At 40.4% G+C, this 57,671-nt stretch carries 56 protein-coding genes, 3 pseudogenes and 1 riboswitch (1 of these 60 running past the window's edge); of the genes and pseudogenes, 2 read left to right on the top strand and 57 right to left on the bottom strand.

The genetic code is table 11. The features are described 5' to 3' along the window. The 23 genes and pseudogenes from BMZ99_RS15690 to ulaG form a co-directional block, all read right to left on the bottom strand. Nucleotides 1-21, bottom strand: partial view of a diphosphate--fructose-6-phosphate 1-phosphotransferase gene (locus BMZ99_RS15690; RefSeq protein ID WP_245755001.1) — the start only. Its footprint begins 771 nt before the window's first position; the window shows 21 of its 792 coding nt (coding positions 1-21); its start codon is at nt 19-21; its stop codon lies off the left edge, out of view. 85 nt (nt 22-106) lie between these two features. Next, nucleotides 107-921, bottom strand: a pseudogene (locus BMZ99_RS15685) (HoxN/HupN/NixA family nickel/cobalt transporter). A 392-nt stretch (nt 922-1,313) separates the two neighbouring features. Beyond that, a complete protein-coding gene (locus BMZ99_RS27590) occupies nt 1,314-1,424 on the bottom strand; it encodes a flavodoxin (protein ID WP_139214782.1) in 111 nt (36 codons plus the stop codon). A gap of 87 nt (nt 1,425-1,511) precedes the next feature. After that, nucleotides 1,512-2,528 (bottom strand): TRAP transporter substrate-binding protein, encoded by a 1,017-nt coding sequence (locus tag BMZ99_RS15680; RefSeq protein WP_090939212.1) that lies wholly within the window; start codon nt 2,526-2,528, stop codon nt 1,512-1,514. A 14-nt stretch (nt 2,529-2,542) separates the two neighbouring features. Further along, the gene (locus BMZ99_RS15675; protein ID WP_090939209.1) at nt 2,543-4,240 is read right to left on the bottom strand and encodes a methyl-accepting chemotaxis protein; all 1,698 of its coding nucleotides are present in this window, start codon (nt 4,238-4,240) and stop codon (nt 2,543-2,545) included. Nucleotides 4,241-4,720: 480 nt separating this feature from the next. Next, nucleotides 4,721-4,918 (bottom strand): annotated as a pseudogene (locus tag BMZ99_RS27695) (metal-sensing transcriptional repressor). Further along, nucleotides 4,882-5,043, bottom strand: a complete 162-nt coding sequence (locus tag BMZ99_RS27690; protein WP_245755005.1) for a metal-sensitive transcriptional regulator — start codon at nt 5,041-5,043, stop codon at nt 4,882-4,884. The pseudogene BMZ99_RS27695 and the gene BMZ99_RS27690 overlap by 37 nt, the downstream one beginning before the upstream one ends. A 145-nt stretch (nt 5,044-5,188) precedes the next feature. Beyond that, on the bottom strand, nt 5,189-5,938 hold the full coding sequence (gene larB, locus BMZ99_RS15665) for a nickel pincer cofactor biosynthesis protein LarB (protein WP_090939206.1): 750 nt from the start codon (nt 5,936-5,938) through the stop codon (nt 5,189-5,191). Next, nucleotides 5,928-6,746: an ATP-dependent sacrificial sulfur transferase LarE gene (gene larE / locus BMZ99_RS15660; RefSeq protein WP_090939202.1), complete on the bottom strand. Its 819-nt coding sequence runs from the start codon at nt 6,744-6,746 to the stop codon at nt 5,928-5,930. Before larE ends, larB begins: the two co-directional genes overlap by 11 nt. Continuing rightward, nucleotides 6,739-7,503: a nickel pincer cofactor biosynthesis protein LarC gene (gene larC, locus BMZ99_RS15655; protein ID WP_090939198.1), complete on the bottom strand. Its 765-nt coding sequence runs from the start codon at nt 7,501-7,503 to the stop codon at nt 6,739-6,741. The genes larE and larC overlap by 8 nt, the downstream gene beginning before the upstream one ends. 38 nt (nt 7,504-7,541) lie before the next feature. Next, nucleotides 7,542-8,114 carry a chromate transporter gene (locus BMZ99_RS15650; RefSeq protein WP_090939196.1) on the bottom strand — a complete coding sequence of 191 codons (573 nt, stop codon included), beginning with the start codon at nt 8,112-8,114 and terminating at the stop codon, nt 7,542-7,544. Beyond that, a complete protein-coding gene (locus BMZ99_RS15645) occupies nt 8,111-8,707 on the bottom strand; it encodes a chromate transporter (RefSeq protein ID WP_090939193.1) in 597 nt (198 codons plus the stop codon). The genes BMZ99_RS15650 and BMZ99_RS15645 overlap by 4 nt, the downstream gene beginning before the upstream one ends. 348 nt (nt 8,708-9,055) lie before the next feature. Beyond that, the gene (locus tag BMZ99_RS15640; RefSeq protein WP_090939190.1) at nt 9,056-10,486 is read right to left on the bottom strand and encodes a lactate racemase domain-containing protein; all 1,431 of its coding nucleotides are present in this window, start codon (nt 10,484-10,486) and stop codon (nt 9,056-9,058) included. A 38-nt stretch (nt 10,487-10,524) separates the two neighbouring features. Beyond that, nucleotides 10,525-11,454, bottom strand: coding sequence for a triose-phosphate isomerase (locus BMZ99_RS15635; RefSeq protein ID WP_090939186.1), 930 nt, complete (start codon nt 11,452-11,454; stop codon nt 10,525-10,527). Nucleotides 11,455-11,509: 55 nt separating this feature from the next. Further along, nucleotides 11,510-12,442 (bottom strand): transketolase family protein, encoded by a 933-nt coding sequence (locus tag BMZ99_RS15630; protein ID WP_090939183.1) that lies wholly within the window; start codon nt 12,440-12,442, stop codon nt 11,510-11,512. After that, nucleotides 12,442-13,290, bottom strand: a complete 849-nt coding sequence (locus BMZ99_RS15625) for a transketolase (RefSeq protein ID WP_090939245.1) — start codon at nt 13,288-13,290, stop codon at nt 12,442-12,444. Before BMZ99_RS15625 ends, BMZ99_RS15630 begins: the two co-directional genes overlap by 1 nt. Nucleotides 13,291-13,408: 118 nt before the next feature. After that, nucleotides 13,409-14,380: a 2-hydroxyacid dehydrogenase gene (locus BMZ99_RS15620; protein WP_090939180.1), complete on the bottom strand. Its 972-nt coding sequence runs from the start codon at nt 14,378-14,380 to the stop codon at nt 13,409-13,411. Between the two features lie 98 nt (nt 14,381-14,478). Next, on the bottom strand, nt 14,479-15,789 hold the full coding sequence (locus BMZ99_RS15615; protein ID WP_217645101.1) for an MFS transporter: 1,311 nt from the start codon (nt 15,787-15,789) through the stop codon (nt 14,479-14,481). A 147-nt stretch (nt 15,790-15,936) separates the two neighbouring features. Next, nucleotides 15,937-16,956, bottom strand: a complete 1,020-nt coding sequence (locus BMZ99_RS15610) for a hypothetical protein (protein WP_090939177.1) — start codon at nt 16,954-16,956, stop codon at nt 15,937-15,939. 30 nt (nt 16,957-16,986) lie between these two features. Then, nucleotides 16,987-17,799, bottom strand: a complete 813-nt coding sequence (locus BMZ99_RS15605; RefSeq protein ID WP_090939175.1) for a sugar phosphate isomerase/epimerase family protein — start codon at nt 17,797-17,799, stop codon at nt 16,987-16,989. Between the two features lie 11 nt (nt 17,800-17,810). Further along, the gene (araD, locus tag BMZ99_RS15600) at nt 17,811-18,503 is read right to left on the bottom strand and encodes an L-ribulose-5-phosphate 4-epimerase AraD (protein WP_175490575.1); all 693 of its coding nucleotides are present in this window, start codon (nt 18,501-18,503) and stop codon (nt 17,811-17,813) included. A gap of 113 nt (nt 18,504-18,616) precedes the next feature. Then, nucleotides 18,617-19,981: an MFS transporter gene (locus tag BMZ99_RS15595; protein WP_090939169.1), complete on the bottom strand. Its 1,365-nt coding sequence runs from the start codon at nt 19,979-19,981 to the stop codon at nt 18,617-18,619. A 278-nt stretch (nt 19,982-20,259) separates the two neighbouring features. Continuing rightward, on the bottom strand, nt 20,260-21,342 hold the full coding sequence (gene ulaG / locus BMZ99_RS15590) for an L-ascorbate 6-phosphate lactonase (protein WP_090939166.1): 1,083 nt from the start codon (nt 21,340-21,342) through the stop codon (nt 20,260-20,262). A gap of 355 nt (nt 21,343-21,697) precedes the next feature. Here ulaG and BMZ99_RS15585 point away from each other — a divergent pair, with 355 nt between their 5' ends. Then, complete coding sequence (locus tag BMZ99_RS15585) at nt 21,698-22,453, top strand: FadR/GntR family transcriptional regulator (protein ID WP_175490574.1); 756 nt, start codon at nt 21,698-21,700, stop codon at nt 22,451-22,453. Nucleotides 22,454-22,567: 114 nt separating this feature from the next. After that, nucleotides 22,568-23,146, top strand: a pseudogene (locus tag BMZ99_RS27685) (transposase); the annotation flags it as partial. A gap of 222 nt (nt 23,147-23,368) precedes the next feature. On the opposite strand, the gene BMZ99_RS15575 reads toward BMZ99_RS27685, so the two are convergent. The 34 genes from BMZ99_RS15575 to acpS all read right to left on the bottom strand — a co-directional run bounded on the left by BMZ99_RS15575 (nt 23,369) and on the right by acpS (nt 57,489). After that, nucleotides 23,369-24,832 (bottom strand): TniQ family protein, encoded by a 1,464-nt coding sequence (locus BMZ99_RS15575; protein WP_090939159.1) that lies wholly within the window; start codon nt 24,830-24,832, stop codon nt 23,369-23,371. Further along, a complete protein-coding gene (locus BMZ99_RS15570; RefSeq protein ID WP_090939156.1) occupies nt 24,829-26,070 on the bottom strand; it encodes a TniB family NTP-binding protein in 1,242 nt (413 codons plus the stop codon). Before BMZ99_RS15570 ends, BMZ99_RS15575 begins: the two co-directional genes overlap by 4 nt. Continuing rightward, the gene (locus BMZ99_RS15565) at nt 26,067-27,893 is read right to left on the bottom strand and encodes a Mu transposase C-terminal domain-containing protein (protein ID WP_090939153.1); all 1,827 of its coding nucleotides are present in this window, start codon (nt 27,891-27,893) and stop codon (nt 26,067-26,069) included. Before BMZ99_RS15565 ends, BMZ99_RS15570 begins: the two co-directional genes overlap by 4 nt. Beyond that, entirely contained in the window at nt 27,880-28,227 is a 348-nt protein-coding gene (locus BMZ99_RS15560) for a hypothetical protein (protein ID WP_090939150.1), read from the bottom strand. The genes BMZ99_RS15565 and BMZ99_RS15560 overlap by 14 nt, the downstream gene beginning before the upstream one ends. 487 nt (nt 28,228-28,714) lie before the next feature. Continuing rightward, nucleotides 28,715-30,256, bottom strand: coding sequence for a glutamine-hydrolyzing GMP synthase (gene guaA, locus BMZ99_RS15555; RefSeq protein ID WP_090939147.1), 1,542 nt, complete (start codon nt 30,254-30,256; stop codon nt 28,715-28,717). A 55-nt stretch (nt 30,257-30,311) separates the two neighbouring features. Continuing rightward, complete coding sequence (locus tag BMZ99_RS15550; protein ID WP_090939144.1) at nt 30,312-31,133, bottom strand: MTAP family purine nucleoside phosphorylase; 822 nt, start codon at nt 31,131-31,133, stop codon at nt 30,312-30,314. A 76-nt stretch (nt 31,134-31,209) separates the two neighbouring features. Continuing rightward, nucleotides 31,210-32,244 carry a cyclic dehypoxanthinyl futalosine synthase gene (gene mqnC / locus BMZ99_RS15545; protein ID WP_090939141.1) on the bottom strand — a complete coding sequence of 345 codons (1,035 nt, stop codon included), beginning with the start codon at nt 32,242-32,244 and terminating at the stop codon, nt 31,210-31,212. Next, complete coding sequence (locus tag BMZ99_RS15540) at nt 32,241-33,080, bottom strand: menaquinone biosynthetic enzyme MqnA/MqnD family protein (RefSeq protein WP_090939139.1); 840 nt, start codon at nt 33,078-33,080, stop codon at nt 32,241-32,243. Before BMZ99_RS15540 ends, mqnC begins: the two co-directional genes overlap by 4 nt. After that, the gene (gene mqnE / locus BMZ99_RS15535; protein ID WP_090939136.1) at nt 33,073-34,176 is read right to left on the bottom strand and encodes an aminofutalosine synthase MqnE; all 1,104 of its coding nucleotides are present in this window, start codon (nt 34,174-34,176) and stop codon (nt 33,073-33,075) included. Before mqnE ends, BMZ99_RS15540 begins: the two co-directional genes overlap by 8 nt. A 148-nt stretch (nt 34,177-34,324) precedes the next feature. Continuing rightward, nucleotides 34,325-35,065: a polysaccharide deacetylase family sporulation protein PdaB gene (gene pdaB / locus BMZ99_RS15530; protein WP_090939133.1), complete on the bottom strand. Its 741-nt coding sequence runs from the start codon at nt 35,063-35,065 to the stop codon at nt 34,325-34,327. 129 nt (nt 35,066-35,194) lie between these two features. Continuing rightward, on the bottom strand, nt 35,195-36,094 hold the full coding sequence (locus BMZ99_RS15525; RefSeq protein ID WP_090939131.1) for a diguanylate cyclase domain-containing protein: 900 nt from the start codon (nt 36,092-36,094) through the stop codon (nt 35,195-35,197). Between the two features lie 143 nt (nt 36,095-36,237). Further along, nucleotides 36,238-36,322, bottom strand: a riboswitch (cyclic di-GMP riboswitch). A gap of 368 nt (nt 36,323-36,690) precedes the next feature. Further along, nucleotides 36,691-38,340 carry a chaperonin GroEL gene (gene groL, locus BMZ99_RS15515; protein WP_090939127.1) on the bottom strand — a complete coding sequence of 550 codons (1,650 nt, stop codon included), beginning with the start codon at nt 38,338-38,340 and terminating at the stop codon, nt 36,691-36,693. 27 nt (nt 38,341-38,367) lie between these two features. Next, on the bottom strand, nt 38,368-38,652 hold the full coding sequence (groES, locus tag BMZ99_RS15510) for a co-chaperone GroES (protein WP_007932109.1): 285 nt from the start codon (nt 38,650-38,652) through the stop codon (nt 38,368-38,370). A 247-nt stretch (nt 38,653-38,899) separates the two neighbouring features. Next, a complete protein-coding gene (locus tag BMZ99_RS15505) occupies nt 38,900-39,481 on the bottom strand; it encodes an ANTAR domain-containing response regulator (RefSeq protein ID WP_007932110.1) in 582 nt (193 codons plus the stop codon). Nucleotide 39,482: 1 nt separating this feature from the next. Beyond that, complete coding sequence (locus tag BMZ99_RS15500) at nt 39,483-40,904, bottom strand: histidine kinase N-terminal domain-containing protein (RefSeq protein ID WP_090939124.1); 1,422 nt, start codon at nt 40,902-40,904, stop codon at nt 39,483-39,485. Nucleotides 40,905-41,044: 140 nt separating this feature from the next. After that, a complete protein-coding gene (tsaD, locus tag BMZ99_RS15495; RefSeq protein WP_090939121.1) occupies nt 41,045-42,100 on the bottom strand; it encodes a tRNA (adenosine(37)-N6)-threonylcarbamoyltransferase complex transferase subunit TsaD in 1,056 nt (351 codons plus the stop codon). A 133-nt stretch (nt 42,101-42,233) separates the two neighbouring features. After that, nucleotides 42,234-42,680 (bottom strand): ribosomal protein S18-alanine N-acetyltransferase, encoded by a 447-nt coding sequence (rimI, locus tag BMZ99_RS15490; protein ID WP_090939118.1) that lies wholly within the window; start codon nt 42,678-42,680, stop codon nt 42,234-42,236. After that, complete coding sequence (gene tsaB, locus BMZ99_RS15485) at nt 42,677-43,384, bottom strand: tRNA (adenosine(37)-N6)-threonylcarbamoyltransferase complex dimerization subunit type 1 TsaB (RefSeq protein ID WP_090939114.1); 708 nt, start codon at nt 43,382-43,384, stop codon at nt 42,677-42,679. Before tsaB ends, rimI begins: the two co-directional genes overlap by 4 nt. Beyond that, complete coding sequence (tsaE, locus tag BMZ99_RS15480) at nt 43,366-43,857, bottom strand: tRNA (adenosine(37)-N6)-threonylcarbamoyltransferase complex ATPase subunit type 1 TsaE (RefSeq protein ID WP_090939111.1); 492 nt, start codon at nt 43,855-43,857, stop codon at nt 43,366-43,368. The genes tsaB and tsaE overlap by 19 nt, the downstream gene beginning before the upstream one ends. 32 nt (nt 43,858-43,889) lie before the next feature. Continuing rightward, on the bottom strand, nt 43,890-44,888 hold the full coding sequence (gene thiL / locus BMZ99_RS15475) for a thiamine-phosphate kinase (protein ID WP_090939109.1): 999 nt from the start codon (nt 44,886-44,888) through the stop codon (nt 43,890-43,892). A gap of 186 nt (nt 44,889-45,074) precedes the next feature. After that, a complete protein-coding gene (locus BMZ99_RS15470) occupies nt 45,075-45,656 on the bottom strand; it encodes a GerMN domain-containing protein (protein ID WP_090939106.1) in 582 nt (193 codons plus the stop codon). After that, on the bottom strand, nt 45,656-46,810 hold the full coding sequence (locus BMZ99_RS15465) for an N-acetylmuramoyl-L-alanine amidase family protein (RefSeq protein ID WP_090939103.1): 1,155 nt from the start codon (nt 46,808-46,810) through the stop codon (nt 45,656-45,658). The genes BMZ99_RS15470 and BMZ99_RS15465 overlap by 1 nt, the downstream gene beginning before the upstream one ends. Before the next feature lie 276 nt (nt 46,811-47,086). Further along, nucleotides 47,087-48,043, bottom strand: coding sequence for a sugar ABC transporter substrate-binding protein (locus BMZ99_RS15460; RefSeq protein WP_090939100.1), 957 nt, complete (start codon nt 48,041-48,043; stop codon nt 47,087-47,089). Between the two features lie 293 nt (nt 48,044-48,336). Beyond that, a complete protein-coding gene (locus BMZ99_RS15455; RefSeq protein ID WP_090939097.1) occupies nt 48,337-49,329 on the bottom strand; it encodes an ABC transporter permease in 993 nt (330 codons plus the stop codon). Then, complete coding sequence (locus BMZ99_RS15450) at nt 49,319-50,830, bottom strand: sugar ABC transporter ATP-binding protein (protein WP_090939094.1); 1,512 nt, start codon at nt 50,828-50,830, stop codon at nt 49,319-49,321. The genes BMZ99_RS15455 and BMZ99_RS15450 overlap by 11 nt, the downstream gene beginning before the upstream one ends. A gap of 16 nt (nt 50,831-50,846) precedes the next feature. Continuing rightward, entirely contained in the window at nt 50,847-51,242 is a 396-nt protein-coding gene (gene rbsD / locus BMZ99_RS15445) for a D-ribose pyranase (protein ID WP_090939092.1), read from the bottom strand. Beyond that, nucleotides 51,239-52,168 (bottom strand): ribokinase, encoded by a 930-nt coding sequence (rbsK, locus tag BMZ99_RS15440; protein WP_090939088.1) that lies wholly within the window; start codon nt 52,166-52,168, stop codon nt 51,239-51,241. The genes rbsD and rbsK overlap by 4 nt, the downstream gene beginning before the upstream one ends. Continuing rightward, nucleotides 52,165-53,205: a LacI family DNA-binding transcriptional regulator gene (locus BMZ99_RS15435; protein ID WP_245754999.1), complete on the bottom strand. Its 1,041-nt coding sequence runs from the start codon at nt 53,203-53,205 to the stop codon at nt 52,165-52,167. The genes rbsK and BMZ99_RS15435 overlap by 4 nt, the downstream gene beginning before the upstream one ends. A gap of 171 nt (nt 53,206-53,376) precedes the next feature. Next, nucleotides 53,377-53,604, bottom strand: coding sequence for a DUF3006 domain-containing protein (locus BMZ99_RS15430; RefSeq protein ID WP_090939081.1), 228 nt, complete (start codon nt 53,602-53,604; stop codon nt 53,377-53,379). 4 nt (nt 53,605-53,608) lie between these two features. After that, nucleotides 53,609-54,481: a ComEC/Rec2 family competence protein gene (locus BMZ99_RS15425; RefSeq protein ID WP_090939078.1), complete on the bottom strand. Its 873-nt coding sequence runs from the start codon at nt 54,479-54,481 to the stop codon at nt 53,609-53,611. Nucleotides 54,482-54,627: 146 nt separating this feature from the next. Next, nucleotides 54,628-54,978, bottom strand: coding sequence for a type II toxin-antitoxin system PemK/MazF family toxin (locus tag BMZ99_RS15420; protein ID WP_007932142.1), 351 nt, complete (start codon nt 54,976-54,978; stop codon nt 54,628-54,630). Nucleotides 54,979-54,981: 3 nt separating this feature from the next. Beyond that, nucleotides 54,982-55,287 carry a CopG family ribbon-helix-helix protein gene (locus BMZ99_RS15415; RefSeq protein WP_007932144.1) on the bottom strand — a complete coding sequence of 102 codons (306 nt, stop codon included), beginning with the start codon at nt 55,285-55,287 and terminating at the stop codon, nt 54,982-54,984. Nucleotides 55,288-55,556: 269 nt separating this feature from the next. Beyond that, entirely contained in the window at nt 55,557-57,110 is a 1,554-nt protein-coding gene (locus tag BMZ99_RS15410; RefSeq protein WP_090939075.1) for an NAD(P)H-hydrate dehydratase, read from the bottom strand. 1 nt (nt 57,111) lies between these two features. Continuing rightward, nucleotides 57,112-57,489: a holo-ACP synthase gene (gene acpS / locus BMZ99_RS15405; RefSeq protein ID WP_090939071.1), complete on the bottom strand. Its 378-nt coding sequence runs from the start codon at nt 57,487-57,489 to the stop codon at nt 57,112-57,114. Between the last annotated feature and the right edge of the window lie 182 nt (nt 57,490-57,671).

Genomic DNA, 57,671 nt, shown 5'->3' with positions numbered 1-57,671 from the left:
TACTTTACCGCCTTGTTTCATTTATATTCCTCCATTATTGCAACCAATTACCATTGGCTTTTTCTAATTCAGTTTATCTACATCATTTAACATACTTGGCTTTCTTCTATTCTATTCTATTAAACTTCCATATTCCATAAGAAGCTATCCAAATCATCACAAATAATCCGACTAAAATATATCCTACTGCTCCCACATCCAGACTATTCACCAGCTTCCAGCCCCAACCCGTTAACTCCATTTTAGAAGATATGACTTGCGCAAGCTCAAGCGTGCCGATAACCAGGGCTGCAATCACTGACATACTAGTCATCGTAAGATTGTAATATACCTTACGGAGCGGTGTGTTAAAAGCCCACTTATAGGCATTTGTCATAATCACGCCATCAGCAGTGTCAAATAGACTCATACCTGCTGCAAATAATATGGGAAGAGCCATAATACCGGTGATACCGATATCACTTTTCGCAGCTCCTGCTGATATCGCCATCAACGCCACTTCACTCGCCGTATCAAATCCCAAGCCAAATAAAAAACCGATAGGATACACATGCCAGCTTTTATTGGCCAGATTTAATAGAGGATTTAATACCCGCGACATAAAACCTCTGCTCTGCAGCAATTCTTCCATTTCCTTTTCGTCATAAGATTTATGCCGCATATTGATAAATACCTTATAAATATTAATAGCGACAATGAAGTTCAATATTCCAATAAAAATCAAGAACAACCTGGAAATGCTTGTTCCTACTATACTACACATCTCTTTTAGTTCCGGCACTGAATCTTCTGTCCACTTAGTAACAAAAGCCATAGCAAGCGTCAAAAGCCGACACCGACAGCATCTTCTTTTTGCTGTACCAACTTTCGTATGGTATTGTCAATCGCTACAATGTGATCCGCATCGAAAGCATGGCGCATTCCTAGGGTATAAGCCAGAAAACCTAAGCCAAGCAGAGTGGAGTCGGCAGTTGAAGCAAAGAGACAGTTGAAACCAATTAGATGCAATATTCCTACATATACGCCAAACCTTATTCCCCTAAATCCTTTATATTGGTTAGTATTCATACATTACTCTCCTACTGTCATAATTTATTAATGATACTGGCATTATAAGCTACGCCAAGCTCATTGGATTTAATACAAATTCAAGTTGTTTAGTTTATCCTTATACCCACTGCTACCTCATCAATTCGACCTCATATTAATTTTGACCGTTTCTTTTTCTTAAATTTTAATTTTTCAACCAGCCAGCTATATTTGCTCTTTCGCTCTTAGCACTGTCATATCAGACAGCGAACCCATTCAATACATTAGCATTGGGATAAATTATGGTTCTTAGAGAAGATCCTTACTGGCAGGGCCATGGTGTACCACCAAATTGGTGTGCCGATAAAAATCACATCATAGAATGCTGCATCCATCTACTAAATTCACCTTATAGTTAGCTGGAATCTGCGAGGCCTATTTTTAGATAGCTAATTCTAAGTAAAAGGCTCGCCCTTACATTTTTATTTAACTGTAGTAAGTACTTTATCCATTAACTCCTTGCCAACAACAGGTACCAACTCATCATAGACCGGCTTGGTAGCTTCACGAAAGGGTGTAACGTCTGGACGGCTAACTTTTACTCCTCTAGCCTCCAAATCAGCCAGCAGTTTTCCTTCTGCTTCCTGGTTAAGACGACGAGTTTCCTTGGCAAACTTCACAGCACCTTCTTTCAAGATTTTCTGGATATCAGGCGGCAATTTCTGCCAAGTTTGTTCATTAATTACTAAAGGACTACTCTCATACTTATAATTGATAACTGATATATATTTTTGAACGTCGTAGAGCTTTGCTGCATGGATGTTAGCAATAGGGTTTTCCTGTCCATCGAAAGTTCCCTGAGCTAAAGCAAGATATACTTCGCCCCATGCCAGTGGCGCAGGATTAGAACCTAGTTTCTTAAGTATACTGATGGACATTTTGCTCTCCGTCGTCCGTATTTTAAGTCCTTTCATATCCTCTGGCTTTTCAATTGGCTGTCTGTTATTGGATATCTGCCGCAGGCCATTGTCCCAGTAAGCCAAGGAACGTAAACCACTTTTCGGCAAATCTTGCAATAGTTCTTCACCGATAGAGCCATCCAGCACAGTCGTGACTTTATCCATATTGCTAAATAGGAAAGGTAATTCTATAACATTAATCTTGGGAGCATCGTTGGCCAAGAGACCTAGGAAGACAAGCGTCATATCCAAACTTCCTTCCTTTACTAACTCTAGCATTTGTTTGTCCGTACCAAGAAGCGAAACAGGGAATATTTCCACCTTAACCCTGCCATTAGACTGTTCTGCTACCCACTGCGCAAATTGCAGTGCTACTAAGTGACGTGGAGTTTCAGTATTTGTTGAATGTCCAAGCCGCAGGATTATTTCTTCCTTGCTATCATAAGATTTCACTGTTTTCTTATCCCCGCCTAGCCACCAGGCAGCAACCAATGAAATAACCACAACTGCGATGAAAGACATTAGCCAAGATTTCTTCATTGTTCATTCCTCCGCTATAATTGAAATTTGTTTACCTCAGTTTTTAGTTTCTCAGCCATAGAGGACATGGCTTGACTAGCAGCAGCGATTTGCTGCATGGATGCTGATTGTTCTTCAGTAGCTGCGGAAATCCCCTCTGCCCCTGCGCTTGTTTCTACCGCAATGGTTTTAATATCGCTTACAGAACCCACTACAGAGTCACTCGATACAGATAACTGCTGTGTTGCTGCACTAATATTTATAATCTGCCTATTAAGGTTTTGAACTAGTTCAATAATATCTTGGAACTGTTTACCACTACTAGTTATGGTTTCCGTACCCCGGTTTACTTCCACAGAACCAGCATTCATGGCCTGAACGGCAGTAGAAGTTTCTTGTTGAATACAGCCTATAATCTGAGCAATTTTTTGTGCCGCCATCTGCGACTGTTCAGCTAATTTTCTGACTTCATCTGCCACTACAGCAAAGCCTCGGCCCGCCTCGCCAGCACGAGCCGCTTCAATAGCTGCATTGAGTGCCAGTAAATTGGTCTGTCCGGCAATATTTCGAATAACATCAACAATCTCGCCAATTTGCCGCGAACTTTCTCCCAATCTGTCTATAACAGCTGCAGACTGGCTGACAGCATTATTGATCGTTGCCATTTGCCCAACAGCTGCCGCTACTGATTTACCTCCCTCTTCAGCAATAACTGCAGTCTCGCTAGATCTAGCTGATACTTCACTAGCACTCTGGGCGATATGTGCAATAGCATCTGCCATTTGCTGGCTTATAGAAACAGCTTTATCAATCGCAGTTAGCTGGCTTGACGCTCCACTTGCAACTTCTGTAACCGTCTGAGCCACACTGCCAGCTGCTTGTGCTGACTGTTCAGAGCTCATTCTAAGTTCCTCACTAGAAGAGGCAACTTGCTCCGCTGCGGTACTCACTTGACTAACCATTGACTTTAGGCTGGCAATCATTATTGAAAAAGCCTGCACTAAGTCGAAAATTTCATCATTTCCAGTATAATGGGGCATTCGCCGATGCAAATCGCCTGCAGACACAAGTCTGGCTTCCTCCGCCACCGCCTCTAGGGGCCTAGATATACGACGGGCTAACCATATGCCAGCGCTTAAAGCAACAATAAATATCACAATACTAATAACCATAACGATTTGTTGAGAGCGATTCGCTTTGATCTTGTTATCCTCTATTTTTTTATCCATACTTTTAGCAATAGAATCTCCAAAGGATTGCAGCACGATATCAATGCTAACCGTCCTTTCGTCAGTGGCATCAATAAATTTTACCACTTGTTCGCTACCAAGTTTATTTCGTGCACTGATGGCATTATCTTGCTGCTTGTTGAATTCATTGATTACCACTCGTAGTAAGCGACTGCCTTTTTTCATATTTTCCGTAAATAACATCTGATCCAGTTTTCCATAAATAACTTCAACTCGTTTGCGCGAAGCCTCGAACGGTTGTAGATACTTGGGATCACCGGTAAGGGCATAACCCCTGACCTGAGCATTCTGCAGCCATAATTCCGTGCTAATATCTTTTATATGATTGATTACTGGTGCCGTAGAGGTTACTTCATCATAGCCCTGCTGCATTCTTAGAGACTGGATATAATTGAAAATATTAACACTAGAAAAACCCACTACAATAATTATTACTGCCAATAAAATCTGTTTGCCAATACTAAAGCGCTTACCACTCAACATGCCAACCGCCTCCCCTGATAAATTTTTCTTATTTTTCGGAAATTTTCACTTAATACTGCAAAAAATCCAGTATCACACGAGTTATCACTTTTCACCCAGTAAGTGAAGATAAAAAAGGTACAAAAAGAGCCTCAACTTTGTTAAAATATATTCGACCAAAAACACAACAATTAGCAAAGAAGCGCCTCAAGATCATGCAGTTCAACTTGTTTTAGAAAAAAGCCAAGACTTAGCATTAAAAATAAACCAAGCTTTGAACTGCGGTAAATCTTATCTGCTAGCACTCGTTCCTGATAGCGAATGGAAATGCACATGATAAAGTGGGTCAATTAAAATTCGCAGCCAACAATATCTCCTGACTATCTAGTATAATTGGGGGAGTAACGCTATACAAGTTACAGGGCTTAAATATCGTCTGGAATATGCATAATCGATCAACCTCTCTCTTCAAATCAAACTGCCTTAAGCCGAAAGGGCTTATTAAATATATCCTTTTATAAATCGATCAATGGCTTTATTAAGGCTTTCTATCGCTTCTTTGTCATCTTCTTTAACTGCATCTACAATACAGTGCTCAATATGATCTTTTAAAATCACCCGGCTAACACCTTACAGTGCCGAGTTTACTGCTGACAATTGTATCAAGACCTCACTGCAATCGCGCCCGCCTTCAACCATTTTTTTATAGATTCCATATGGCCGATAAGTCTCGACATTCTATTTAAAACATTCTTGGTTTGCGTATGCGAATGTGCATGGGTAAAAATCGTTCCGTCTTCTGCTATATGCTTATGCTCTTTCATTTCTACACCCTCTTGCAAATCGTTTTCCGCGTAATACTACTTAATAAAACTAACTAAGGCATACCCAAAGCCGGTTAATACTTGTAACAGCCCCGCCATAAATACCACTACAAAAATACGCTAGTACCATGCTAAACTTCCCTTGCTACTTGATTTTATTAATCATACTGGCCGTATACGCCGCGCCGAATCCATTATCAATATTGACCACACTAACGCCGCTGGCGCAGCTGTTAAGCATACATAATAAGGCTGACACCCCGCCAAAATTAGCCCCATAGCCAACACTTGTCGGCACTGCGATAACAGGCTTATCTACCAGACCGGCAATCACACTGGCCAGCGCTCCCTCCATACCCGCAACAACGATAACTGCCTTGGCCCCGCGGATAACATCCATTTTGGCAAACAGCCGGTGAATGCCAGCCACGCCTACATCGGTAACTTTTTCTACCCGATTGCCGAGAATGCTTGCCACTTCAGCCGCTTCTTCTACGACAGGCAAATCCGAAGTTCCTGCACAAACAATCACAATGTAGGTATCTGTCAATGCCTGCTCTTTTTTTCTTATCGTGATTACACGACCAAGCTGATTATATTTAGCCTCACTGCAAAGCTCCCTGACAGCATCATACATTGCACCATTCGCTCTAGTCGCCAAAATATTATTTCCCTTGGTCAGCATAAATTTTACAATATCTCTTACCTGCTCCACTGTCTTGCCCTCACAATAAATGGCCTCAGGATATCCCACCCGTATTTCACGATGATTATCAATCATCGCAAAGCCCAAATCTGTAAACGGCAACTCTTTAATTTTTTCTATTGCCGTGTCGATTTGTATTTCATCATTTTTCATTGCCGCCAAAAGCTTTCTTACGTCCTCACTGTCCATTTTTTGTCCCCCTGATTGTTTCATTAAAACTTCCCATCCGGTACCCCTCTAAGTCTAAAGTTACATAGTCAAACCCAATCTCCTTAAGCGCACCGGCAATCTCGTCAAGCCTTTTTTCGTCAAACAACTTATTTCTGTCTTGTCTATTTATTTCAATTCTCGCCAAATTATTATGACAACGCACGCGAGCGCCCCGAAAAGCCAGTTTCATTAGATATATTTCAGCTTGTTCAATTTTCTCAAAATCCTCTGGCTTTAACTCACTGCCATACGGAATTCTCGTCAAAAGACAAGCATAGGGCGGTTTATTCCAAGTACTAAGTCCTAACTCATGGGATAGATTTCTTATTTCGTCCTTCGTCAGTTTACAATCAAGCAGCGGACTTTTCACCGCTAATTCAGATAAAGCCTGCAGTCCTGGCCGATAATCCCCGAGATCATCAAAATTGGTGCCTTCGATAATATAAGGATAACCCTCATCTGCGGCAATCTTTGTAATCATCCTGAATATTGCCTTTTTACAAAAATAGCATCTGTTTTGCGGATTATTCTTTATTTCCGCAATAATTGGCGCAGCAATAACTTCATGGCAAACTCCTAACTTACGTGCTAATTCTTTGGCCTCATTAATTTCCCACTTTGGTATATACGGCGTTTGCATTGTTACAGCCTTAAGTTTATTCCCTAAGGCCTCTTTGGCGGCCATGAGCAAAAAGGTACTGTCAACACCTCCAGAAAAGGCTAAAACCGCTTTCTCCATTTTTGTGAGATAAGTAAGTAGTTCTAGATACTTATCATTGTTAATCATGTTTATGACCTCTTGCTTCTGCCATATTTCCTAAATAAACCCTTAAAACATTGGGAACAGATAAATCGCGCTGACCTATGCCATAGCCGATTTTCTCTATGGAAAAATTAATACTATCGGTAAATGCTTTGACATTGGTTTTTAAAATTGCCGCACCGGTAGGTGTAGTTGTTTCAAAAGGAACAAGCCCGAACTTTATGGGCACGCCTTTTAAAATTTCAGCTATTGCTGGCGCCGGTACAGGGATAACTCCATGGGCGCACTTTACAAATCCGCCGCCCACTTCCACCGAAGATGCTAAAATCTGATCGACGGCTAAATAATCTAAGGCCACCGCCGCCCCCACAAAATCGATGATCGAATCGGTTGCTCCCACTTCATGAAAATGAACTTCCTCTACAGTTTTACCATGAACCTTAGCTTCTGCCTCAGCCACCTTCATAAACATATCTATACTTAGTTCTTTTACCTTTTCTGCTAAAGAACTATCGCCTATTATTGTTTTTATATCTTGCAAATTCCTATGCTGATGAGGAGCGTGCTCATGATGATGATGCTCATGCAGCATCACATCTACCCTTGTGCCGCTTATCCCATTTTTACTGCCTTTGGCAATTTGTAGTTGATATTCATCCTCCAGTTGCAGTTTTAAGAGTTCTTGGGTTAGATATTCAGCATCTACGCCCAAGTCTACTAGCGCGCCTAAATTCATGTCGCCGCTAATGCCGCAAAAACAATCATAATATAATACTTTCATACTTACCTCTCCTAGTCAGCTTTTTTCTATTCGTTACGCTAGAACATCAATATGCCTGCGACTGCTGACGCAATGATCAGCAGGATGGGATGTACTTTTGTTTTAGTTAGCATTACCATTATAATACCAATAATGATTACACTCTTACCATCAAAATGACTAGAACCTATTATTACATCCCAGCCGGTAGTAATAGGCTTGGACGCTAAGAACATATTATTTTGCATACCCATTTTCAAAGCAGCAAAAAATATTATACCGGGAATTACCGACTTTAGTCCATATAAAATATCCTGCACTACCGGATGGCTGCTGGCCTTTTTAAAAAATGCCGCCACGGCCCAGACAACAACAACGCAAGGTATTGTCGTCCCGGCAAACGCTGCGATAATGCCTGGCAATCCATTTAAGAGCAGGCCAAGACCAATCGCTACATTTGCCGCAACCGGTCCTGGCGACATAGCGGCAATAGCTACCGTATCGGCCATTTTATCTGCCGAGGCCCAGTTATGCGCTTCAACCTCGTCCATAACGAGCGGAATAATCGCATATCCCCCGCCAAAGCCCAGCAGTGAAAGCTTTAAAAAAACCATTAGCAGTTCAAAACTCATGCCTCTGATCTCCCTTTTAGCTTCATTCTTTTAACCTTCTGACCTGCCAGCCCGGCCAGTCCCCCTAATAATACAATTGGCACAACGCCCACAGCAGGGACAAAAATAGCCACAGCCAAAGCGACTAAACAGAGCGTAAAGGCAAAACCATCCTTAAGCGAGCCCTTAGCCATATTAAAAGCGGCATACGCAATAAGAGCTACCACTGCCGGCCTAATCCCTAAGAAAGCAGCTTCCACTACCGGATTATCCCTGACAAGTGCAACTGCCGTACAAAGAGCGATTACAACCACAACAGACGGCAGCAAATTACCGCAAACAGCTATAATCATACCGCCAACGCCTCGCGTTATATAACCGGTAAACGCCGCTGCGTTTAAAGCAATGGCCCCAGGCAAGCAGCCGGTAATTGCAAAGACATCCTGTAATTCCTCTTTCTTGACCCAACTGCGCTGTTCTGAAATCTCACGGGCAATCACTGGCAACATGGCATATCCGCCGCCAAAAGAAAATGCTCCGATTTTAAAGAAAGTTGTAAATAGTTCTAGCAAGCTAACTGTATTGACTGCCTTATCTTTATTTTTAGGCATCATAACTCCTCATTTCCCAAAATAATAGCGCTAACAGCTTCCTAGCACGCACTAGCTAATAATAAATATAGCGAGAGGCTACTAAAGTAGCCCCTCTATGTACTATTCTATTATGAAAAATCCGTAAAACACGGCAGTGCCTCGCCAATAAGCGGTCGGCAATATTCTAAAAACTCCTGTGTAACATCATTTCCACGATCATTGATAAAACTATCAGGACAGTCTTCACTTGATACGGTTCGTCCGAAAGCCTATGAAAGCCTACCATATGAACCCACTGCGCCTCGTTCATTCCCGCCCTTTAATAAATCCTATTACGACACTAATGACATGTTAATCCACTTAAAACAATTATTCCTTCATAGTTAAATGTACTGCAGCAACCTTAAATGTTTTCGGCAACGCTAAGATATTAGGGCTATCACCAACATATTTAGCGGAATCTTTTAAAGCTTCCTCAAATGTCGCCCGTGTCTTCATACCCATTGACCTCGCATAACCAGGCATTTCAGCGCCAACAATATAAATAGCCGCGCAATTCATTTCGGCAATATGCCCGCAGGAAATCATCGAGAAAGTATGGTAAGGATGATAACCATAATTATAACGATATTTATCAATATATTCTGGTCTTGTAGCAATATACTGAGAGTCTTTTTCAAGATCTGGCAGGGTATTATGATAATCCTTTTGGAAGATTTCGTACGCTTCGCGATAAGCCGGAAATTCTTCATCATGAAAGAAACCGTTACAAGTTGAGGAGCAAATTACCACGCAGTTGTCTTTTAAAATTCTTTTATGCCGAATAATATTAGCAGAAATAGCCTGCATCATAAGGATGGGATTGGTCCCCATACCATTTCCATAATGAAAAGACTGCGGCATGCCAAAAACCACTACATCATACTTTTTCTCAGCAAAGGGCACATAAGTTCTCTTATCAGCGACTTCCCAGGAAAGCGTCTGGATTTCTTTGGCGTAACCAGTAAATATAGCAATCTGCCGCTGATAAGTATCTAGTACAGCATCGCAGACAAAAAACCTTTTCCCCATGCGCTCTTCCATATACTGCCCAATTTGATCAAACTTCTGCCGCATCAAACTATGATTGCTAACCGGAGTAAAGTCCTTACCATGCATTACATGCGGCACATGATGGGCGGAAATACACTTCCAGTGTGTAATACCTGTAGCACAGTGCTTGTAGCCGCCGGAATAACCGCCATACGGATTACCAAGAGTATGTCCAATCAGCACGGCTAAATCCGCTTCATATACTGTTTTATTCATAATTACATGGTCGTGATGATCGTTATATCCTAGATCAACAAGATTATCCCAATCTTCACTGTCATGATTAATAATTTGATTGGAATACCAAAATTCTTCAAAAACCTTACAACCCAGTAATGATCTAATTTCCGCTTTCGTATTTTTACGATGCAGACCGTTACTGCAAATTAAGGTAATGTCCTTTTTTTCAACGCCAGCCTTCAAACATTCCTCTATGATAATAGGAATGGCAACTTTTCGGTGAGAATCTTCTTGTGTGCCGCCTTTTACCCGATCAGGGAAGACAATGGCTACTTTTGACCCTTTTTTTACTTGCTGTGAAATTGGTAAAACACCTATAGGATTAAGTATAGATTGACGCGTAGCTTCTACTATACTAGTAAGATAAGGGGGATCAGCTACCGTTTCCCCTGGAACGAATACATCTGTATTATCGGGTAGTAAAGCATCCATTGTTCCATGTCCATATTCAAAGGCAATTTTTTTCATTTTTTGTACTCCTCTCCTACTTATATAATGTGCTCTCATTATTCCTTATATTGTTCTATAATCTTTGCCAACTCTTCCGGGTAAAAACCAATGTCGCCGCTGAAACGTGTCAAGGCCACTAGGCCGCCACCGAGTGAACCTATTTTCGAAATCATCTTGGCATTTTCTTCTTTTAATCCTCCACCATAAACTACTACAGGATCAAATCCAAGAATTTCATAGACAATTTCCTTAATAAAAGATGATACAAAATCGATATATTCTGCCCCTGGAGGAATTTTCCCCGGTCCAATGGCCCATATAGGCTCATATCCAATAGCAATGCTCTCCGTAAGATTTTCCGCTTCAACTCCTCGAAGACTTTGCTCCAGCTGTTTTTTCAAGACGGATTTTATACGGGGCTTTTGTACCTCAAATTCACCTTCCCCCTTTTCTTCTGCTGTTTCGCCAAGGCATACCAATACCTTCAACCCAGCATTAAGCGCACAGTGGACTTCTTGGTTTATGATAGCATTTACGGTTTGTTTAGCAGCTGCAGATTTATTCATATCAATGAGCACCTCGGAATCATACTTTGCAATTATTCCGAGCTTGTCTTTTCTCTCTTCAGAATGTCCTATTATGGACCAGGTACAGCCCATATTTTTTGCTGCCGCTGCAGGAAGATTGGTAGTAAAAGCGCCAAAATTAACGCCCTTCTCCACATCCTCTCTAAATACCCCCTGTATTCCAATATTAATGGAACCAATCGCACTAGCAGAGTATGTCGCTAGCTTTTCTATTGCTGAAATTGCAAGACCTTCCGGAAGTAGGAAGATAACCTCAATATCATTAAGTTTACCTAAACCATTTTTTACGCTTTCCTCAACAATCCATTCAATCCACTGTTTAGGATTGTCCTTAGTACATATACCTCCCATATCTTTAGGAACATCAAACCTTTTAAGATTGACAAATATCTTTTTCATATTCTCTCCTCTTTTTATTTGTAGCATTCTTCACTTAATTATGTTCTCACTTGGATTATTTCACTAAAAGTTCTTTTACCCCGTCAATGATAGCCTTAGCATTTATACCGAAATATTCAGCAAGTTCCTTCACTTGTCCGGACCTACCAAATACATCCATAATACCAATTCTTTTTAGCGATACCGGACAATTCTCAGCTAATACTTCGGATACTGCACTTCCAAGTCCACCAATAATATTATGATCTTCTACCGTGACTATTCTACCAGTTTCGTTTGCCGCCTTGATGATCAAGTCAATATCAATCGGTTTCACTGAGCACATATCGATTACCCTTGCTTCAATTCCTTCTTCTTTTAAGTGTTTAGCAGCCTCCATTGCTTCATATACCATATCGCCAATGGCAATAATAGTAAGGTCATTGCCCTCCAGTACTGTTTTACCTTTACCTATCTTAAATTCAAAATTTTCTGTATCATAAATAATCGGCACATCACTTCGCCCAAATCTCATATAAACAGGTCCATCATACTCGATTGCAGCCTCAACTACAGCCCTTGCCTCAACAGCATCTGCTGGTGCCAGTACCACCATTCCTGGTATTGTCCGCATTAAAGAAATATCTTCGATACACTGATGGGAACCGCCATCCGGACCTATAAGTACACCACCATGGGTAGCTGCAATCTTAACATTTAATTTGGGATATGCTATTGAGTTACGAATTTGTTCATACGCGCGACCTGTCGCAAACATTGCAAAAGTGCTGGCAAAAACTTTTTTTCCACACGTGGCCATTCCGGCTGCTGTAGACATCATATCGCATTCTGCAATACCCATATTAAAAAAACGACTAGGAAACTGTTTTGCAAATATATCTGTACGGGTTGCTTTAGATAAATCTGCATCTAGTACAAAGAATTGATTTGTTGCGCCGAATTCTGTGATGGCACGCCCATATGCCTCTCTCGTAGACATTTTTTTCATTACTGTTTCACCCCCAACGACAAAAGAACTTGATTCAATTCATTTTGAGCGACTTGCCATTGTTCCTGGTTCGGAGCAGCCCCATGCCAACCTGCCTGATTCTCCATAAAGGATACGCCTTTCCCCTTTATTGTCCGGCAAATAATTAGCTTTGGTTGTTCTGGTATCGTCTGTGCCCAATCAGCAGCATTTTTAATAGCCTCAATCGAGTGACCATCAATTTCAGTTACTGCCCAGCCGAACGCTTGAAATTTTTCTTTCAGCGGCAACGGCGACATGACGTCGGTCACTTTGCCATCAATTTGTAAACCATTGCAATCAAGAAATGCTGTCAAATTTCCTAATTTATAATGCGAAGCCGTCATAGCTGCTTCCCAAATCTGTCCCTCTTCAATTTCTCCATCGCCTAACATAGCAAAAACCCGAAATCCACTGCCATCAAATTTACTTACAAGAGCCATCCCATTTGCAACTGACAACCCTTGTCCTAATGAACCTGTTGACATATCTACACCCGGAATTTTTTTCATATCAGGATGCCCTTGAAGGTAACTATCAAAATTTCTCAAAGTAACCATGTCATCTACTGGAAAGTATCCCCTTAGTGCAAGTGCTGCGTAATAGGAAGGTGCCGCATGTCCCTTTGATAGAACCAATCGATCTCGTTCCGACCATTTGGGCTGCAGCGGATTTATTTTCATAATATCGAAATATAATGTGGCAAGAATATCAGCTATCGATAACGCTCCGCCGGGATGTCCTGATCCGGCGCTAAATATGGAATGTACCGTGTGCCATCGTATCTTAGCTGCTATTTTTTCTAATTCCTGTATTTCTTGTTTATCCATTTCACGTTTACTCCTTTTATAGCTTAAATTCAGTTTATTTGATCCTCCTGTATTAGCAATAGCCATGCAAGCTATTTTTCCTATTTCCATTTGCGACTGCAAATACTCACCGGAGCAATTAGCCTTTAGCCTCGGGATTCAGACAATTGGCCGGTATCTTGCCGTCCAACGCAGCAAAGATATTTCGTGCACTAGCCTCACCCTGTTTTATCCTGGTATACTTTGTTGCTGTCGCCACGTGTGGGGCCAGCACGACATTAGGAAGTTCCGCTAATCCTGGTGTAATTTCCGGTTCCCTTTCAAAGACATCGAGGCCAGCCCCTGCTATAGTACCATCACGTAGAGCCTCAAGCAATGCTGCTTCATCAACAACATCGCCTCTTGCAACGTTTATCAAGATAGCTGTTGGTTTCATCATATTTAGCTCTTCGCGCCCAATAAGATGATGGGTAGAAGGAAGCGAGGGGACATGCAGTGTGACGAAATCAGCATTCTTTAGCAGAGTTTCCATATCTACATACCGCCCATTTGTGGCCGCTTCAAAAGTAGCACTAGGCGCTACATCAGTATATAAAATCTCCACATCAAACCCCACAGCCCTTTTCCCGACCGCCGTCCCTACACGCCCGGCACCAATGATTCCAATCGTTTTCTCGCTAACTTGCGCTCCGAGCAGATTTAGCGGCCCCCAGTCTTTTCGTCCCGCGCGTACGAATTGGTCACACTCAACAATACGCCTGGCCGTAGAAAGGATAAGCGCCCAAGTGAAATCAGCCGTTGAACCCTTCACGGCCTCCGGATTGTTGGTGACCCAAATCCCACATTTTGTGGCAGCCTCTACATCAACATTATTGTAGCCGACACCATTAGTAGCCAATATTTTGCAGTGTGATTTGATGGCCTCACAGATTTCAGCATCAATAGGAGTATGCGACACTAGAATAGCATCTTTGTCGCGGACTTTTTCTAGGAATTCCTTTTTTGGCAAAATTTTAAAGCCAGGATTCATTTCAACTTCGCAGCGTTCCTTCAGCAAAGCTAGAGAGTCTTCAAGTAATAGCCTTGTAACATAAACTTTCGGTTTAACCATTTTGATATACCTCCAAATTTTTTTAAAGTTGAATACATCAGACAAGTTTTTCACCAATGAAATTCCCACATAGTGGTAGGATTTATTGGCCAATAAAGTCAATTTTTCTTCACTGACAAAACCAGTGCGAGCAATCCACCTACTATACTGGTGGCTACTAAGAAAAACAGGCCACCGTCATAGCTACCCGTATTACTGATAAACCATCCCACCATCAATGGAGCCAAGGCAGCCACTCCATTGGAGATACCGTTCACTATCCCGCTTGCAGTAGAAACTCCTTTACTAGGAACGATATCCTGCAGTATCGTCCATGAAGCAGGCCCGCTCATGCCTATCGCCCCCATCCCTATCCCTAGGAGAATTGCTGCCACAAGTGGTTCAGTGGCCTTAGCGCCAAAATACGTTCCAAGTGACATGAAGGTCATCGCAATGACAAGAACGCGCGCTCTGCGGCCAGGCCCTAACTTATCGCAAAGAACCCCTGAAAAAATCTTTGAGAGAATCGATACAATCCACGGCAAAGACGACAATATCCCCATGGCCTCCCATGAAAAACCTCGCGCGTCTTTAAGATAGCTCGGCAACCAGGTCATTGATCCCCAAAATACCGAACTGTGCACTGAAAAATAGACTACCATAATCCAAAACCGGTAATCGGACGAAAACGATTGAAACCTAATCCAAAACGTTTCCTTTTCTGTACTTTGCGTGCTTTCCGGTGATTGCACCTTCGCCTCTTCCGCAATCCCATCTTCAATATGTTTCAGTTCCAGTTCGTTTACTCTCTTATTTTGGCTTGGCCTGTCAGTAGTCCAAAACCATAATAAAAGTAGGGGAATCAACCCTAGTACAGTTAATACGAAGAAACTATCGCGCCAACCTGCAAAATGGACAAGCCAGGCAAGAAATGGCATAGCAACAGCCGGAGCGACAGATATACCTAACACAACAATAGCATTGGCCCTTCCTCTTTCCTTCGGAGGAAACCAATTTTTTACAAACGTACTCTGCATGGGAAAGTGCAGTCCTTCAAATATCCCAAGTGTTACCCGCGCGACAATCATCATTGCAAAAGTCTGCGCTATCCCCCCAAGGCTCATCGCAGCCGCCCAAAATACTACAGCAATTAACATTGACTTACGTGGACCGATTATATCCCCTAACGGACTTAGAATAATATTTCCGATGCCATATGCCAACAAAAAGGAGCTCATCAGCATCCCCATTTGTATTGCCTGCCCCTGAATCCCCATGGCCTTAATAAATTCTTTGTCAGCTATCAAAATAGAAATATTTACACGGTCAATAAAAGAAAAAAACATTATAATCATCAAAATTCCGGCGATTATCCATCTTTGCTTGGTCGATCGTTTTGTCAACATAGCGTCAGTAGTACTTGTCGTCAATTAAATCCTCTCCCATCTTTCATTTGCCACCCTATCTTAAAATTAGCAGTAACTTCAGCATCGTTTTTTTGATTACTCGATTTTTCCTTCAACTCAAAATAAGTGTTGTGTATTCAGCACAACTATGAAAGCTTCCCAATCAATTATTTATTTGCTGACAGTATATAAGGCCAGTTCGTCTATTTGTCTGTTGGCTGACAAAATATATGTTTTCTGATCCTTATTCAATACAGATATTTGACTCGGTCCGACATTCTGATCTATTAATGTAGTCTTAAAATCATTACCGTCCTTTCCGATTGCCAAAAGCTCCATCTTCTCTTTCCTGTATCCCAGCAGAAAAACTGGCATCCCTGCAACATCGCCGCCCCAAATCACATGTCCGAACTCGATATCATAGTCTTTTATGGGCTTATATCCATGTTCTTCCTTTTTGTAGATTACACACTTGTTCCCATGAAAGGGTTCAATTGTTGCCAGTTCCAGAACTCCATCATTGTCTATATCCACAGCGGCAATGTCACTTACTTCATTATCCATTAGCCTATTAATCTCCCACTTGTCTGTAAAGGGATTTTCAGGAATACGCAAAGAAAATACACCTTCAACACCAGTCACCAGATAAGCATCTCCCTCATGCCAGTTTTTCACACGGCATAATCCGTGATTCTTTGTTATACCCTTATATATTGTTTTTATATTAATTGGAAGAGTTAAATCGCTTTCGAGCTCTCCGACAAATACAGCCCCAGGTTTGCTCCAGTCTTGCTGGAACTCTTTTAATTCACACAGAGTCGCTCCCACTAAATATATCCGGCCATTTTTTTCGAACAAATCAAACCTGTGGAGATATGGAAACTTCATTATTTCTGTTACTTGCCAGTTGCCGTCCTTTAATCGAACGTAATTTAGCGTACAATCCTGGGCTGCAAATACCGGCAGGAATTTCAAAGTTGCAAAGAACTCATTTTCTTTACCCGGTACAGGCACCACATTCATTGTCCCGCCAGGCTTTTCCCACATGACAGTATTTTTGTCACCAATAAAGGCTCGGCTTTCACCTTCACCTTCCGAAGCGCCGATTAGGATAAGCTCTTCATTATGCTCGCTAATGCATGTCGCATACACTTTATCAATTTGACAGAGAATATCTTTTTTTATTTTCATTCCTTTATCCAACTCCTTGTATTCATAACTTCACCCACATAATCCTATTTTTGCAAAAAACTCTATACCCTTTAATGCACAGGTTTTGCTGTCCGGCAACGAAAGTGCTTCAAGACACAGATAGCCGTCATAATTTAGTTGTTTGAGCAATTCATATATTTTTGTCATTTCTAGATGTCCCATCCCGGGTGCCCTTCTGTTCGAATCAAGAAAATGTATATGTCTGACAAGCTGTTGACAATGGACAAAGCTTTCCTCTATGGACACATCTTCAATATTCATATGAAAAGTATCCAGCATCAAAAATAAAGGAAGATTGAATTTCTGTATGAACTCAAAGGCCTCTTGGCTAGAATTTAGTGTATTTATTTCATAACGGTTGATGGGTTCAATCAGAAGTTTGACACCGTGTTGCTCTGCAAAAGGAATTAATTTTTCACAAGTATCGGCAAAACGTTGAAAGAATGCTTCATAGCTATCGTTACCCTTAACGCTTCCCCGCACAAGGCCTAAAGAAACCATAGCCCCCGCTTCTGCTGAAAACGCAATAATTTCCTTCAGTCTTCTAATAATTTCCTTTCTAACACCGCTATCAACGTCACCCATAAACAATTGCTTTTTTGCCAGTGCAGCCGGCATAACGACACCTACACCTAGATTATTGTCAGCCAGAAGCCTCAATGCCCTTTTGCTAATGTCTGCTAGAGGGTCTAAAACAAACAAATCCACACCAGCATAACCGATTGAGCTGATATAGGGAATATTTGTTTCAATATCCCCCGAAAAGAGCACAGGAGCGGTTTTGTCAGCATTAAACAGTGAAAGCGAAACGGAGGTCTTCATATAAATTCCTCCTACTTACTCTGATAGAAATACGAATTTGCGCCGTATTTCCTGGTGTAATGTTTCTCTGTCATAAAATCCGGTAAAAGCGGGCAATTACCTCCGGCAATATCAAGAGAAAGCTTAGCCATTTTTGCAAGTTCCTCAAGTATCACGCTGTGCTCAACGGCAGCCTTTGCATCCTTGCCCCAGGTAAACGGACCATGACCAGCCGTCAGAACAGCTCCCATTGCAAGAGGATCGCGTCCTTTAAATAAATCGCAGATGATACGCCCCAGATTTCTTTCATATTCGCCCTTGACTTCTTCTTTAGTTAGCTGGCGGGTGCATGGAATTTCACCATAGAAATGATCTGCATGAGTGGTTCCGTAAACGGGAATCCCCCTTCCACATTGGCACCATGCGGTTGCCCAGGTTGAATGAGTATGGGCGATACCCCCTACCGACTCTAAATTTTTATATATCTCAAGGTGAATGTCCAGATCAACCGAAGGTAATAGTCTGCCCTCAACCAGATTTCCTTCCATGTCCACAACCGACATATCTTCGGCGCAGAGATCCTCGTACTCAATCCCTCTGGGCTTGATGACCACCAGATTGTTCACTCTGTCGATAGCACTGACATTTCCCCAAGTGTAGATTACTAGTTTTCTGTTTACAAGCTCCAAATTGGCTTCATAAACTTCCTTTTTAATCGCTTTCAAAGTCAATTTATCACACAACCTTTCCAGTTTTGTACTTTACTTATACAAAAAGACTAAAAGTAACATTTCCCTCCATTATCCATATTACAATACTAAGGTCTCTATTTATCAAACTACTCTTGGGAGATATTTTCGTTCAATTCCTCCAAAGATTTACATGCAGTCCGCCAACCGAAGAAAATCGCTATAATAGAAGTTAAGATAGAAAAACCCATGGCAAAGCCGAAAACCCCCATAGTTCCATATGCTGCAAAAAGTATCGGAACTAAAGGCTGAGCTCCGGTAGACGCAAAACGTGAAGCTCCATTTAATATCCCCGTTACTGAATTTCTTTGACTAGTCGGTAACGATTCCGCAACATAAGGATGAATAATAAAATTTCTAGCTATCCCAATAGCAATAACTAAAAGGCCTAATATAGCCGCCAAAATGACGTTGTCTTTAATAAATAATACAAATGGTATCGTTACAACACAGTATAGAATTCCAAAGACAGCAATAGGAATTTTTCTTCCGCCCCTGTCGGCAAAATAAGCTGCAACAAACTGTCCAAGCGGAAAACCAAAAGTAAATATTGTTGAAATAAAGATACTATCTTGCATACTAAATCCGTTCATCTTAAGCAGTGTTGTCATCCACGGTTGGGTTGAATTAAAGCTGACAACACCTCCACATAAAATGAGGAAAAGAACAATTGTCCTCTTTAAGTATAATGGGGAAAACATCTTTTGAACGTCTTTAGCTAAATTACTACGAGATTTTTTAACAATAACTGCATCACTGAGATCTATAGGCATTCCGACAAGACTAGAGACAACGTCCTCTGCCTCTGCTTGTCTTCCTCTACTCATAAGCCAACGCGGCGATTCTTTTATTGTAAAATAACTTACTATTAATAATATATAACCAATGCCGCCTATATAAAAAACATTTCGCCAAGCTTCCGGGTGCAATGGCACTATAGCTCCAGATATAAATCCAATTGCAGGAGCAGCTAAATATCCGAACCCGCCTATATACCCTTCCCATTTGCCTCTGCTTTCCTTGGGGGACATTTCAGCCATATACGTAATAGTCACAACCATCATACAAAGAATTCCAAAACCCGTTAGGGCTCTCGCAACGAGAAATGTCGTAAAATCCGTAGTTGCAGCATCTACTATAGTGCCGGTCGTGAATAAGAAAGTACTAATTAATAAAGTTTTACGTCTTCCGATAATATCGGAGATTATCCCACCAAAAATAGCTCCAAATGTATTGCCCAAATAGTAAGCTGAAGTTATTTGGGCTAAACCAGCGGTACCGATATTCATCGAAGCCATAATAGCTGGAGCACAAAAATTAAAGCTATTATTATCTAAGTTTTCAAAAAAATAAGATGCAATAACAACAATAAATAAACAAATCTGTTTCTTGGTAACCTCTAAGCCATCAAAATAATTATTCTTTATTTTCATCTCATTACCAATTGCCGACATATATATATATTCTCCCTCGCCAATAAATTTTCGCTTAGCTCGACAAATAACCACATAAATCTTCTCGTCGAAAAAGGCATAGGATACAATAAGTTTCGTACAGACAGCGGGATTCAGTGATTCTCCTTGAAGTTCGCTTGTAACAAAATCATGACGCCTTTGCAGGACTGAGCAAGAAAGACAATTCAATCCAGTGAATTGTCTTCTCACTCAAAATCCCTTGCGCAGCCGAGTCAGACCGCCCCATACCCATGAGGAATGTTAATTAATAGGCTATTTTATAAAAATGATTTGAACGGAATATTCGGTTCTTCTTCAAATGCATCCGAAAAGCCACGTTCAAACATAAATCTTTTCTTGCCCTTGTCGTCCGGGAATAAATATCCCCCTCCAACTTCCCACAGGAACACGTTAAATTTATAGTTCAGTCTGTCTTTTCTATAGTTATAAACTAATTCAATTTCCTTTGGATCAGCCAGCATATTTGACCAAATATCATAGTGGAAGGGAATCAAAACTTTGGCTCTGAGATTTTCTGCAATTCTACAGCAGTCAACTGACGTAACCTTGTCAGAACAGCCAATTGGATTTTCGCCATATGACACTAAAACTACGTCAATGTCGTATTCTTTACCATGCTTTACAAAGTAATTTGAGAAATGCGAGTCACCGCTATGATATAAATTGCCGCCTGGTGTCTTGATAATAAAATTAACAGCCCTGTCGTCCATATCGCTTGGGCATATTCCCCGAATATCTCCTGCAGGAGGTGCCGTAATCAACGCCGTCCTGTCAAAGGAATCTACAGCAACAATTTCAACATCTTTGATTTTTACACTGTCACCAGGTTTGACTACTGTAATTCTTTCTTCGGGAACCCCCCACTTTCTCCACATATCGGCACTGTATTTGGGACCGATAAAGGGTGCATCAGTATTGGCTACAATTGCCGCTGCTACATAAGGATCGATATGGTCGCGGTGGAAATGAGTTGATAAGACGGCATCCATTTTAGTAATTGCAAAAGGATCAATGACCATCGGAGCAGACCGGGCATTTGGCTGCCACTGCTTACTCCCCATCATTCTGGCCATTTGAAAATCTTTCCCCTGGCCCCATGCAGGTGGAGCTGGGAATTTTCTGGTCTGTTTCCCTGTATCAAGCCAGAGGTCTATAATAATATTGCAGTCAGCTGGCGTTTTTACCCAGATTCCTGTACAGCCCAGCCACCACATTTTAAACTTGTTTTCTTCGACAACCGTATTGTCAATTTCTTCATTTAAGAACGTGCCCCATTCCGGAAATACATTGTTAATCCATTTCTGTCTGTCTAGATCCTTGATGTTTACATCGTTAATCATGATAATCATCTCCTTATTTTTTATACACTAGTTCTTTATGGAAGAACCAGATAAAACATTGAAAACCATTAAACACAAAACCATAGTGGCAAATTGGTAATACCTATTTGCCACTATGGTATAATATTTTCGTCAATTTGTCAATTTTTTTTGAATTGATTTATAATTCTGTTTTATTATTTTGTAGTATAATCCACGGCAAAATGGTGACAGATAAACTCGTCTGTTTAAGTACAAGTAAGGCCTAGCAATGTGTTTCGCAGTAGAATTTTTTTATACCGCAAAAATAAGTTCTATTCAATTTGCACCTTTCCTAAATTTATGATATTCTTACTATAAAAACAGGATGATTTATATGATAGAGAAAAAATATGTCAGTCAACAAATATTTGATTATCTTTTTAATGAAATAAAGGATCGAAAATTAATACCTGGGGATAAACTCCCGAATGAAAGGCAGCTTTCCGAAACACTGGGCGTAAGCAGACCACCTTTAAGAGAAGCCCTTAAATCCCTTTCACATCTTGGCCTCTTAACTATAAAGCATGGCGGCGGAACTTATGTAAACAATTATGATGACGAATTTTTGAGTTCTATTTTGCAATATCTTATGGTTATAAATGAAGAACTTATATATGACCTGATACAGGTCAGAAAGGTATTGGAAGCAGAAGCTGCAAAATTAGCATCTCTCGTAGCTTCTGATAAAGATCTGATAGAAATGGATAGTATCCTCATGGAAAGAGAAAGGATAGTGTCTGAGAACAAGGTTTTTTCTAACGATATACGGGATGAATTAAATCATCTGGATTATAAATTCCATGTATGCATTGCCAAGGCATCTAATAATAAAATTGTTCTTGCGTTTATAGCTTCAATTCGAAATGCGCTAGCCGTACATCAGAATAAATCCTCGGTTGTCAACAATATGCCTGAGCTTGTCAATGAATATCATAGGAGAATATTCAATGCGATAAAGGGGAAAAATGCAGATTTGGCATCATCAAGCATGCGTGATCATATTCAGGCTGTAGAAAATGCAATTAGAGAATCGGATGAGACGGTTCCGTCTGAGTCTACTGGAAGAATCAATCCCCTGGTGAGTGTGTGAAGAAATCTCTGTATCTTGGAGGGTGCAGAAAATTTTGTGTAAATAGGTTTGAAGCAACTTCCTTACTGGCAAGAATAGGAATAAAACTATTTGAGCCAGTAAGGAAGATTGTTTATGAAAACAATCCCTAATGAAGTCATCAGAGAGCCAGGCAAAGAGGAAAGGTTAAGCAATACTACGGAAGTTATAATGCAATCAAAGACATGTTCCGGGATGTGCTTCAGGAGATCATGGAGGCAGAATTAGATGCTGAGCTGGGATACGAAAAACAAGAACGACAGTCGGAAGATGTCAATTTACCTGTGTCGAAAAATTACCGGAATGGCTACTCAAAAAAGGCAGTTAAAACACAGTTGGATGAAGCAGAAATAGCTGTTCCCCATGATCGTAATGGTGAGTTTGAGCCTAAAATCATCGATAAATATAGCCGAAATACCGATGGCATGGAAGAAAAAATTTTATTCCTGTATGCAACGGGACTTAGTATTCGGGATATATCAGATCAGATAAAGAGCTTGTATGACGTGGAAATCTCGCCATAGTTAGTAAGAAAATCAGTGAAAAAATCATGCCTCAGCTTAACGGAAGCAGTATACCCCTTTATCTTTTTGGATGCCATACACTATAAAAAACCGAGAAAACCACCAAATTATTACGAAAGCTGCATATGTGGTCTTGAGCGTAAATTTGGAAGACTGTGCTTCATTCTACTGATAGGCAGCCAGAATTTAATTATGCCTTTGTAGTATATAAATTAAAACGCCTTTGGTCGTTACTTCAGTAATGACTAAAGGCATTTTTATTATTTTGATAATGGGGCTTACGTGAATGCTCCGTTTGTACGGCTTATTTTTACCATCTATTCAATAAGAAATTTTTAATACGTTCACCATTCTTATACAATCATTGACTAATTTATAGCAGGTGTATTATCTGTTCAGCAAGCTCACTATCTGCATAATCAGGGATATACGGCAGACAAGCTTCAAAATCTCTACGGCGCATATTCGTTAAATCCCGTACCTTGCGCCATGTCAAAGTGATACCACTATCTTTTATCTGACGCGCAGCCCAAGCTACTTCTCTAGCCCAATATTGCTCTCGTGATTCCTTATGCCGCTGTATTTCAGCAAGGCATTTGGGCAAATACAAAGATATTTTCTTACTAGAAAGATGCAAGATTTTCTCAACAGCAAAAGTAGTAACCTTTTTAGGTCTGGTTGTTCCATCACCCTGTAGCTGGCTGATAGTTGCCTTTACAAATGATAGTGTATCTTCATCAATCTGATTCCAGTTTTGAGGTTTTACGCCGCTTTTAAGTGACGCTTTAGTTGGCTTATGATAAGTTCCATACCTCCGTTCACCGATAGCCTTAACAGTCGCATATGGGGCACTGAGAGCTTTCGCAATAGCCGGATACTTTAAACCCTGTTCATGAAGTCTGTAAACCTCTTCATCAAAAAGCTGTTGTTGTGTTTTCTCCGGCAGTTCCATATGTACCAGTTCATCAGTAGTAATACCAAGAAATATAGCCATGAGACAGATTTCATAGAAGTTCACTCTATCATTCGTCAACACCTTCTGTGTCTGCCATAACTCCGTAAACCAGTTTTGGGACAAATTCCTATAATACTCTGTAAAATCTGCATGAAAGAGTGCAATATTACGCTGCTCTCCACGTACAGACCGATATTGGGTATTAGCCATTTGGGAATGAAGAAAATCACCAACCGTAACACATGAATCCATGTCAACATCAGCCTGAAAAACCTCTGCCAAATAAACGGCTACGCGGATTTCAATTTCGTTATCCGCAAATGCGCATGATTCCGATTGTGGTATCATTTCCTCGGCTGTTTTTAAAGAGGGCGTAGCTTTCCCACTAATTATCACACTGCTATCCATCAAGTAACACCGATGAACTGGGCAAACATGAATCCCTATTAGCTGATGAATCCGATGCCAATATGCTTCTCCATATTGTTCTCTATCATTAGCTGCGCAAGCTGGACAGTAGCGCAAACAGCGAACTTTGCCATTCTTGCTTTGAGGTATCGGCAAGAGATTATAGTAATTTCCCATCATAGATACCAATGATTGAAATGCTTTTTGTCTGCGTTCTTTCGGCAAAAAACGCCCATAGCAAGGAAACATGGTATGCTTTTCAACGACTGCTTCCATAGGCATATTTCTTGTTATGGCCTGTAGTGCGGCAGGAGTGTAAGTATTAATAAAATCCATATCAGGGCGCACCGTCTTTGATGCAAACAGGTCTTCCGCCGCAAAGCTGTAAGCCATATATCCTGACTTCGTATAATATCGTGCCAGCTGGCTATAAAGCAACTCATCTGGATATGCTGTAGGGAAATAAGCGATCATACAGCTACCTCCACAACAGGCATATTCGACTTTAAAAGCTGCACAATATCTATATTTTCATTCTTGGCTTTAGTAACAAAATCAGCAATACTAACACAATCATCTAAAGTTTCATTCTCAGCAGTATGGACAATCGCTTTTCTCTTGATTTTAGAAGTCTGCTTACCTAGTGAAACAGACGGTTGAATATAGCCATGAAGTAGCGATAAACGTTTCTGATATGCTTCGTTTAAAGATTCCAGATTCAAAATTTCTTTGCCATTCAAAATTGCAATTTCCTGTGCATCGTGAATCAACGCTACCACAACCGATGTAATTCCTGCGCTATGCTCATAAAGCCATGCAAGGATTCCATCCGTAATTTCTGTTTTTTGCTTCACGTACTGATATCTGAACATGACCTTGCAGAACTCTTGAAAATATTTGTCGTTGCTCATAGTCGTATACTGCAATCCCACGGAACGTCGTGCCAGTTGCATCGCCGATTCAAAGAATCTGCTGCTTTCAGGAGTGCCAACCATACAGATGCTAATTCCGCTATTATTGATAAGCTGTGTCAAAGCCCCAATTAAGCTTTTACCGTTTTTACTATTGGCTACGTTCTGGATTTCATCTACCACCAACATACCAATATGGTTAAGAGCAACCTGACTGACAGAACCAATAAGCATATCTGTTGTAGCCCTTGCTCTTAAAGCATTTTGATAATATTTGCTGTCTAAAACCTCATCAACTTTACGCAAAATCTCCAGTAACAGGCCCTTTACTGACGAATCAAATGGGCATTGCACAATCACACATGGTACAACATTGGTATACGGATTCTCAGCTTCAATTACCCGATTCTCCGTAATCAAATTAATGGCTCTGCTAATAGCCGAACTCTTACCTATTCCAGATGCACCGATAATGGTAAAACTATCCGATCCACCCATGATGCCGTTGTATTCCTGTTGCATGATAACTCTGTAGTTTTGATTCTGTTGTTGTACTGCCAGCTTTGTTCCCTTCTTCTGCATAGAACGCAAAAGAGCCAAGTACAATTTGCTATAAATCTCCAGCGACATTTGCGAGGGGATATATACCCTATATAAGTCCGATAATGCCATAAGCCTTACAGAAGCATCCGTATTGCAGATTTCAGGATTGTACTCCGGCAATACTTCCAATGCGGCTATCAAATCATCCCCTGACTTCATGCGAGGCAGAACATTGATGATATCTGAAAGATTTTTCATGGCTTGACTCCTTTCATATAATTTCTATGGTGTTTAAGCTGTTCACGCTTGCGGTTATCTCGAATATTCTTAACGCTTACATCGGCACTGTTCCTGACGCTGCCAGCGATTGCCTCAATATGCCGCACAAGATTAATCTGAGCTTGTAGATTTTCCTGGTTGGCTCCTTTTACAATGTCTCTCTGAGCTGTCTGTAAACTCTGTACAGCAGTCAAATCTTTACCCTCAAATCTGGATTCAATAATGGCAAACTTGGTATATATTCCATTTTCCAACAGCCATACAGAAGTAACGTCCTCTGGATTATAAGCAACTGTAACCTCACCGCCTTTAAGATATTGCTCTGTATACCCGTCACGATGGTAACGCATTTTATTCACTTTCAGACCAAACCTGCTGAATCTCCCTATAGCTCTTGGCAATAGAGTAAGTATAAGTTCTTCAGCACCTACTTCAATCAAATTGGCTCCCATTTGGGATTTACCCCAATTCCAGATACAGCTTGCATAGGGTTTTACAGTCTCGGCAATCAGGATTTCGGTATAGGGAAAATTCTCAACTATCCGTTGAGCGTTGTAATAAATGATACAATGAAGGATAATTTTCTCAAAGTCCGCCATGGTCAAGCAGGCATCTTTCCTGTAATCATGCGCTCCCCGCTCCTGATAATCAAGCTCAATCACACCCTTGCCTTTCAGGTGCTTTTTATAGGTTGACTGAACCACATCAAAGAATTTCTCCACCAAACCTTTCAATTCAGGTCTATATGCAGGGAGATTGATTACTTTAACACCCAGCTCTGCAATTTGCTCGAAGTTTTCAGATTTGTATTCACTTCCCATATCCGTGACCAAAGTAGCAGGAATTTTATCACAAGACCAATCCTCAGTATTAATAAAAATACCAAACTTTTTGCACCAAGCAGCTTTATCCGCAATAATGTTTAACATCAACCCTCTAAGACTGTATACTCCGCCCACCCATGATAAAATATACCCACAACATAAGCCGCTATAAGCGTCAACACAGGCAGTCAAAATTGGCCTGCCCACAAGATTGCCAGCATCATTAATGAGGTAAATATCGCATACAGTAGAATCCAGCATACCAACGCCAATAGCAGGGGCAAACTCCTGCACTCCCTCGCCAATAAGAGGCCTGTTGTTTCTCTGGTAACTCTTCAATCCGTCTCTGGAAATATAGAAATTCTGCATCTTTTTTGTTTTACGGTAGAAGTAACGAAATTGATAAAAAGACGGGTATCCATTTACCAGAACATCCATACTGTCACAATATTTTTCTTTCAGCATCATGGTATAAGCAGTCATAAGTGATTGCTTTTTCGTGGTATAGAAGAATTTATTCAAAGCCCATCGTATGTTTTTTTCATCTTGTGTGAGCTCTGCATCACCATCCAGACGCTTCCTTGAGGCAAGAACGGTTATATTCATATAGGTCAGATACAGGCATAAGTAGATCCTAATGGTTTGCTTTGATATGTTGTTTTCTATAGCTGTGGAACCGATAACTTTAGAACGCATTCTTTCATCCGCGATAAAAGGGAGAATTGGTGCAATCAACGTGTAACGGTCATACATTGCTTTTCTCTGGTCAGCATCCAAAGCATCAATGACAGTAACTGCAAAATTCGTAGCCTCGTTCAGCACTTCACCAGTGCATCCGGAGAAGGAATCCAAAGCAGAAGATTCCACCCATACAGGCATAGTCTTTTTGATGCAGTCGATAATGAGGATTTTATCAGGCTGTATCTCTAAAACCCTAATAATATTATTATCGTCCTTCAACAAATCATTTTTCTTCATCAATGACTAGCCCCCAATCTGTAACCCCATGCTTTAACCAGTATTCCCTTGAAGCATCCAGCAGCTTGACCGTAAGCGGCTTCATCAGAAACTTACGAAATACACATTCACGCACCATCAAATCATTGTCAGACTTGACGCAGACAAAATCCGATGTGTATTCGCTAATGTCCCGCCCATCAAGCGGGACATTGCATCTAATTTCCTTTACTTCAGCACTCGCTTGCAAAATATCCGCATAAGCGTACTGGATCGCATCGTATGTCCTGCATACATCACTGCACTTGGCAATGACACGCTTCTCACAACGACCCTTGAAATTTTTCTTCCTCACCTTGCAAAACCTCCTTGTGTAGAACGCTCTGCTGCTTGACTCCATTTTCCCAAAAACGCTTCCCAAAATGAAAATGGACGATTTTAGGAGAATTTGAGATTAGATTTTTGGGGAAATAGAAAATCATGAATATGCTCTCCCACCCCATGTTACGGGCGTTTCAAGCCAATGTTCATGAAAGTCATAGCGTTATGCTTTTTCCCAAAAAGCATAAAAGAAAATATCACCATGTCGCGGGGCACTGCCGTTTATTCTGCAAAGGGCATTTTTCTTTATTCTCTCTGGCTTTGCCAGTTATGCCCGCCACTCCATGGTGAACGCTCTCTTTCAGCAAGCAGAAATCCCTGTATTTACGCGGGTTGAGGATAAAAAAAGACCCTGCATTAGCTTCGTTAAAAGCTTTTATGCAAGGTCTTTTTGTCTATGTCGGCGGGTTAGCCACTTTGGCCCTTTGGCGAATAAATGGCAGTGCCCCACGACATATTATTTATTCCCACTCAATTGTAGAAGGCGGTTTTGATGTAACATCATACACAATGCGATTTACACCTTTTACTTCATTTACAATACGACGAGAGATTTGATCTAATACTTCATATGGCATTCTTACCCAATCAGCTGTCATACCATCCTCACTGGACACGATGCGCAATCCGACTGTATAAGCATAGGTACGCTCATCCCCCATAACACCTACACTCTTCATGGCAGGCAAAACAGCAAAGGATTGCCATACCTTGCGATACATGTCAGCCTTTTTAATCTCTTCTTGAACAATTGCATCTGCGTCCCGCAAGATTTCCAACCGTTCTTCTGTAATCTCGCCGATAATCCGAATCGCAAGACCAGGACCAGGGAAAGGCTGACGCCATACAATTTCTTCTGGCAAATTCAATTCTCTAGCCAATGATCGAACTTCATCTTTAAATAAATCACGTAATGGTTCCACCAAGGCAAACTTCATATCTTCCGGCAAGCCACCTACATTATGATGGCTTTTAATAACAGCAGCTGTATCCGTACCACTTTCTATTACATCAGGATACAAAGTCCCCTGTACTAAAAAGTCTATGTCTCCTAATTTATTGGCTTCCGTTTCAAATACGCGAATAAATTCATCACCAATTATTTTACGTTTTGCTTCCGGCTCCGTGACTCCGGCAATACGATTCATAAAACGCTCAGGAACATTGGCATATACCAAATTCATATTAAATCCATCGCGGAAAGTTTTAACTACCTGTTCTGATTCATTTTTACGCATAAAACCATGGTTAACATACACACAAGTCAATTGATCACCAACAGCCCTATGCACTAATACAGCAGCTACCGAAGAATCAATACCACCACTTAAGGCACAAAGCACACGTTTATTACCAACCTGCTTACGGATGGCTTCAATTGCCTGATCAACAAAAGAGCCCATATTCCAATCGCCACGGCATTGACAAATATCAAACAAGAAGTTGCGAAGCATTTTCATTCCTTCTGGTGTATGTACTACTTCTGGATGGAATTGCACTCCATAGATATTACGCTCTGCATTCGCCATTGCTGCTACTGGGGTATTTGCAGTATGTGCTGTAACCACAAAATTAGCTGGAGGTGTTTCGATATAATCTCCGTGACTCATCCATACTGGTGTTTCTGCGCCTAATTCAGTAAAAATATCCGTATTCTTGTCAATAATCAAATGAGTATTACCATACTCACGCGATTCGGAATGAGAAACTACGCCTCCTAGAGTATGCGCAGTCAACTGCATGCCATAACAAATACCAAAAATAGGAATGTTTAAAGTAAATATTTCTGGATCGCACTTGGGCGCTTTATCTGCATACACACTAGATGGGCCACCAGAAAAAACAATACCAATTGGACTCATAGATTTTATTTTTTCAATTGATGTCTTAAATGACACAATTTCACAGTACACGCCGCACTCACGAATACGTCTGGCAATCAACTGGCTATACTGACCACCGAAGTCCATAATTAAAATTAATTGATTTTGCTTATTTTGCATAGTAAAAAAAATTCCTCCTACATGTAGATATTAAATCAAAATATAGCATACAATGCTACTTATTGTAAATGCCCTTCAGTAAAGTTTCCTTACGTAAATCGCGGCAAACACATTTTCCTGTTGCCGGCAAATTTCGAATCGTATCGATAATGATCCTGCTAATCAGTGGAGCATCATCATAAAAAATATCTTTTAAATCTTGATGTGACCACTCTTTGACCAATCCTTCACCATAATTAACAACAAAATAAAGCCCTGCATAACATGCCCCAATTTCCCTTGCCAAATACACCTCTGGGCAGATACTCTGACCAATAATATCAGCATGCCCTTTCATCATTGCAACTTCTGCCGGACTTTCAAAGTGACGTCCATCGGTATTTGCATAAATACCTCGAGTAAATATACGACCGTCATAATGTTTGCGAGTAGCTTCCACTAACGTGCCGCGTACTTCAGCACACAATGCTTCTCGCATGATAAGCAGGTATTTTCCATCTAGCTCCACATCTTTACGCACGGATAAATCAAGATAATCATCTGGTATTACAAAATCTCGAGGATCTAACAGGTGATTTGCAGTACCTACGCCACCTTCGCTGATGATCCGCTTTACACCTACTTTACGAAATACCCAGAAGATTTGCCGTGAGGCATCTGCCCGGCTTACCCCGCTGCGCCAGCCATGCATTTTGCAGGTGATCACTTGGCAATTATCCACGCTAAATAAGGAAAAAATAGGACTGAGTCCATAGGGCGTAGCAAACTGTACATGATCATCGATCATTACTACACCTTGATCGCTGCACCCTAAAGGAAAATTGCTCGATAAGGTTCCTGAGCCGCCAATTACTGCATAGTCCGCCTGTATATCCACACTAACCATCCTTACTATGTATTGACATTTCTGCATTACCAATACATATAGATTTTTATTATTACCCTAAAACATCTTACTCAAAGGTTCGTATTATATTATACTGCGTATCACGCTGCGCTGGCTGTTTACCAGTTTCTCTAATAAGAGTTATCATCTTTTCAATTGACATTTGAAACGATGTCCCTGCAGCCTTGACCACATTTTCTTCCAGCATAATACTGCCCAAATCATTAGCACCAAAAGCTAACGTCAATTGCCCAATATTCTGCCCTTGGGTTACCCAGGAGCCTTGAATATGATTAATATTGTGAAAATACAATCTAGCTACAGATAATGTCTTCAGGTAGTCCCAAGTAGAGACTTTCTCTCCCCCCATCTCTGTATTACCAGGCTGATAAGACCAAATAATAAAGGCTCGGAATCCTCCTGTTTTCTCCTGCAAATTTCTTATCTTCTCCATATGCTCCATACGCTGGGCATAGGATTCTCCCATACCAATCACCATTGTTGCTGTTGTCTCAAGTCCTACCTTGTGGGCCGCTTCCATAACTGCCAACCAATCCCCAGCGCTAATTTTTTTAGGGCTGACTCTTTGCCGCACTTCATCCACCAAAATTTCAGCACCTCCACCTGGCAAAGAATCTAAACCCGCCGCTTTTAGCGCTTCTAGTATTTCAATTACCGATCGTCCTTCTTTTTTCGCAATATGAACGATTTCGGCCGGAGAAAAAGAATGAATGGCAATATTAAAATTCTTTTTGATATAAGTAAGTAAGTCAACATAATAATCTAATCCTAAATCCGGATTTAGGCCGCCTTGAAGCATAACCTGAGTACCACCTGCTTCAATCGTTTCTTTCAGCTTATTAAAGATAGCAGCTTGTGATAAGATATAGCCATCAGGATGTCCCTGCTTGCGATAAAAAGCACAAAATCGGCATTCACTTGTACAGATATTTGTGTAGTTGATATTACGATCAATAATAAAGGTAACTAGATTTCCCGGATGCATCTCCTGCCGCATTTCATTTGCAGCCTGTCCAAGTTCTAAAATATCTCCAGCGCGTAACATTTCAACAGCTTGGTTTGTTGTTAATATCCTACTCATTTTACCACCTTTGCAAACTCAATCTCTGTAATCTTAGGACTTAACCCTAAACCATGAGCCATTTTATAATATCTCAATAAAGCCTCTTCATGAGCAGGGCTAAATTGATAGTTAAGCAAACCAATATAGTGAATAATTTGTTCTGAAGTTAAAGAGAACTTATCTTGCAAGGTATGAGCCGCATCTGCAATATGTGTTAGACCATATCGAAATCCGCCTGTCACTTTCTCATATACCATTTGTACATATTCCTTATTCATCTCAGCAAACTTACGATTCACCACCCATACTGCATATACCATAGGGAGTCCGGTGAGTTTCTTCCACTCTCCCCCCAGATCATAATAATAGTAGCCAGCTACTTGATGGTGATAAGCCATAAGAGCATCATCGCCAATAAATAATACTGCCTCCGCATTATCCAATACCCCTTCACCAAGAGACAAGGGGCTGACAAAGTATTCAGGGGAAGCTTGATATGCATGATGCATAATGATTTTTAACAATCCATGAGAAGTCGCTGATTTTGATGTCAGCGCAATACGAGCCTGTTTTAACTGCTCAATGGGATACTTCGATACTAAGATAATACTTTCCAATGCTTTCTCTGCACTGATTGACACATTTGGTAAGACCACTAATTTTTCGCTATTCTGTGCGTAAATAATTGAAGATACAGGACTGATATTTAATTGTTCCGTGACAATCAATTGATTAAGTTCTGCCGGAGTTGCCGAATAGATGGGAAGACGTTCTCCAAAACCCCCATGAGATAGCCCAAAGTGCAATGGCAGACAATTAATAAATTTAATATTTCCTAAGCTTTGACTATTCATATGATTTCACTCCACTTGAGATTTTCAATGGGCGGTAAAAAGTATCTCTTTCTACTGCAAGGTAACCTGTCTCTTCAATAAAACTGACAATCTCTTTTTTAGTAATCCCTTTTTTTGTGGTAGCACCAGCCGCATGAATGATCTTTTCTTCCACAACTGTTCCATCTAGATCATCTGCACCAAAAGTTAATGCCAGCTGAGCAATTGGCAATGTCAGCATCATCCAGAATGCCTTTATATGATCAAAATTATCTAACACCAATCGCGCTAAGGAAATCATCTTCAAATCTTCCCATGAACTGACTCTCCGCAAGTTAGTAAATCCAGTATTTGCAGGGTGAAAAGGGAAAGCAATAAAAGCTTGAAACCCTCCTGTTTGATCCTGAATATCCCGCAAAGTAATCAAATGCTGTATTCGCTGTTCGATGGTTTCCACATGCCCATAAAGCATCGTGGCATTTGTAGGCAGTCCAAGGCGATGGGCCGTTGTAATGACATCAATCCACTCAGCCGTTGTAGCTTTATTAGGGCAAATAATATTACGCACGCTATCATCCAGAATTTCCGCCCCACCTCCCGGCAGAGAATCGAGCCCTGCTGCTTTTAGCTGTTCCAACACTGTCCTTATCCCTAATTTGGAGATGTTAGAAAAATGAACAACTTCTACAGGAGTAAATGCTTTTAAATGTACTTTAGGAGCTGCCCTTTTTACTGCCGCAACAATATCCAGATAATAAGAAAATGGTTTATCAGGGTGCAATGCACTTACCATATGTATTTCACTAAGGTCCGGCGTTTCTTTCATCGTCTGGCTTACAATTTCAGCTACTTCTGATTTTTGCATTATATAAGCTTTGTCATCTTCTGCTTTACAGCCAAAAGCACATAATGGACAGCCTGATACACATATATTAGTTAAGTTAATATGCCGATTCACATTGTAATACACATATTGACCTGATTTACGCTCTTTAACCCTGCGCGCTAAAGCAGCTAACCCGATAATATCATTGTGCTGGTATAGTGCCAGTGCCTCTGCGAAATTTAAACGCTCACCATTATCTATTTTTTTCGAGGCGATCTCGACCGTATTCATTTTTTCTGTCACCTCATTTATCTCATAAAGAAGACGTAATGATACAATCCACTTCTTATTGGTTTATTAAACTTATATATCTTCGCGATATTATAACCTTTTCCCTGCCCCAAAATGCAAAAAAATAAGATTGCCCGTAAGCAATCTATTAATGTCGTAGTATTCCATTTTCGGCATGCTCATTTAATAGCTGCCCCACAGTAACAATTTCATAGCCTTCTGCTTTTATTTTGTCTAATAAGATAGGTAGAGCATCTGCTGTCTGCACAGGAGTATCAGATGCATGCATCAGAATGATTCCACCGGGTTTTAAACGTTTCATTACCCTCTCTATAATAACATCTCTGCCAGGATTTTTCCAATCCAACGAGTCTATATTCCATATAATAGTCTTGTATCCCAGATCTTCGGTAGCCTTTAGTGACTGTTGATTATAATGACCATTTGGAGGCCGAATCAGGGTAGCATCCACCCCGGTTACTTCTTTAATTAATTTATGTGATTTTTCAATGTCCTCAGTTACCCATTCTCTCGTCCGATCACCATAATTCTCATGTCGATATCCATGGCTGGCAATCTCATGCCCATCTGCTACCATACGCTTTGCTACATCTGGATATTTTTGCGCCCATGGTCCCATGATAAAAAATGTCGCCTTCTGATTATGCTGCTTTAAGGTGTCCAATATAGACGGTGTAAATTTATTACCCCAAGAATGATCGAAGGTTAACGCTACAACCTTTCGTTCTGTTCGCGTACCAGCAATCGCTATTGGTCCACCAGAAATCAATTCTGCCACTTGTACATAAACAACACCAATGGCAAAGAGCCCTACCATACCATAAAACAAATGCCGATGATGAAAGAATCGCCGCAAATTAAGAACCATAATTTTCCCCCTCCCACCCATACAATAGTATGTATGCATGCAAAGTGAAAATTATGAAGAAAAAGTAAAAAATCGCTTTGTAATTACAATTTTAGAAACATTTTTACCATACATCAAGCACCCTTTTCATTAACAATGGATTTGATTTCTTCCTTTATTTTTTGCTTGATACAATCCATGATCTGCTTTCTCAAGCAACGAACGAGCAGCCAGGTCTTTATCCGGTTTCATGACTGCCACCCCTATACTTAAAGTCACATATTCACAGACTCCAGATGCTTCATGAAAAATTTTCAGAGATTGAACATTTTTGCGCATTTTTTCTCCAATATCAAGTGCCTCTTCTAGAGTTGTAGAAGGTAACAGCACGACAAATTCCTCTCCTCCATAACGTGCAACGAGGCCTTTGCTGCCTTTTATCGAATTCGATAATGCACCTGCGACAAGGCGAAGACAATCATCGCCTTGTAAATGCCCATAATAATCATTGTAATGCTTAAAAAAATCAATATCGAGCAGCAAAACTCCTAACGCCTCACCCTTACATAAAGCTCGCTGCCATGCTTTAGAATAAACCTCATCAAAGTATCGTCGATTAGCGATACCCGTTAGCCCGTCTCTTAATGACAAATTTTCCAGAAGGTCTCTATACTTTTTTAGCTCTAAATGATTCTTGACGCGCATTTTAACTATCGTAGTGTGAAATGGTTTAAATATATAATCAATAGCCCCCGCTTCCAGCCCTTTCTTTTCATCTTCCACATCACACATTCCAGAAACAAAGATAATTGGAATATTTTTCGTAAAGGGCTGACTCTTAAGCTTTTTACACACTTCAAATCCATCAAGTCCTGGCATCATTACGTCTAATAAAATAAGATCCACATGATTCACCATAACAAGGGATAAAGCTTCTTCACCGGAAGTTGCATATTGTATTTCATAGTCACTTTCTAACATGCGGCGTATAATGCTGATATTTACAGGTGAATCATCAACAATTAAGACTGTTTGCTTTACCGTTTCCACAACATCATCCTTTTTAGCAAAAATACGATTGATATAGGGTCATAATATTTACATTTTCTCTTCTGTATTACCACTTATCCAATTACTCCAAAGTCATTGTTCAACAAACAAAAAAACCGCCTTGTAACATCATGAAAATAAAATGATGCAACCTGGCAGTCATAGAACAATGTCGTTAGATCCAAGGCTTTGCGTCCCATCCTTTCAGATGGTTTGCTATGTTTATCTATGCTTTTATGTCTTCTACGTTTCGACATTTTTCTCCATTTTCCTTTTTTCTATTTCAAAGAACTATATCTTTTTTAAAGATCTAAGTAATTTTCATAGATAGAATATCATTTCATTCTTTTATCATCACTACTACTGAATCCTTATATAAGATAGATACATAATTACTGCTGCCTCTTTCTTTTTCCAATCACGAATGCAAGATTCTCCGCATACCATAGACTGCGGAGGGCAGGAGAAAATAAAAAAAGGCTGCCTACAAGTTTGATAGACTTGTAGACAACCTTTAATTTTTAAATCTAATATGGTATCAATCGGCACTTTCAACGGCTGCAGTCCCTCCCTGCAAAGGGGCTGTTAGTCGTTTTTTACATCATGCCGCCCATACCGCCCATGCCACCCATGCCGCCCATGCCACCCATGGCAGCAGCAGCACCACCACCGTCTTTTTCTGGTTTATCAGCTACTAATGTTTCAGTAGTCAATACCATCGCGGCGATACTAGCAGCATTTTGCAATGCAGAGCGAGTAACTTTTGCTGGGTCAACAATACCTGCAGCAATCATGTCAACATATTCTTCAGTCAATGCATTGAAGCCCATGCCTTGACCAGCTTTTTTCACGCCTGCAACAACGATGGAACCTTCAAGGCCTGCATTGTTAGCGATTTGGCGTACAGGCTCTTCAACTGCACGTTTTACAATTTCAACACCTGTCTTTTCATCACCATTTACTTCAATAGCATCAAGAGCTGATAAGATATCGATGAAAGTAGTACCGCCACCAGCGACAATACCTTCTTCAACAGCAGCACGAGTTGCATTCAACGCATCTTCAATACGGTATTTCTTTTCTTTCAGTTCTACTTCTGTTGCAGCACCTACTTGAATTACAGCTACACCGCCAGATAATTTAGCAAGGCGTTCTTGAAGTTTTTCTTTATCAAAATCAGAAGTGCTATCTTCGATTTGTGTTTTGATTTGGCTAACGCGAGCTTTGATTAGCGTCACATCACCAGCGCCATCAATGATGGTAGTTTCTTCTTTAGAAACACGCACTTGACGAGCACGTCCAAGATCAACAAGCTCTACAGTGTCAAGTTTGCGACCAATTTCTTCTGTAACAACAGTACCACCTGTTAAAGCAGCGATATCTTCAAGCATTGCTTTACGGCGATCACCAAAACCAGGAGCTTTTACAGCTACAGCTTTAAAGGTACCGCGTAATTTATTCACAACCAACGTTGCCAATGCTTCACCTTCGATATCTTCAGCAAGGATCAAAAGTTCACGACCTTGTTGTACCACTTTTTCCAATGTAGGAAGTAAATCTGCAATGGCACCAATTTTACGGTCAGTGATCAAGATGTAAGGATCGTTTAAAATCGCTTCCATTTTATCAGTATCTGTTACCATGTATGGAGAAATGTAGCCACGGTCAAATTGCATACCTTCTACTACATCAAGGTTAGTTCCCATGCCTTTAGATTCTTCAACGGTGATAACGCCGTCTTTACCCACTTTTTCCATTGCTTCTGCAATCAAATTACCGATCTCTTCATCAGCTGCGGAAATAGAAGCAACTTGTGCTATCGCATCTTTTGTTTCCACTTTCTTAGAAGATTTTTTAATCTCTTCCACTAAAGTTTTTACTGCTTTTTCAATGCCTTTTTTAATGATCATAGGGTTAGCACCTGCTGCTACATTGCGCATGCCTTCACGAATCATAGCTTGCGCAAGCAAAGTTGCAGTAGTAGTACCATCACCAGCTACATCATTGGTTTTAGTAGCAACTTCTTTAACAAGCTGAGCCCCCATGTTTTCAAACGGATCTTCCAAATCAATATCACGGGCAATAGTGACTCCATCATTTGTAACCGTAGGAGCACCAAATTTTTTATCCAAAACAACATTACGACCCTTAGGTCCAAGTGTTACTTTTACTGCATTTGCAAGAGCATTTACGCCTCTTTCTAATGCGCGACGTGCGTCTTCATCAAATAAAATTTGTTTTGCCATTATATGTAAACCTCCCAAATAATTTTATTATTGTACAACTGCTAAAATATCTCTTTCGCTTACAATCAGATATTCTTGCCCTTCATATTTCACTTCAGTACCTGCATACTTGGAGAATATAATTTTATCGCCAACTTTTACATCTAGAGCTACGCGTTGACCATTGTCCAATACTTTGCCAGTACCGACCTCGATAATTTCACCTTCTTGTGGCTTTTCCTTAGCAGTATCAGGCAATACGATACCACTTTTTGTTTTCATCTCGCCTTCTAAAACCTTAATGACGACTCTGTCACCCAATGGCTTAATCATTGAAATTTCCTCCTCCACGATATGTAATGATATTCATCTTGTTAGCACTCAATGTTAGCGAGTGCTAATCACATAATTTATGATATAAAATTCAGCAAGAAAAAGCAAGTGTTTAATAGGAAAAATCTATATTTTTTTCAAAAAAATTTTAGATTCACTTGTCACAACGTATAATACGCGCAAAAGACAAACAGTCCTATTTTCTGCTTCTAAGTAGAAAAGTGCCCAGTCAGGCACTTTGGACAGACTATGTTCTCTTTGTTGCTGCTTCCACAATGGATTCCGCAACATCTTTAATCGATTTACGCTTACTCATACTATATTGCTGAATGCGGCGATAGGCTTCTGTTTCACTAAGATTATAAGCATCCATCAAAATTCCTTTCGCACGGTCAAGAATTTTTCGAGTCTCTAAGGATTGTTTCACATTCTCGAGTTCCTGTTCTAACTCAGCAAACTCTTGAAAACGAGACAAAGCGATTTCGATAGCAGGAAATAAATTCACTTCTTTAACAGGCTTCACTAAATAAGCCAGTACACCTGAATCCTTCGCTTTCTCCACGATATCCTTTTGACTAAACGCTGTCAACAACAGAACAGGAGCAAGCTTCTCATTGGAAATTATCTTTGCTGCTGTAATTCCATCCATCTCAGGCATCTTAATGTCCATAATAACCAAGTCAGGACGATATTGACGAACTAAATCAACAGCCCTTGATCCGTCAGAAGCTTCTGCTACAACAGTATGTCCTGCCTCTTCCAAAAGCTCTTTTAAATCCATTCGAATAATCGATTCATTATCAGCTATAACAATTCGCAATGATTCCATTCTAAACTCCTCCCTTCGCCTTACGGGGAATGGTAATACAAGCATGAGTACCATTATCCGTGTATAATGCAAAACTGCCGCCAACATCGCTCTCAATTAAGGTTCGCACAATTTGCAATCCCAAACTATTCGATAATTGGGGATTAAAGCTCGGTGGCATGCCTATGCCGTTATCATAGATTTCGATTTTATATTCATCTTCAAGGGTGCTAATATCAACCCCAATGACGCCTTCATGTCGACCTACAAAGCCATGTTCGATAGAGTTTTGGATCAGCTCATTAATAACCAAAGCCAAGCTGCTAGCCTGCTCTGAGGGAAACACCACTGTCTCACCGTTAAAAATAGTTTGTAAATTAAAGTCTGGTTCCAGCATATTTTGAATAACTAAGTCTAGAATATTTCTGGCGACTTCTGCAACATCAATAAATTCTGCATCCTGCTGTGATAAAAATTCATGTACAACAGAAATGCTCGAAATCCGATTCACACTTTCTCGCAGAGCAGCTTTTACTTCTTGGGATTTTGTGCGTCTAGATTGCAGTCGCAGTAAACTTGCAATCGTCTGCAAATTATTTTTTACCCGATGGTGTATCTCCTGAATGACTGCTGATTTTATTAATAGTTCTTTTTCTTTCTTTTTTACTTCTGTAACATCAGTTAAAATGACGACAGTACAAGCTGTAACTTGATTTACAACAATGGGAATTGCCCTTTGTACCAGTACCATATTGCCTGCAGATAATTCTGCTTCACAAGGCTCTTGAATGGTCATAGCCTTTTGGGCTAAGCTCATATTGGCCTGACGCTCATAAATACGACGTCCTACAATATTTCCTACAGCTAATACTTTATATATACTATCAGCAGTTGAATTAGCAAAAATGATTTTACCATGCTCATTCACAATGAGAATCCCATCACTAGCAGACAAAGAACGATATTGCTTACTGCTGCTTGGTATTCTCACTGTAGATAAAAGAAGTTGTGCAGTTTCTACCAAAAGCTGATGCCCATGTACGTGAGCTTCTTCCATGCTAGATTCAAAACTAACAGCAGCAATTATATTACCGCTAGCATCTCGCACTGGATAGACCTGCATTTCCATCCACATGCCCAAGGCCCATTCTCGTTGTCCATGAATCGCTTCTCCCATGGAAATACTTCTCCAAATAAGAGGCTCTTCTAAGGCATAAACAGTTGTACCCAACAAGTTGGGCTTATGCTGTACATAGCTAGTATTAGGTTTTATTTGCGCTGCAATAACCAAGAAGTTCTCCATACGCGCTTTCGTATATAAGGTAACTTGGGCGTGCGCCAAGTCACTTGCTAATCCCAATACGGTGCAAATTGTGTCTAGCACTGCAATTTGCGCTGGGGCTAATGTAGTTACTTTTCGACAAATATCTCCAGCCACTCCCATTTGTACCTCCAACTATTACTTAAAAATAATTGCGAATACCTGCTATCTCTATTACTTTGTTTATATTTATTCCACTTGGCATATAAAAATTCCTTGTCATGGAATTTTCAAACTTTTTATTTTACATCCTTCTCCATATGTTAAGTCCCTACTTTCCTTGCACCCAGCTTCAAAGAAGGTTTTGCATTCAGGTGTAAGTCAGCATAATCACCTATCTGATGCTGATAATAAGCCCTACAAGCAATCATGGCAGCATTATCAGTACACAGTATAGGATCTGGATAGAAGAAAGATATCCCTGCTTGTTGGCATTCATACCCTAATTTAGCTTTAAGACCACTATTGGCAGCCACACCTCCAGCAAGAACAATCTGCTCTACACCACATATCGCAGCAGCTTGAAGACTTTTATTAACCAGAACATCAATTACAGCTGCTTGAAAACTAGCCGCTACATCTGCTGTATTTATGTCTTCTTGCTTTTGCGCTGCACTATTTAAATAATTTAATACGGCCGATTTCAATCCGCTAAAGCTAAACTCAAAGCTATTTTTTCCTGATAGCGCTCTAGGAAAAGCAATGGCTTCCGGATTGCCTTTAGCAGCTAACGCATCAATATAGGGACCACCAGGGTAAGGTAGTTTCATCACCCTTGCAACTTTATCAAAAGCCTCCCCTGCCGCATCATCTCGCGTTTGACCTAGTAATGCAAATTCATTATACCCCTTCACATGTACTAATGAAGTATGACCTCCCGATACTACTAATGCCATAAAGGGAGGCTCTAATTTCGGATGAGCCAAAAAATTAGCAAAAATATGCCCCTCTAGATGATTCACACCAACAAGAGGTATCCCTGAAGCAAAAGATAAAGCTTTTGCAACTGATACGCCAACTAATAATGCTCCCACTAAACCTGGTCCGTAGGTAACTCCAATCGCAGAAATATCGGTTAATGATGCCCCAGCAGCCTGTAGTGCCTGATCAATCACTGGAAGTACATTTTCAATATGTTTACGAGAAGCAATCTCAGGCACAACTCCACCATATTTTTGGTGCACTGGAATCTGGGAAGAAATAATATTCGATAAAACAATGCGTCCATCAGCCACCACTGCTGCAGAGGTTTCATCACAACTGGTTTCTAGAGCCAGTGTTAAACACGGTTTTCTGGTTTCTTGCTGCGTATTTTCCAAAACAAAGGCCTCCATCTTTCTATCTTTACAATCGATACAATAATAGTCACATTTTTACCTACTATGACATATTGTAAGTATCATCAATCACCCTATAAGCCACGAAAGTGGCTCTTTTTTTATTGATCAGTCCTTATAAATTCTCACACCACATAATGAGTGCATCTTCTTTAGTATCCGTATAATAATTACGTCGTCTTCCTTGGGAAGTAAAACCAAATTTATTATATAAACCTTGGGCAACTGTATTAGAAGCTCGCACTTCCAGGGTCATTCTAATCGCTCCTCTCTTCTTGGCATGTTCAAGAAGAGAGGACATTAATTTTTCGCCTAATCTTTTCCCTCTATACTCAGGTAAAACCGCAACGTTCGTAACATGTGCTTCATCTACAATAAGCCACATACCTGCATAACCAATGATTTTACCATCTTCTACCATTACCAGATAATAGGACAACTCATTGTTCATTTCATTGACAAATCCCTCGCGAGACCAGGGAGTCATAAAGGATTGCTGCTCTACTGCAAGAACACCATCTATATCAAGTGTATTCATTCGTCGTACCATCACAACGGTCATTTGGCAACTCCATGACGACACTCCCATAAAACCTCCGCTTCTGAACGTCTAATATATAAAGGTTCTAAACCCATTACATCATGTCGTACTCCTTGCTTGATCAGCTTATACCCTAAACCGGCAACACTGCTGGCTCGCTGAATAACCACATGAGGTGCAGCCAGTATTAGATTTTTACCTATCTGTTTTATTTTGTCACAATACATGACCGCAGATTCACCCATTACTAATACAGGTCTTTCCTGCTGACTCAAACTTTCTAAAGCAGCAGTAACTTCTGTCACAACCGCTGGCTGTATCTCTTTTAATTCCCCCTGATGCCATTCAAATAATGCCTGATAGACATTTCCCTTTTGTGCATCCAACATAGGAGCCAGAATCACTCCGGGAACCGGACAGCCATAAGCCATGGCTGCTAAAGTGGGTACGCCAGCCAGAGGAATTTGTAAAGCATAGGCTAAGGTTTTAGCTGTAGATAAACCAATTCTAAGACCTGTAAAGGAACCAGGTCCAATGCTGACAGCTACTCCCTTAAGATCCGTTTTAGCCACCTGAGCCATATCCAGTAGTTTAGCAATATGCGGCATTAATAATTCAGAATGTGTTTTTTTTGTCTGTAATGTAATCTCAGCCAATAAAGTATCCTCAGTTGCTAAAGCAACACTGGATACCAATGTAGCTGTATCTATCGCAAGAATTGGCATGTCTGTTTCAGCTCCTCACAAAGTTGCTCATAAGTAGCTCCAAGTGCCCGTACCTGTAAGACTCTGTCCTCTACGCTACCTTCATTTTTCTCAACATTCGAACGTATCTCAATCCATAAATATTCATCAGGCAGCTCTTTCGGAAACTTGTCTGCCCACTCAATTATCGCTAGCCCATCGGCTTCCGTATATTCATAAAAACCAATATCAAATAATTCGTCAGCATTTTCTAATCGGTATAAATCGAAATGATATACAGGAAAGCCGCCTTCATATACATTCAAAATAGTAAAAGTGGGACTATGTACACTATCTGCTATGCCCAATCCTTCTGCTAGTCCCTGTACTAATAAGGTTTTCCCAGCCCCTAAATCTCCAACCAAACATACTACCTTCCCTGCCGATAGTATCTTAGCTAAACATTTGCCAAAGGCAGATGTTTCTTCTGGAGAAGTTGTTTTAATTTCCAGCATACAAAAAAATTCCTCCTAATTACCCAGTCAACCTACTGGCGAAAATGATCATACCCTTTAGGTTCTAACTGTAATTCCACTCCTTCTTCATCCACCAGTAACACACCATGTCTTTGCTCAATCACTTCACCAATGACTGTCAGTTTAATACCAAGGTCTGCTTGGGATATCAATGATAATTGCTGCGATGGAATTGTAAAGACCAATTGATAATCTTCGCCTCCATATAGTGCATACTCTAGACCATCTTTACCTAAAGCACCGGCAGCAGCACAAACTTCTGCCGACAGGGGAATCATCTTAGCATAAATTCGTATTCCTACTTGACTCGCCGCGGCAATCTCATTCACTTCACTTGCTAAACCATCACTAATATCATTCATACTTGTTGAACCAAAAGACGCAAGCATCGCTCCTGCTGCAACTTGCGGTCTCGGTGTTACATGTCTTAACACTAAGGGCTGAAAGAATTCATGCTCCGTCCAAGTTCCCTGCTGCAAGAGCTCCAACCCGCATCCCGAGTCACCTAATGCACCCGTTACCACCACTAAGTCTCCCACACTAGCTCCCGAACGCCGCTGAAGGTTCTTTGGATCGACTTCCCCCATTGCCGTTACATTAATTACCAATCCATTAGGACTTGCTACGGTATCTCCGCCAACTATATTAACACCAAACTCATGGCAAATTTCTTTCATACCTTCATACAAGGATACAACAAAATCTACAGACAAGTAGCTGGGCAAAGCAATAGATATAACAACATGGGTTGGCTTTCCTCCCATTGCGGCAATATCACTTAGGTTTACTGCAATCGATTTATAACCTAGCTGCCAGGCACTGGTAGTAGATAGATCAAAATGTACCATCTCTACCAGCATGTCAGTGGTAACCAGTTGCAATTGATGAGGGGCTGGTATCAGCGCTGCAGCATCGTCCCCAATGCCAATTACTACATTATCCTTGTTATGAATCGCATCGACCTTGATCAGATCAATTAAAGCAAACTCTCCCAATTGTTTAAAGTCCATATTGCACCTACCTATATCACCAAACACTATAAATATATTAAAATTCTGTTTTGCAAGTTTGAAATCCTGCAATACAACAATCTTATAGAAAATATTTTTATAGTCATTTGCCTTATTATTCTCCGTATTGATCTGCTAAAATACATATAAGCAGCAATCCAAGTTAGATTGCTGCTTATAAAAGTATTATTTACTTTTTTTTATTATTTTTTCAGATCTGCTTAACGGCTCTCCGATATCCATGTGACCTGATATCGTATCAATCTTTTTACCCTCTACTAGAATTTGCACTTTTTGTATATCATGAAACTCGGTTAATGTATTGACAATGGCACCTACCAGCAATATTTCTAAGGCTGAGCCACCTTTATTGTTCTTTACTAAACTATCATTAAAATCAACATAGGCAATATGATCCTTAACCGAAATATTCCGCAGCTTAGTTCCTGCCGGAAATACAGCAACTAAATCAGGGTTCTTGGTTCCTGCTATTAATAACTCCATGGCAGTTTGCGCTGGATGGCTATTCTTTGGAACCACATATTTCTCACTTACTAAATTCGCTGCATCTTTTGTTGCAAAATATACTGTCATAGTCATCGTATCTTGCCCTGGGTTCACTGTTTTTCCCGGTTCTGTTCCTGTTTGAGAATTTTCATTCTGCACATTCGGCACGGCTGGCGTTTGTGGAGCGGCAGTATCGCACCCCCCCAGCATTAAGGACAGCACGAGCAACATGCTTATTAAAGCGATTTTTTTACCAAACACTATAAGCCACCTCCCCTTTTAGCGGCTTGAACAAAAAAGTCATCCAATCCCTGCACGATTCCTTGAGCTAGTTTCTGCTGGAATTGTGGAGTACTTAACAACTTTTCTTCATCAGGATTAGAAATAAAACCTAACTCAGCCAAAACAGAAGGCATTTTGGTTTTTTTGATTACGTAAAATCCTGCGGCATTAATTCCACGATCTTGCAGTCCCCCGGTTTTAACCAAATTGTCTTGAATGCAATTTGCCAACAAGATATCATAATTACTCTTCTGATAATAATAAGTAGCTGTACCGCCTACACTGGGGCTGGTGAAGGCATTAATGTGCAGGCTGACAAATACGTCTGCTTTATTGTTATTTGCCCCCAAAGTTCTAGCATTTAATTCATCAACGGCACTAGCGTTTGGTCCAAAGACATCTACATCAGTCTTTCTGGTCATTAATACTTTAGCGCCTGCTTTCTCCAACAAAGCTTGTACCCTTTGAGCAACTGCCAAGGTCACAGTCTTCTCCTGCAATTTATTAGGACCAATAGCACCGGGATCGCTGCCGCCATGCCCAGGGTCAATGGCAATCACCTTATTTCTTAAACCAGCAGTAAAATTATATTCGACTTTAGGTACGACTTGATTCACATCAATTACCACACGAAAGGTCTTATTATTAATTGCATCACTTTTCAAAGTAAATACTTTGTAGTCGCTATCTTCAATCATAGTAGATAAATCTACTATGACTTGACTGTTGCTATTATCTTTTTTGATAAATCGAACCTTATCGGCGATTTTTCCATCTAAGTTTACTAAGTTATTAACATTCCCCACTGCTGCACCATTAATGTCAACAACTAACTGAGAGCCTGTTGTCCCATCCAGCTTACTGCTAACTTTCACTGCATCCTTAGTATCAATAACTAAACGTAATTTACTAGTACCTTCCACAGCATCTTTATGTACTAACCATCGAACATTGATTAACTGATTGCTACCAGAAAGTTTTGTCTGCGCTAGAGCAGTTGTTTTCAATGAAGCGATAGCTGGTGCAGGACTAGTCCCTGATTTATTATCATTTAACGCCGCCATACCAGCCTGAGGCACCAAAAATAGCATCAAGAATAGCAGACTTAAGAAAGTAGAACGAAATCGACGCAATTTATAACACCTCCGTTTGTCACCACAAGTTTATTATTTCATAGGCAAATCAGCCTATCATCATAATATTTCAAAAAAATGCATATGCTGATATATTGTTTTACAATTCGTGCCTATTGACAAAAATCCTGCAGGACTTTCAGGCATAAAGATAAAAAAGAAGAAAAAATTTACTTTGCTGATTTTAAAGAGGGCCTAGCTGCAACAAACCACAGCTACGGCCCTCTTTGTAATGCAGGCATTTTAGTACCTTACTACACGTACAAGTCTATTTTATTATTTCGTGATATTTTCTAATTTAACCATATACTCCATAGGTACCTCTTTCTTATTAATCAAGTCAACAGCATATTTTACACCATAGTAACCTTGATCATCAGGCTTTTGATCCACAGTTGATGCCATTTTCCCTTCTTTTATATAGACTTTCGCTTGGTCCAAAGCATCATATGCTGTTACTATTATCTTCCCAGATTTGCCAGCCCCATCAATGGCTTGAATCGCGCCAAAAGCCATCATATCATTAGCACAAAATACTCCATTAAGATCCGGATTTGCCTGCAGAATGTTTGTCATTACATTGAGGCCTTCTTCCGTCTTCCAATTTGCAGACTGAGAAGCAACGATTTGAATATCTTTATACTCAGCAAATGCTTTTTTAGCTCCATTCTTTCTTCCCTCTGCATTATCCACTCCTTGTATGCCTTCTATAATGGCTACTTTCCCTTTTCCTTTCAACTGCTCAGCCAAATATTTACCTGCAAGATAACCACCATCAATATTACTGGCACCAACATACGGAATAGGTTTAAGTCCAGCTGCTTTCGCTGCATCCCCATCAATACGATTATCAATATTAATAATTGGAATTCCCGCATCCTGCGCTTTTTTCAAAACAGGCACAATTTCTTTTGAACCGCCTGGAGCAATGCAGATTGCATCCACTTTTGTCGCAACCATATTTTCTACAATGGCGATTTGCTGCTCAATTGAAGTTTCTTCTTGCCCTACTTGAACTTCCAATTTCACGCCTAATTCTTTCCCAGCCTTTTGAGCACCTTTCTCCATACTAATGAAAAACGGATTACTTAATGTTTTCATAACAAAGCCAATTTTTAATTCTTTTTTGTCCGCCTTCGCAGCAGGTTTATCGCTGCCAGAACTGCCGCATCCAGTTACGAAAGATGCCATTAAGCCCACTCCCACCAGAATCGCTAATGTTTTTTTGTACATAAGTTGATTCTCCTCTCATTTTAAACTCACTGAGCTACCTGTACTTGCAAGCAGTAAGGAATCTTTTGCCGCTTACAATTCTTTTGAATCCTCAAGGCGAATTCGTTAAAAGACTGTCACCTCCCACAGGAAAGTCTAAGCACATCTTAGCCTGATGATTCAAGATCGACTAGGCTAAAATGATGCCAGGCATCATTCTAGTCCTGGCCTTTGGTGTATCTAACAACCTTACGAAAAAAATGCATAAGATTGTTTACCAATAAGGTCTTCACAAATGAATCATATCTGCCGCATTAATATGACTTTGTCGACCCCATTGCTTCGGCTGGTCGATTCAGTCCCTTGACCGCACTGCTGTCTTTTTTTGACCGCCTATATTGATCAAAAAACACAGCACTAACAATAACGGCACCAATTACAATTTGCTGCAAAAAAGGCGAAACATTCAGAAGATTTAATCCATTTCGCAGCATCCCGATCAGAATCGCCCCCATAAGCGTACCGCCAATAGATCCCTCACCACCATTTAAACTGGTCCCACCAATAATAACAGCAGCAATGGCATCTAACTCATAGCCAATTCCTGCAATAGGCTGAGCAGCATTCAAGCGGCCTGTCAAAATAACAGCACCAATACCACATGTTATGCCGCAAATGATATAAGCCCATGTTTCTACAAATTTCACATTAATTCCCGATAAACGCGCAGCTTCCTTATTACCTCCAATAGCATAAATGTAACGACCAAATTTAGTATAATTTAAAATAAAGATCGCGATCATTACAACAATAAGCGCATAAATGACAGGAATCGGAATACTCATTATGTTTCCAGCACTTATAAAACGAAATTCAGTAGGAAACATATGTATCGTCTGTCCGTTTGTAATAAATAAGGCAGCTCCCCTTGCTACACTCATCATTCCAAGGGTTGCAATAAAGGCTGGAATTTTAAGCTTGGCAATCAATATTCCATTTATAAGACCCAATAAACCACCGACTAAAACTCCACTCAGTATCGGTATGCCAATGCCAATATCTAAATGTAACGTTAAGCCGATTATTACACTGGAAAATGCGGTCAGTGGTCCTACGGATAAATCAATACCAGAGGTAAGAATAACAAAGGTCATGCCTACAGCAATAATTGTTGAAATCGCAACTTGCAGCAAAATATTGAGTAGATTGGCAATATCCAAGAAATGAGGACTGCTAATGGACAAAAATATAAATAAAGCAACAATTGCAATTCCGATTCCAAATCGATCTGCAATCTTATGAAACATTTCCAACTCCCCCTAACATCAATGGCATAATTCCCTCCTGAGTAATCGTACCATCATTTTCAAATTCACCAGCAATCCTTCCCTGATTCATTATGATAACCCGATTACTGGCTCTAATAATTTCTGGTAAGTCGGAGGATACCATAATAATGCTCTTGCCTAACTGAACTAACCCATTCATCAATTTATAAATTTCAGCCCTTGCCCCTACATCAATCCCCCGAGTTGGTTCATCAAAAATTAAGACTTGACAATCTGTCAAAAGCCACTTTCCGATAATCACCTTTTGCTGATTTCCCCCGCTTAAAAACTTTACCAGCTTATGAATAGAATTAGTAGCTACATTTAAAGCTTGCACACTATTTTTAGCCTCCAGCTCTTCTTTCTTGCGACTAAGGAAAAAGCCATTGCACACTTTGGGCAAATTTGCCATGGTAATATTTTGATCAATTCCCATGCCAAGTACTAAGCCATCTCTCTTTCGGTCTTCACTGAGATAGCCTATACCATGAGCAATGGCCTGCATTGGAGAGTGAATTTCCACTTGGACTCCATGAAGCAATATTCTGCCCGCATCCATTTTTTCTGCACCAAAAAGCAGCCTCATCAACTCACTCCTGCCAGCACCAACCAGACCTGCAAATCCCAAAATTTCACCTTTTCTTAAAATAAAGCTGGCGTTTTGTACAATATTACCCCAGCTAATATTTTTCACTTCCAGTAACACCTCACCAATATGGTCCCTAACTGGTTTATCCGTTTTTTCTAATGTCCGCCCCACCATCATCGCAATCAGTTGATCTATTGTCACATCTTTCATATTAACAGTTCCTATATCTTGACCATCTCGCATAACAGTGATGCGATCTACAATTTCACTAAGCTCCTGCAGGCGATGAGAAATGTAAATAATCGCTACGCCTTGGCTTTTCAGCTTGCGAATGATCCGAAATAACTCATGGGTATCTTTGTCACTAATTGAGGAAGTGGGCTCATCCATGATAATAATTTGACGTTTTTTTACTAATGACCGGGCAATTTCTATCATCTGCTGCTGGGCTGTACTCATTTCCTTAACCAGACTTTTGGGATTAATATCGATATTCATTTCACGAAAGATTTCTTTTGCCTGCTTTTCCATTTTTTCTTTATCAACTATATTAAAGGAAGCTTTAACAATTTCTTCTCCTAAGAAAATGTTTTCTGCAACGCTCATTCCCGGGATCAAACTCATTTCCTGATAAATCGTGCTAATGCCAAGATCACGAGAAATGTGAGCATCTTTAATGTCTACTTCTTTACCGTGCAATAAAACGATACCGCTATCTTTTTGATGGGCACCACTCATAATTTTAATCAAAGTCGATTTACCTGCGCCATTTTCTCCTAACAAACAATGAACTTCTCCTTTACGGAGTTCGAAGTTAATATCATTCAAGGCCTGGACTCCAGGAAAAGCTTTATTGATATTCTGCATACGTAAAATAACTTCATGGTCCATACCGTATCACTCCCAGTTAAAAATTGACACCTGAATTTAATATAATGTTGGCGTAAGGTGTACACTCACCAGTGCGAATCACAGCAACTGCCTTCTGATTCATTTTCTTAAACTCTTCATGACTGCACCGCTGAATCGGTACAGCCCCTAACAGTTCCCTCACACCCTCATACATCTTTAGGCTGACATCTTCCATCTCATTGGCGATCACCGCACTCTCCACTTCTAGCTCTTGCAATATTACACACAGCGTTTCTAAAAATCCTGGGACACCAGGAGTCAAGGCGATATCAATCCGCCGTATTCCTTGTGGTATTGGCAGACCACAATCTCCAATGACTAGTTGATCTCCATGTCCCATACCAGCAATGACTTCGCTGATTCCTTGATTTAATACTCCAAATTTCTTCATTGCTGTCCCTCCTGTTTACGAATAAATTCGTCTACTTCATTTCGCCAAGGCAATGATGGCTGAGCTCCAGGTCTCGTCACAGCTATAGCTGCTACAGCTGCTGCAAATTTTGCACTTTCCAACACTGTTTTCCCCTCTGCTAAGGCAGTGGCTAGTGCACCTACATAGGCATCTCCAGCAGCGGTCGTATCTACTGCGTCTACCTTATAAGGGAATATCTGCTGATTCTGCTCTACTGTACAGCATAAGGCCCCTTTATTACCTAATGTAATAATGACAGCGGCTGCGCCTCTATCTAATAAAACTTTAGCTGCTTCATCTTCTGCGCCAGCTTTGCCGCCCGTAAGTACCAATGCTTCGGTCTCATTGGGAATCAGAATATCAATCATCGATAATAGTTCTTCTGAAAGCAGACGCGCTGGTGCAGGATTTAAAATTGTAGTCCATCCTTTCCCCTTGGCCTCTCTAATTGTATATTCCACGATTGTTTCTGGTATTTCATTCTGTACAAGAAGAATTCCAGGTACTTCTGCCTCTTCCAATGCTGAATCTATGTCTTGCTGACAACATGCATAATTAGCTCCAGGTACTACCACGATAGAATTGGCTCCTTTTTGGTCCACTGTAATTAATGCTGTACCAGTAGAAATTTCAGCTAAGGATACATAGGAAGCATCTACTCCACTTTGTAAAAGACTGCACCGTAACCTTTCCCCAAATTCATCCCGTCCAACAGCTCCTACCATTGTTACCTTCGATCCTAATTTGGCCGCAGCCACAGCTTGGTTCCCACCCTTGCCGCCTGGAAATGTTGTAAACGTTTTCCCAAAAATAGTTTCACCTTTTTGGGGCAGCTCATCAACAGTTACCACTAAATCCATATTTAAGCTACCCACAACCAATATTGGTTTTGTCAACGTATTCATTTTGATTCCTCCAAACCACCTGAAGATTGACGAATCATCAGTTCAGGTGCAAATATCTTTTCGTAGGGACAGCTTCGTTCACCTGTAATATGCTCTACCAAAAGCTTTATCGCATATTGTCCCATCTCATATACAGGCTGTCGAATCGTAGTTAATAACGGTTTATACCATGTCGCCAATCGTATATCATCAAAACCAACAACGGCCACATCTTCTGGTACTCGGATGCCATATCGGTTCAAGCATTCAATTGCACCGATGGCCATGATATCATTAGCTGCAAAAATAGCATCGAATTGGTGACGACTCAATAACAGATTCTCCACTGCAGCATAACCGCTCTCATAGGTAAAAGCACCAATAAACACTAATTTCTTGTCATACTGGATGCTATAGTGAAGAAGAGCATCCTGGTAGCCACTTGCACGATCAGCTCCCGAAGAAAGTTTTGGTGATCCGCTAATAAAGCCAATTCGCTGCTTACCTTTTTCAATTAAGTGCTGGGTAGCCATAAAGGCTCCTAAGCGGTTATCCGTACTAACGCCACTGGCCTTCATTCCCTCTACTCTCCGATCCAGCAAAACAACAGGGATGCCTAATGAGTCTAACAAAGCAATATTTTTTTTGTTGTCAACACTTTCAGTAAAAGCTATGCCATCCACTCGTTTACTATACAAAAACTGAATGTATTTTTTCTCTTCTTCTGTTTTCCCATCGGTATTACACAAAATAACAGCATAATTATGTATTTTAGCTGCATCTTGAACCCCCCTCACCAGCGCAGGAAAAAAAGGATTTTCGATATCCGGAATAATAAGGCCAATGCTGCGAGATTCTTTTATCTTTAATGCTCTTGCCACATCATTTGGCTGATACTGCAATTCTTTGACTGCCAGCAGAACACGCTCTGCTAGTAATGGTGAAACTCGATCTTTACCATTTAAAATTCGTGACACTGTTGCAATGGAAACTTCAGCCCTTTTCGCAACATCTTTAATTGTTATATTTTTAAAATTTTCTTTATCATATACCATCATTAAACTCCTAATCAGCTATCCTTGTAAACGTTTACTCAATCTTTCTACCTGAAAGAGTAAAACTCCTGCTTACTTTTGTAAATTATTTGAAAATTTAGATTTATGAGATTTATTATGACTTATTTCACTATGCTCGCAATGACAGATGCAAAAAGAAAATCAGGAAAGCTTTTAGCTTTCCTGATTTTCTTTCAATAGTTCTTTTAATAAACGCTCCGCTTCTTCCTTAGCTGCTGTAGTTGCTTCGTTATTTACTTGTAACTCCATGGTTATGAAATCCCCTTCTCGAGCTTCACTTGGCAAACTTTCTCGGGGCCATACGACTTGGAATTCCTCATCCCCTAACATTAATACGGCTTTTTTTCCTTCAAAGCGATCAATTACAGCTAAGACTTTCATGTTGTTATTTCTCCTTTGTTATGGTATAGGCAGCGCCATCACTATTAATTGTCACCGTTCCATCTGTATCCGTACGATATATTTTCATTTTAGCTTCATTATATTTCTTTAAAGTTGAAGGATGAGGATGATGATAATCATTATTTGCACCTAACGAAATAATGGCAGCCTCTGGAGATACCGCTTTTAAAAAGGAAGGGGAGGAAGATGTATTGCTGCCATGATGACCAGATTTTAAAATTGTACTTTTCAGTTCTTTTTTATATTTTTTCAGCATACGTTCTTCTGATTCCTTTTCCGCATCTCCTGTTAGCAACATGGAAAAATCACGATACATCAATTTTGCTACAATAGAATTATTGTTTAACTCTGAGTCTCTTATAAAAGGCTGTTCCGGTGCCAAGATCTTTAGCTTTATATCATTTGTAATAACAATTTCCATACCGGCAGTCAGAACAGAAAAAGGTATCTTCTTACTTTGCACCAATGACAAATATTTACGATACAGCACTGTCGTCGTGGTTTGCCCACTGTCATAAATTTGATTTACTTTAAAATTCTCTAAAACAGCCGACATTCCTCCCAAATGATCCGCATGAGGATGAGTAATAATCACTTTATCGATGGTTGTAATTCCTTCTTTTTTTATGTACGCTACTAAATTGTCTTTCGTGCCCGTATCTCCTGTATCAACCAGTACTGTTTGTCCTACAGCTCGAATTAAAATAGCATCTCCTTGCCCAATATCTAACACCTTTACAGTCAGAGGAAAATTTGTCTGCCCTTGACTGACATTTATCGCTTTATCTTTCACACATCCTGCTGCTATCAGCATAACAAGGGCTACTAGAAACACCCCAAACCATTTACATCCCATCAATTTACCTCCTAAAATAGTACCGCTCCTTCCTTGCAAGCAGGAAAACCTCATCTATCCTCATAACTAAAAAGACTTGGTTTACACCAAGCCTTCGCTGCATGCCGAAATGTTAAAAGAACCGTATCCTTATATGATACAAAAAATTATACCTCAACCAATCCTAAACTTACTTTTATTGATTCATCAACCATAGACATGATATCCTCACTCAAATGAGAGACCTTTTCTTTTAAACGACGCTTATCAATGGTACGCAGTTGTTCTAAGAGAATCACGGAATCCTTTTCCAAATTGGATTGTTTCGAGTTGATTTCCACATGAGTCGGCAGCTTAGCCTTCGAAATCTGCGAAGTAATGGCTACTACGATAATGGTCGGACTATATTTATTACCAACATCATTTTGGATGACCAAAACGGGACGATGCCCTCCTTGTTCCGAACCCACTACCGGACTTAAATTGGCATAATAAATATCTCCACGTTTTACGACCATCTTTTATTCACGCTCCGCCAGTAGGGTAGGCATTTCAAATAGATCTGCATCAGCTAGCAAGCCTTCCTCTGCTAATGTCAGATTAATCCCAGCCATCTCCTGATATCCCTTACGCATTTTATCATATATTTCCTTACGTCTACGCTCTTCAATACACAGTCGCATGGCATCACGCACAAATTGACTACGGCTTAATTTTTCAATTGCAATAATACCATCTACTTCTTGAAGCAAGCTATTCGGGATACTAATCATAATACGCCTCAATTCTGCCACGCCTTCACCCCCGCCAGTTAACACAACATTCATATAGATAGATTATAGTTTCTTTATATACAAATGTCAATTTTTTTATACACGATTTATTTATCTGGCGAATGATGATCGGCTGCGCACATATTTAAATAACAATCAACTTGATTCCATTGGAGTATTAACTCCATCTGGATCAGAGTCACACTTATCCACCGAATTTAGCCGCTCAAGCCGCTGCTTATCGAAAATGGGAGTCTATTGAGCGACCTGTCATTAAATAACCCCACTATCATAAGTATGCATGAAATAAGAGGATTTTATGCCTAATCATTTTCTTGAATACCAAATATTGCTGCTGGCAATGCCTTTATGATATCACTTGCAATCATACCAATCATTCCATTTTTGGCGACAATATCGCCAGCTAAGCCATGAATGTACACACCAGCTAATGCCGCTTCGTGACTCGACAAGCCTTGACCAACAAGTCCTGCAATGATTCCAGTTAGCACATCACCAGCACCGCCAGTTGCCATACCAGCATTACCACTACTATTAATATATACTTCACCATCTGGAAATGCGACTACTGTACGTGCTCCTTTTAAAATAATAATACTTCCCCACTCAATTGCCGCCTGACGAGCAATATATATACGATCTTGATTAACCTCTTCGGCAGTTAAACTGACAAGTCGCGCCATTTCGCCTGGATGCGGCGTTAGTATCGGCACAGACTTAGCCTCGGTTAATAACGAGGTATGACCAATCAGTGCATATAAGGCATCTGCATCAATCACTAAAGGTCTTTCAACTGTCATAATCACACGACGTACAAGAGGCAAAGTTTCTTCATGACGACCCAATCCAGGACCAATCACCATTACATCACTCTGCAAGGAGAGCCTTTGAATTTCAGAAAAAGCTTCTTCTCCTAAAGCACCTGGGCTCACTTCAGCCAACGGACTAGTCATGACTTCTGTTACCTTCATTTCCATAATATCATGTAAGCTTTCGGCAATACCTAAAGTTACCGTACCTGCACCTGAGCGCATAGCAGCACTTGCTGCCAGGGCAGCAGCACCTGTTAATCCTCTAGAACCTGCCACTACGAATACTTTGCCACAGCTCCCTTTATGGGCATCAGGCTGTCTTTTGCAAAGCATGTTTGTTACGTCGCCGCTGGTAATAAGATTCTGCTGAATTGCAATATTTTGTACCAGTAATCTAGGAACGCCAATATCAGCTACATACAACTCACCAGCATAAAGAGCACCAGGGTATAGCAAAAGTCCTTGCTTGGGCAAAGCAAAGGTAATGGTATAACTTGCTTTTACCGCCACACTCTGAACCTGACCTGTATCGCCATCAACACCTGTTGGTACATCGATGGCAATAATAACCTTATTCATTTTATTCATACATTCTACAACTTGGATCATATGCTCTCTAAGCTTACCAGTAAAGCCAGTACCTAGCAGTGCATCTACCAGGCAATCTGTAAAAGTCATAGCAATTTTCACTTTATCCCAATCGTGCTGATTTGTCACTTCTAAAATATCAATTCCCATATTGGTAATAATCTGCAAATTCGTTAACGCATCACCCGCTACAGCCGTTTTATTACCGATTAAAAAAACTTTGACTTTCGCCCCTCGGTTATGAAGATGCCTAGCAACTACATAACCATCACCACCATTATTTCCAGTACCAGCAAATATAGAAATCTTTTTATTATGTAAAATTCCTAGTATACTTTCAATTTGGCCAGCTACTTCTACGCCAGCATTCTCCATAAGAACAATACCAGGAATACCATACTCTTCGATTGCTGCCCTTTCTATATCTTTCATTTCAGCAACTGTTACTACCTTCATATTATTTTCCTCCCCATAAAATGACCTGGGCAGCGGCATATTCTCGTGCATGTGTCAATGATATATATGTCATACTAACCCCCATACTCTCGGCTAAAGCACCAAATTGCCCACTTAACTTCACATGCGGGCACCCTTTATCATCAAGAATAATTTCAATATCTTTAAGTCTTCCACCTGCCATTCCTGTTCCAAATGCTTTCATGACTGCTTCCTTACCAGCAAATCGCGCAGCATAAGAAGATGACTTTTGTACACCACGACTTTCACAATATTGCTGTTCCTGTAGGGTGAACACTTTATCTACAAAAGATTGGCGTACAATGGCATCTTTAATACGACTAATTTCAATAATGTCAATTCCAGTACCAATAATCACAAAATTCACTCCATATTACCTTCTACTATCACTCATTGTACCAGCATTAACTGTATTTTGCCAATAGATACAGGTAAAATACAAATGATAAAAGGGGCTGTCTCAATAAGAAATTGAGATAGTCCCTTATATGTATTAAAAATACAAGAGGCAGGTTCCGAAGAACCTGCCTCTTGGTGTAG

The sequence above is a fragment of the Pelosinus propionicus DSM 13327 genome (assembly GCF_900114615.1).
In the GTDB taxonomy this organism is placed as follows: domain Bacteria; phylum Bacillota; class Negativicutes; order DSM-13327; family DSM-13327; genus Pelosinus; species Pelosinus propionicus.
This window is presented reverse-complemented; position numbering and strand designations above follow the sequence as displayed.

Bases quoted from the DNA above. Each gene is read 5' to 3' on its own strand.
- BMZ99_RS27590 (WP_139214782.1), bottom strand. From the start codon at position 1,424: ATGGATGCAGCATTCTATGATGTGATTTTTATCGGCACACCAATTTGG.
- BMZ99_RS15680 (WP_090939212.1), bottom strand. From the start codon at position 2,528: ATGAAGAAATCTTGGCTAATGTCTTTCATCGCAGTTGTGGTTATTTCA.
- BMZ99_RS15675 (WP_090939209.1), bottom strand. From the start codon at position 4,240: ATGTTGAGTGGTAAGCGCTTTAGTATTGGCAAACAGATTTTATTGGCA.
- BMZ99_RS27690 (WP_245755005.1), bottom strand. From the start codon at position 5,043: ATGAAAGAGCATAAGCATATAGCAGAAGACGGAACGATTTTTACCCAT.
- larB (WP_090939206.1), bottom strand. From the start codon at position 5,938: ATGGACAGTGAGGACGTAAGAAAGCTTTTGGCGGCAATGAAAAATGAT.
- larE (WP_090939202.1), bottom strand. From the start codon at position 6,746: ATGATTAACAATGATAAGTATCTAGAACTACTTACTTATCTCACAAAA.
- larC (WP_090939198.1), bottom strand. From the start codon at position 7,503: ATGAAAGTATTATATTATGATTGTTTTTGCGGCATTAGCGGCGACATG.
- BMZ99_RS15650 (WP_090939196.1), bottom strand. From the start codon at position 8,114: ATGAGTTTTGAACTGCTAATGGTTTTTTTAAAGCTTTCACTGCTGGGC.
- BMZ99_RS15645 (WP_090939193.1), bottom strand. From the start codon at position 8,707: ATGATGCCTAAAAATAAAGATAAGGCAGTCAATACAGTTAGCTTGCTA.
- BMZ99_RS15640 (WP_090939190.1), bottom strand. From the start codon at position 10,486: ATGAAAAAAATTGCCTTTGAATATGGACATGGAACAATGGATGCTTTA.
- BMZ99_RS15635 (WP_090939186.1), bottom strand. From the start codon at position 11,454: ATGAAAAAGATATTTGTCAATCTTAAAAGGTTTGATGTTCCTAAAGAT.
- BMZ99_RS15630 (WP_090939183.1), bottom strand. From the start codon at position 12,442: ATGAAAAAAATGTCTACGAGAGAGGCATATGGGCGTGCCATCACAGAA.
- BMZ99_RS15625 (WP_090939245.1), bottom strand. From the start codon at position 13,290: ATGGATAAACAAGAAATACAGGAATTAGAAAAAATAGCAGCTAAGATA.
- BMZ99_RS15620 (WP_090939180.1), bottom strand. From the start codon at position 14,380: ATGGTTAAACCGAAAGTTTATGTTACAAGGCTATTACTTGAAGACTCT.
- BMZ99_RS15610 (WP_090939177.1), bottom strand. From the start codon at position 16,956: ATGAAAATAAAAAAAGATATTCTCTGTCAAATTGATAAAGTGTATGCG.
- BMZ99_RS15605 (WP_090939175.1), bottom strand. From the start codon at position 17,799: ATGAAGACCTCCGTTTCGCTTTCACTGTTTAATGCTGACAAAACCGCT.
- BMZ99_RS15595 (WP_090939169.1), bottom strand. From the start codon at position 19,981: ATGTCGGCAATTGGTAATGAGATGAAAATAAAGAATAATTATTTTGAT.
- ulaG (WP_090939166.1), bottom strand. From the start codon at position 21,342: ATGATTAACGATGTAAACATCAAGGATCTAGACAGACAGAAATGGATT.
- BMZ99_RS15585 (WP_175490574.1), top strand. From the start codon at position 21,698: ATGATAGAGAAAAAATATGTCAGTCAACAAATATTTGATTATCTTTTT.
- BMZ99_RS15575 (WP_090939159.1), bottom strand. From the start codon at position 24,832: ATGATCGCTTATTTCCCTACAGCATATCCAGATGAGTTGCTTTATAGC.
- BMZ99_RS15570 (WP_090939156.1), bottom strand. From the start codon at position 26,070: ATGAAAAATCTTTCAGATATCATCAATGTTCTGCCTCGCATGAAGTCA.
- BMZ99_RS15565 (WP_090939153.1), bottom strand. From the start codon at position 27,893: ATGAAGAAAAATGATTTGTTGAAGGACGATAATAATATTATTAGGGTT.
- guaA (WP_090939147.1), bottom strand. From the start codon at position 30,256: ATGCAAAATAAGCAAAATCAATTAATTTTAATTATGGACTTCGGTGGT.
- mqnC (WP_090939141.1), bottom strand. From the start codon at position 32,244: ATGAGTAGGATATTAACAACAAACCAAGCTGTTGAAATGTTACGCGCT.
- BMZ99_RS15540 (WP_090939139.1), bottom strand. From the start codon at position 33,080: ATGAATAGTCAAAGCTTAGGAAATATTAAATTTATTAATTGTCTGCCA.
- mqnE (WP_090939136.1), bottom strand. From the start codon at position 34,176: ATGAATACGGTCGAGATCGCCTCGAAAAAAATAGATAATGGTGAGCGT.
- pdaB (WP_090939133.1), bottom strand. From the start codon at position 35,065: ATGGTTCTTAATTTGCGGCGATTCTTTCATCATCGGCATTTGTTTTAT.
- groL (WP_090939127.1), bottom strand. From the start codon at position 38,340: ATGGCAAAACAAATTTTATTTGATGAAGACGCACGTCGCGCATTAGAA.
- groES (WP_007932109.1), bottom strand. From the start codon at position 38,652: ATGATTAAGCCATTGGGTGACAGAGTCGTCATTAAGGTTTTAGAAGGC.
- BMZ99_RS15505 (WP_007932110.1), bottom strand. From the start codon at position 39,481: ATGGAATCATTGCGAATTGTTATAGCTGATAATGAATCGATTATTCGA.
- BMZ99_RS15500 (WP_090939124.1), bottom strand. From the start codon at position 40,904: ATGGGAGTGGCTGGAGATATTTGTCGAAAAGTAACTACATTAGCCCCA.
- rimI (WP_090939118.1), bottom strand. From the start codon at position 42,680: ATGACCGTTGTGATGGTACGACGAATGAATACACTTGATATAGATGGT.
- tsaB (WP_090939114.1), bottom strand. From the start codon at position 43,384: ATGCCAATTCTTGCGATAGATACAGCTACATTGGTATCCAGTGTTGCT.
- tsaE (WP_090939111.1), bottom strand. From the start codon at position 43,857: ATGCTGGAAATTAAAACAACTTCTCCAGAAGAAACATCTGCCTTTGGC.
- thiL (WP_090939109.1), bottom strand. From the start codon at position 44,888: ATGGACTTTAAACAATTGGGAGAGTTTGCTTTAATTGATCTGATCAAG.
- BMZ99_RS15460 (WP_090939100.1), bottom strand. From the start codon at position 48,043: ATGTACAAAAAAACATTAGCGATTCTGGTGGGAGTGGGCTTAATGGCA.
- BMZ99_RS15455 (WP_090939097.1), bottom strand. From the start codon at position 49,329: ATGTTTCATAAGATTGCAGATCGATTTGGAATCGGAATTGCAATTGTT.
- BMZ99_RS15450 (WP_090939094.1), bottom strand. From the start codon at position 50,830: ATGGACCATGAAGTTATTTTACGTATGCAGAATATCAATAAAGCTTTT.
- rbsD (WP_090939092.1), bottom strand. From the start codon at position 51,242: ATGAAGAAATTTGGAGTATTAAATCAAGGAATCAGCGAAGTCATTGCT.
- rbsK (WP_090939088.1), bottom strand. From the start codon at position 52,168: ATGAATACGTTGACAAAACCAATATTGGTTGTGGGTAGCTTAAATATG.
- BMZ99_RS15435 (WP_245754999.1), bottom strand. From the start codon at position 53,205: ATGATGGTATATGATAAAGAAAATTTTAAAAATATAACAATTAAAGAT.
- BMZ99_RS15430 (WP_090939081.1), bottom strand. From the start codon at position 53,604: ATGAAAGTCTTAGCTGTAATTGATCGCTTTGAAGGAAAAAAAGCCGTA.
- BMZ99_RS15425 (WP_090939078.1), bottom strand. From the start codon at position 54,481: ATGGGATGTAAATGGTTTGGGGTGTTTCTAGTAGCCCTTGTTATGCTG.
- BMZ99_RS15420 (WP_007932142.1), bottom strand. From the start codon at position 54,978: ATGGTCGTAAAACGTGGAGATATTTATTATGCCAATTTAAGTCCGGTA.
- BMZ99_RS15415 (WP_007932144.1), bottom strand. From the start codon at position 55,287: ATGAATGTTGTGTTAACTGGCGGGGGTGAAGGCGTGGCAGAATTGAGG.
- BMZ99_RS15410 (WP_090939075.1), bottom strand. From the start codon at position 57,110: ATGAAGGTAGTAACAGTTGCTGAAATGAAAGATATAGAAAGGGCAGCA.